Origin of the sequence: Pseudoalteromonas sp. P1-25, from assembly GCF_001401805.1 — a bacterium.
Classification (GTDB): domain Bacteria; phylum Pseudomonadota; class Gammaproteobacteria; order Enterobacterales; family Alteromonadaceae; genus Pseudoalteromonas.
In genome coordinates, this window is record NZ_LKDW01000022.1 from 1 (window position 1) to 57,671 (window position 57,671).

Annotated in this window: 46 protein-coding genes and 2 tRNA genes (1 of these 48 running past the window's edge); 20 read left to right on the top strand and 28 right to left on the bottom strand. The window is 41.1% G+C overall.

The features are described 5' to 3' along the window. Positions 1–13: 13 nt before the first annotated feature. From AN393_RS13415 to AN393_RS13435, 5 genes are all read left to right on the top strand, one after another. Positions 14–89: transfer RNA gene (locus AN393_RS13415), tRNA-Lys, on the top strand. Between the two features lie 152 nt (positions 90–241). Next, entirely contained in the window at positions 242–1,282 is a 1,041-nt protein-coding gene (nadA, locus tag AN393_RS13420) for a quinolinate synthase NadA (protein WP_055015705.1), read from the top strand. A 166-nt stretch (positions 1,283–1,448) separates the two neighbouring features. Beyond that, positions 1,449–1,538, top strand: a tRNA-Ser gene (locus AN393_RS13425). Positions 1,539–1,774: 236 nt separating this feature from the next. Next, a complete protein-coding gene (locus AN393_RS13430; RefSeq protein WP_055018351.1) occupies positions 1,775–2,173 on the top strand; it encodes a hypothetical protein in 399 nt (132 codons plus the stop codon). A gap of 130 nt (positions 2,174–2,303) precedes the next feature. Further along, positions 2,304–3,629: an OprD family outer membrane porin gene (locus AN393_RS13435; RefSeq protein ID WP_055018352.1), complete on the top strand. Its 1,326-nt coding sequence runs from the start codon at positions 2,304–2,306 to the stop codon at positions 3,627–3,629. A gap of 102 nt (positions 3,630–3,731) precedes the next feature. Here the strand turns inward: AN393_RS13435 and AN393_RS13440 are convergent, their stop codons facing one another. After that, on the bottom strand, positions 3,732–4,124 hold the full coding sequence (locus AN393_RS13440) for a DUF2750 domain-containing protein (RefSeq protein ID WP_055015682.1): 393 nt from the start codon (positions 4,122–4,124) through the stop codon (positions 3,732–3,734). Positions 4,125–4,350: 226 nt separating this feature from the next. On the opposite strand from AN393_RS13440, the gene AN393_RS13445 reads away from it, so the two are divergent. From AN393_RS13445 to AN393_RS13480, 8 genes are all read left to right on the top strand, one after another. After that, the gene (locus tag AN393_RS13445) at positions 4,351–5,394 is read left to right on the top strand and encodes an alkene reductase (RefSeq protein WP_055018353.1); all 1,044 of its coding nucleotides are present in this window, start codon (positions 4,351–4,353) and stop codon (positions 5,392–5,394) included. 198 nt (positions 5,395–5,592) lie between these two features. Continuing rightward, entirely contained in the window at positions 5,593–7,866 is a 2,274-nt protein-coding gene (locus AN393_RS13450) for a TonB-dependent receptor domain-containing protein (RefSeq protein WP_055018354.1), read from the top strand. 93 nt (positions 7,867–7,959) lie between these two features. Continuing rightward, positions 7,960–9,021 carry an alkaline phosphatase D family protein gene (locus AN393_RS13455; protein WP_055018355.1) on the top strand — a complete coding sequence of 354 codons (1,062 nt, stop codon included), beginning with the start codon at positions 7,960–7,962 and terminating at the stop codon, positions 9,019–9,021. Positions 9,022–9,181: 160 nt separating this feature from the next. After that, positions 9,182–12,484, top strand: a complete 3,303-nt coding sequence (recC, locus tag AN393_RS13460; RefSeq protein ID WP_055018356.1) for an exodeoxyribonuclease V subunit gamma — start codon at positions 9,182–9,184, stop codon at positions 12,482–12,484. Further along, the gene (gene recB, locus AN393_RS13465) at positions 12,471–16,034 is read left to right on the top strand and encodes an exodeoxyribonuclease V subunit beta (protein WP_055018357.1); all 3,564 of its coding nucleotides are present in this window, start codon (positions 12,471–12,473) and stop codon (positions 16,032–16,034) included. Before recC ends, recB begins: the two co-directional genes overlap by 14 nt. Beyond that, a complete protein-coding gene (recD, locus tag AN393_RS13470; protein WP_055018358.1) occupies positions 16,031–17,992 on the top strand; it encodes an exodeoxyribonuclease V subunit alpha in 1,962 nt (653 codons plus the stop codon). Before recB ends, recD begins: the two co-directional genes overlap by 4 nt. Before the next feature lie 296 nt (positions 17,993–18,288). Further along, entirely contained in the window at positions 18,289–19,350 is a 1,062-nt protein-coding gene (locus AN393_RS13475; protein ID WP_055018359.1) for a hypothetical protein, read from the top strand. Between the two features lie 86 nt (positions 19,351–19,436). Next, the gene (locus AN393_RS13480) at positions 19,437–20,501 is read left to right on the top strand and encodes a hypothetical protein (RefSeq protein ID WP_055018360.1); all 1,065 of its coding nucleotides are present in this window, start codon (positions 19,437–19,439) and stop codon (positions 20,499–20,501) included. Positions 20,502–20,551: 50 nt separating this feature from the next. On the opposite strand, the gene ttcA is transcribed toward AN393_RS13480, so the two are convergent. The 11 genes from ttcA to ccoN form a co-directional block, all read right to left on the bottom strand. Beyond that, entirely contained in the window at positions 20,552–21,469 is a 918-nt protein-coding gene (gene ttcA, locus AN393_RS13485) for a tRNA 2-thiocytidine(32) synthetase TtcA (RefSeq protein ID WP_055015673.1), read from the bottom strand. A 103-nt stretch (positions 21,470–21,572) separates the two neighbouring features. Then, positions 21,573–22,499 carry a universal stress protein UspE gene (gene uspE / locus AN393_RS13490; protein ID WP_055015672.1) on the bottom strand — a complete coding sequence of 309 codons (927 nt, stop codon included), beginning with the start codon at positions 22,497–22,499 and terminating at the stop codon, positions 21,573–21,575. A 107-nt stretch (positions 22,500–22,606) separates the two neighbouring features. Continuing rightward, entirely contained in the window at positions 22,607–23,344 is a 738-nt protein-coding gene (locus tag AN393_RS13495) for an FNR family transcription factor (RefSeq protein WP_055018361.1), read from the bottom strand. A gap of 67 nt (positions 23,345–23,411) precedes the next feature. Next, on the bottom strand, positions 23,412–24,083 hold the full coding sequence (locus AN393_RS13500) for a sulfite exporter TauE/SafE family protein (RefSeq protein ID WP_055015670.1): 672 nt from the start codon (positions 24,081–24,083) through the stop codon (positions 23,412–23,414). After that, a complete protein-coding gene (gene ccoS / locus AN393_RS13505) occupies positions 24,076–24,243 on the bottom strand; it encodes a cbb3-type cytochrome oxidase assembly protein CcoS (protein WP_055015669.1) in 168 nt (55 codons plus the stop codon). The genes AN393_RS13500 and ccoS overlap by 8 nt, the downstream gene beginning before the upstream one ends. Continuing rightward, positions 24,240–26,615, bottom strand: coding sequence for a heavy metal translocating P-type ATPase (locus AN393_RS13510; protein ID WP_055018362.1), 2,376 nt, complete (start codon positions 26,613–26,615; stop codon positions 24,240–24,242). Before AN393_RS13510 ends, ccoS begins: the two co-directional genes overlap by 4 nt. An 8-nt stretch (positions 26,616–26,623) precedes the next feature. Beyond that, entirely contained in the window at positions 26,624–27,115 is a 492-nt protein-coding gene (locus tag AN393_RS13515; RefSeq protein ID WP_055015667.1) for a FixH family protein, read from the bottom strand. A gap of 141 nt (positions 27,116–27,256) precedes the next feature. Continuing rightward, complete coding sequence (ccoP, locus tag AN393_RS13520; protein ID WP_055015666.1) at positions 27,257–28,291, bottom strand: cytochrome-c oxidase, cbb3-type subunit III; 1,035 nt, start codon at positions 28,289–28,291, stop codon at positions 27,257–27,259. Next, a complete protein-coding gene (locus AN393_RS13525; RefSeq protein WP_004588824.1) occupies positions 28,288–28,473 on the bottom strand; it encodes a CcoQ/FixQ family Cbb3-type cytochrome c oxidase assembly chaperone in 186 nt (61 codons plus the stop codon). Before AN393_RS13525 ends, ccoP begins: the two co-directional genes overlap by 4 nt. A 5-nt stretch (positions 28,474–28,478) precedes the next feature. Beyond that, a complete protein-coding gene (gene ccoO / locus AN393_RS13530) occupies positions 28,479–29,153 on the bottom strand; it encodes a cytochrome-c oxidase, cbb3-type subunit II (RefSeq protein ID WP_004588825.1) in 675 nt (224 codons plus the stop codon). Between the two features lie 12 nt (positions 29,154–29,165). Beyond that, complete coding sequence (ccoN, locus tag AN393_RS13535; protein WP_004588826.1) at positions 29,166–30,599, bottom strand: cytochrome-c oxidase, cbb3-type subunit I; 1,434 nt, start codon at positions 30,597–30,599, stop codon at positions 29,166–29,168. Positions 30,600–30,938: 339 nt separating this feature from the next. On the opposite strand from ccoN, the gene AN393_RS13540 reads away from it, so the two are divergent. From AN393_RS13540 to AN393_RS13550, 3 genes are all read left to right on the top strand, one after another. Continuing rightward, positions 30,939–31,364, top strand: a complete 426-nt coding sequence (locus AN393_RS13540) for a hypothetical protein (protein WP_055018363.1) — start codon at positions 30,939–30,941, stop codon at positions 31,362–31,364. Between the two features lie 657 nt (positions 31,365–32,021). Beyond that, positions 32,022–34,604, top strand: coding sequence for a TonB-dependent receptor (locus tag AN393_RS13545; protein ID WP_055018364.1), 2,583 nt, complete (start codon positions 32,022–32,024; stop codon positions 34,602–34,604). Positions 34,605–34,708: 104 nt separating this feature from the next. Further along, on the top strand, positions 34,709–36,061 hold the full coding sequence (locus AN393_RS13550) for a hypothetical protein (RefSeq protein WP_055018365.1): 1,353 nt from the start codon (positions 34,709–34,711) through the stop codon (positions 36,059–36,061). A 58-nt stretch (positions 36,062–36,119) separates the two neighbouring features. Here AN393_RS13550 and AN393_RS13555 read toward each other — a convergent pair whose 3' ends face one another. The 8 genes from AN393_RS13555 to AN393_RS13590 form a co-directional block, all read right to left on the bottom strand. Continuing rightward, positions 36,120–36,371 carry a hypothetical protein gene (locus tag AN393_RS13555; protein WP_055015662.1) on the bottom strand — a complete coding sequence of 84 codons (252 nt, stop codon included), beginning with the start codon at positions 36,369–36,371 and terminating at the stop codon, positions 36,120–36,122. A gap of 17 nt (positions 36,372–36,388) precedes the next feature. After that, the gene (locus AN393_RS13560; RefSeq protein WP_055018366.1) at positions 36,389–37,225 is read right to left on the bottom strand and encodes a peptidoglycan binding protein CsiV; all 837 of its coding nucleotides are present in this window, start codon (positions 37,223–37,225) and stop codon (positions 36,389–36,391) included. Further along, complete coding sequence (gene mfd / locus AN393_RS13565; RefSeq protein ID WP_055018367.1) at positions 37,225–40,698, bottom strand: transcription-repair coupling factor; 3,474 nt, start codon at positions 40,696–40,698, stop codon at positions 37,225–37,227. Before mfd ends, AN393_RS13560 begins: the two co-directional genes overlap by 1 nt. Before the next feature lie 51 nt (positions 40,699–40,749). Continuing rightward, on the bottom strand, positions 40,750–41,643 hold the full coding sequence (locus AN393_RS13570) for a carbon-nitrogen hydrolase (RefSeq protein ID WP_055015659.1): 894 nt from the start codon (positions 41,641–41,643) through the stop codon (positions 40,750–40,752). Next, positions 41,640–42,695 carry an agmatine/peptidylarginine deiminase gene (locus tag AN393_RS13575; protein ID WP_055018368.1) on the bottom strand — a complete coding sequence of 352 codons (1,056 nt, stop codon included), beginning with the start codon at positions 42,693–42,695 and terminating at the stop codon, positions 41,640–41,642. The genes AN393_RS13570 and AN393_RS13575 overlap by 4 nt, the downstream gene beginning before the upstream one ends. 57 nt (positions 42,696–42,752) lie before the next feature. Further along, positions 42,753–43,361, bottom strand: a complete 609-nt coding sequence (locus tag AN393_RS13580; protein WP_055015657.1) for a PilZ domain-containing protein — start codon at positions 43,359–43,361, stop codon at positions 42,753–42,755. A gap of 168 nt (positions 43,362–43,529) precedes the next feature. Next, positions 43,530–44,297 (bottom strand): haloacid dehalogenase type II, encoded by a 768-nt coding sequence (locus AN393_RS13585; RefSeq protein ID WP_055015656.1) that lies wholly within the window; start codon positions 44,295–44,297, stop codon positions 43,530–43,532. After that, the gene (locus tag AN393_RS13590; RefSeq protein ID WP_055018369.1) at positions 44,297–44,947 is read right to left on the bottom strand and encodes a peroxiredoxin-like family protein; all 651 of its coding nucleotides are present in this window, start codon (positions 44,945–44,947) and stop codon (positions 44,297–44,299) included. Before AN393_RS13590 ends, AN393_RS13585 begins: the two co-directional genes overlap by 1 nt. Before the next feature lie 119 nt (positions 44,948–45,066). Between AN393_RS13590 and AN393_RS13595 the strand changes: the two genes are divergently transcribed. Then, positions 45,067–45,954: a LysR family transcriptional regulator gene (locus tag AN393_RS13595; protein WP_055018370.1), complete on the top strand. Its 888-nt coding sequence runs from the start codon at positions 45,067–45,069 to the stop codon at positions 45,952–45,954. Here AN393_RS13595 and AN393_RS13600 read toward each other — a convergent pair. Then, on the bottom strand, positions 45,934–46,449 hold the full coding sequence (locus AN393_RS13600; protein WP_055015653.1) for a DUF2937 family protein: 516 nt from the start codon (positions 46,447–46,449) through the stop codon (positions 45,934–45,936). The two genes, AN393_RS13595 and AN393_RS13600, sit on opposite strands and share 21 nt — an antisense overlap. Positions 46,450–46,568: 119 nt before the next feature. Here AN393_RS13600 and AN393_RS13605 point away from each other — a divergent pair, with 119 nt between their 5' ends. From AN393_RS13605 to AN393_RS13615, 3 genes are read left to right on the top strand one after another with little or no spacing between them, the layout of a single operon-like run. After that, complete coding sequence (locus AN393_RS13605; protein ID WP_055015652.1) at positions 46,569–47,144, top strand: RNA polymerase sigma factor; 576 nt, start codon at positions 46,569–46,571, stop codon at positions 47,142–47,144. Then, on the top strand, positions 47,141–48,217 hold the full coding sequence (locus AN393_RS13610) for a FecR family protein (protein WP_055018371.1): 1,077 nt from the start codon (positions 47,141–47,143) through the stop codon (positions 48,215–48,217). Before AN393_RS13605 ends, AN393_RS13610 begins: the two co-directional genes overlap by 4 nt. Positions 48,218–48,225: 8 nt before the next feature. Continuing rightward, positions 48,226–51,261, top strand: a complete 3,036-nt coding sequence (locus AN393_RS13615; protein ID WP_055018372.1) for a TonB-dependent siderophore receptor — start codon at positions 48,226–48,228, stop codon at positions 51,259–51,261. A gap of 82 nt (positions 51,262–51,343) precedes the next feature. On the opposite strand, the gene AN393_RS13620 is transcribed toward AN393_RS13615, so the two are convergent. The 7 genes from AN393_RS13620 to AN393_RS13650 all read right to left on the bottom strand — a co-directional run. Then, a complete protein-coding gene (locus AN393_RS13620; RefSeq protein ID WP_055018373.1) occupies positions 51,344–51,733 on the bottom strand; it encodes a biopolymer transporter ExbD in 390 nt (129 codons plus the stop codon). A gap of 291 nt (positions 51,734–52,024) precedes the next feature. Beyond that, complete coding sequence (locus AN393_RS13625) at positions 52,025–52,468, bottom strand: PA2169 family four-helix-bundle protein (protein ID WP_055015648.1); 444 nt, start codon at positions 52,466–52,468, stop codon at positions 52,025–52,027. A 174-nt stretch (positions 52,469–52,642) separates the two neighbouring features. Beyond that, positions 52,643–53,581, bottom strand: coding sequence for a LysR family transcriptional regulator (locus tag AN393_RS13630; RefSeq protein ID WP_024032602.1), 939 nt, complete (start codon positions 53,579–53,581; stop codon positions 52,643–52,645). Positions 53,582–53,598: 17 nt separating this feature from the next. Next, positions 53,599–55,317 carry a bifunctional isocitrate dehydrogenase kinase/phosphatase gene (gene aceK / locus AN393_RS13635; RefSeq protein WP_055018374.1) on the bottom strand — a complete coding sequence of 573 codons (1,719 nt, stop codon included), beginning with the start codon at positions 55,315–55,317 and terminating at the stop codon, positions 53,599–53,601. Between the two features lie 185 nt (positions 55,318–55,502). Beyond that, positions 55,503–55,982: a DUF4124 domain-containing protein gene (locus AN393_RS13640; protein WP_055015706.1), complete on the bottom strand. Its 480-nt coding sequence runs from the start codon at positions 55,980–55,982 to the stop codon at positions 55,503–55,505. Between the two features lie 81 nt (positions 55,983–56,063). Beyond that, positions 56,064–57,560 carry a DUF3413 domain-containing protein gene (locus AN393_RS13645; protein WP_055015646.1) on the bottom strand — a complete coding sequence of 499 codons (1,497 nt, stop codon included), beginning with the start codon at positions 57,558–57,560 and terminating at the stop codon, positions 56,064–56,066. A 5-nt stretch (positions 57,561–57,565) separates the two neighbouring features. Beyond that, on the bottom strand, positions 57,566–57,671 hold the 3' end of the coding sequence (locus tag AN393_RS13650) for a DUF1414 domain-containing protein (RefSeq protein WP_004588923.1). 107 nt of this gene lie beyond the right edge of the window; the window shows 106 of its 213 coding nt (coding positions 108–213); its start codon lies beyond the right edge, outside the window — the gene reads right to left on this strand; it ends in the stop codon at positions 57,566–57,568.

Genomic DNA, 57,671 nt, shown 5'->3' on the forward strand with positions numbered 1-57,671 from the left:
CAGAATTTAGAGCGGGTCATTAGCTCAGTTGGTAGAGCAGTGGACTTTTAATCCATTGGTCGATGGTTCAAGTCCATCATGACCCACCACTTCTAATAAAACCACAACTTTCCCCATTATTTTATTTAAATCAGTTTCTTATTTTTATTTATAAACAGCATGCCCAGATAGCTGTTATTTGCCCGTGTATTCTCGTATAATTTGCCGTAATTAATGCACTGTAGATGAAGTGGTCGAGAACATGAGTCTAGCTCAAACTATTATGCCTGAAGGCTATATCTTTCCTCCTAAGCCAGCGCCGTTAACTAAAGACGAGCAAGGCGAATATAAAGCACGTATTAAACAACTACTGCAAGATAAAAATGCAGTGCTGGTAGCCCATTACTACACAGATCCTGAAATTCAGGCCCTTGCCGAAGAAACAGGGGGCTGCGTTGCCGACTCATTAGAAATGGCACGTTTTGGTGCTCGCCACGATGCCGATATGATCATCGTTGCAGGCGTACGTTTTATGGGTGAAACCGCTAAAATTTTAACGCCAAACAAAACCGTTGTTATGCCAACGCTAGAAGCAACCTGTTCGTTAGACATTGGTTGCCCTATTGATGAGTTTTCAGCGTTTTGCGATGAGCATCCAGATCGTAAAGTTGTCGTGTATGCAAACACCTCTACAGCGGTTAAAGCGCGTGCAGACTGGATTGTAACTTCATCGTGCGCACTTGAAATTGTAGAGCACCTAGATGAGCAAGGTGAAAAAATTATTTGGGGCCCAGATAAACACCTTGGTAGCTACATTCAAAAAAATACCGGCGCCGATATGATCATGTGGAACGGCGCATGTATCGTCCACGATGAATTTAAAACAAAAGCGCTTAAAGATATGAAAGCCCTGCACCCAGACGCAGGTGTATTGGTGCATCCAGAGTCACCGGCAGAAATAGTGGCACTGGCAGATGCGGTTGGCTCAACAAGCCAATTAATAAAAGCGGCGCAAACAATGGATAAAGAAAAGTTTATTGTAGCGACAGACCGCGGTATTTTTTACAAAATGCAGCAGCTATGCCCAGAAAAAGAGTTTTTTGCAGCCCCAACAGCCGGTGAAGGAGCGTCATGTAAAAGTTGTGCACATTGCCCGTGGATGGCAATGAATGGCTTAAAAGCGATTGAAGAAGCACTAATAGACCCACGTGGTAAAGAAGTGTTTGTAGATATGGACTTACGCGAAGGCGCACTCAAGTCACTTAATCGCATGTTAGATTTTACAGCCAACATGGCTAAGTAAACATCACTCTGTATAAAAACGGCTAAGCCCCCGGCTTTAGCCGTTTTTTTATGCCTAAAGTAAATTGCTGATTGATTATTAGGCACTTAACAGCACAAATTTAAAAATGCCTTGCACCTATGTAACCTATTTCATACTATAACGCGCTGTTGCACTGCAACACCGTGGAGGAATGGCTGAGTGGCTGAAGGCGCACGCCTGGAAAGTGTGTTTAGGTTAATCCCTAACGAGGGTTCGAATCCCTCTTCCTCCACCATTATTCGATATTAGGACGCCTCATGGCGTCCTTTTTTGCGCCTGCAATAAATTGACTAATTAACTACTAAACTGTAGTTATACTTGTTAGTTAAAAAGTTAAGTGTGGTTTGTGATAGAAAAAGCTTTAACCACTTTAAAATCACATGCAACAAAAAAATCTGTGCGTCTTATTATTTTTATCTGTGATATTTTCCCACCATTACTAATCCCCTATAAAATATTTAAGGAAGATCTATGCTTAATCAGTTAGTTTTTAACAATGGCGAGATAAGTGATAACTTTGCCAGCGTATTACTAAGTCATGACGATTTTAATCAGGTTACTGTTTTACAGGTTTATAAACACTATGAATTGGTTGTTTGCTCATGTGTTGAGGTTTTAGATCCGGACGATAAAACACTCGTAGGAAAGGAACTATTTAAATTAGTAGAAAATAATAGACTGAGCGCAGATGAGCTTATTGCTTTTTTACGAGGCGATGAGATAAACGCAGATAATGAACTTTATGAGTTTGAGTCTTGTGCTTGGTTTGAGTGGAGAAGTACAACAAATGATTGGGTAAGTGCTCCTTTTGATACTTTATTTGAGCATGCAGAGAAAAACATTGAATTACTAAATCAATTGAAAGATTAAAATTATAGTACAAGGAATAAGCTAAACTATAGTTTTATGTCACTAACGAAATTAAATACCCTAAAACTACGTCACGTTTTTTAGGCTAACATTAGATTCCTCTGCATCAAATACAAGGTAGCTTACGCGTATGAACTTACGAGTTTTAAAACACAATTTAGTAATATGTACAGTATTAGCAGGCGCCTCCCTCCCATCGTACGCTTCTTTTAGTGGGCTTACAGAGCAAGACGAATTTAATATTAAGCTAAGGTCAATTTACTTTGACCGCGATTACGATAACGACGCCAGCGACGACTCAACGTTTGCACAAGGCATAGAGCTCAATTATCAATCGGGCTATTTTAATGACTTAATTAGCATGGGTGTCTCTACTTATACCGTACTTAATTACAACTCAACCGGCAGCGCACAAAATAATATTTTACCCGCTGGGGATGAAAAAGGCGGCGTTGACGATAGTTTTTCAAAATTTGGTCAATATTTTATCGACGTTAAACTTGGCGACAATGGCCATGTAAAAATAGGCGGGCAAAAAACCAAAAGCATGCTGTTAAAAAGCTCAGGTAGCCGCGCAATTCCCAATACTTTTAGAGGCGTATTTGGTGACTACACGTTTGGTAATACCAAAGTATATGGTTACGCCTACGATAAATGGAGCCGCCGCCACGACGACAAGTGGGAAGATTTTTCTACCGACCAGTCAGATAACGGCGCAATTAGTGTTATTTGGGGTGTGGGCGCAAGCTACAAAAAAGATGCGCTAAAAATAGACGCGGAGTATTTAAACTCTCATGACTACTTATCAAAGCTTGGGCTTAAAGGCAGTTACGCTATTAAGCTCGATCAAAGTAAGTTAACCCTTTCAAGTGGCGTGTTTACCTCACAAGACGATGGCGATTTATTTGTAACCGGCGCAGAGGGGGGCGATTTAGATGATGAAGATGCAATCGATGCGGTTTCAGGCGTTACTAAAAGTGAAAACGATGGTTTTGCCTATTACCTAGATGCCAATTGGAAAAAAGATATTTGGACACTAGGCGCCGCATTTACCAAAGTGAACGATGCTTGGATTGAAGATAACTTTAGTGGCGATCACGGGACTAACCCGTTTCCCACGCGCTCATTGATTGGTGCCGATTTAACAAACCAAAATGAGTCAATTTGGCAGGCTCGCTTAGGTGTTGACCTAAAAGCAGTGGCACCCGGTTTAACCACAAAATTTTATTACACCAGCGGCAGCGATGCAGAAAATTCAAGCTTAGGTAAAGCAGGTGGCACAGCCGATGAAAAATATTGGGCTATTGATACACGCTACAAAGTAGCGGCTGTGAAAGGTTTAAGCCTACGTTGGTTATTTTTAGATTACACCACAGATGAAACTGGCAGTGTTGATGGTGTAAAAGGAGACCGAGCAGATCACCGTGTATATGTAGATTACACCATTAAATTTTAAGAACTACACCTTATTAAAATTTCAAAAGTAGAGATAAAGTTACACTATTAAAAATGCGGCTAAGTTGTATTCGTTTAAGCCGCATTTAAAACTGCCCCTAAATTAATACTTCCTCTTTTTAGGAATTTTTAACTGGCTTTCAAATTCATCAGGAAAAAGCACCGTGCCGTCGTCCTCTTCGGTAGGGAACACTGCAATCAGTAAGTCGTCTTCTTCGAGGCCGGGTGTCCAGCGGCTAAACCAATCTTTAGTCGGAATGGCCTTTGGTGTACAGCCTTCCCAGTCGCCCGTGGCCCAAGCTTGTGCAAAATCGCGGGTTGGCCACACGGGTACACAGTCGTCATCTTCGTTGGCAAGCATTACGCAGCCATCATCGTCGTTTAAAATCCATACTTGTTTGTACTGTTGTACGGTTTCAAACATAAAAGCGAGTCGTTTTTTTGCCCCTAGCCCTAAAATTACGGTTTGTTCTTCAGTCGCATTTGCAGTTGTCATAGTTGGCTCACTCTTTATTGCTTCAAATTTGAATTTTACTGTTATCAGTATATCGAGTTATGTGACAGTGTGTTGAAAAATTATTATTTAAATTCATCTTTGCAGATCTAATTTTAAGATTGAACAGTATAAGCTCTCATAAATTTGAGCGAGCATTCAAAATTGCCCTTGAATGTTGTTAAAAAGGCCGCATCTCAAATGCATACTCTTAATGAAGGATTTAACAATGACCACAGATTTACTGGCCCCGTATACATTAAACGACTCACTTGAACTTAAAAACCGCGTTTTAATGGCGCCTTTAACCCGCTGTATGGCTGATGATAATTTAGTACCCACACAAGATATGGTGGAGTATTATGCGCGCCGTGCCGATGCCGGTTTAATCATTAGCGAAGCCACTATTATTCGTCCAGATGCACAAGGCTACCCAAATACCCCGGGGTTATTTACCAGTGAGCAGATTCAAGGTTGGAAAAAAGTAACCGACGTCGTACACGCAAACGGCGGTAAAATGTTTGCTCAGCTTTGGCATGTTGGCCGTGTTGCTCACCCTCACTTTTTTGGCGGCGATGTATTAGCGCCATCGGCAATTGGTGTTGAAGGCTCTGTACCGCGTATGCGTGAGCTTACTTACATTACGCCAAAAGCGGCCACAAAGGATGATATTAATTCACTGATAGCCGACTTTGCTAAAGCGGCCGAAAACGCCATAGAAGCGGGCTTTGATGGCGTAGAAATTCATGGCGCTAATGGTTATTTAATTGATCAGTTTTTACATTACGCTGCGAATGAGCGCACAGATGAATACGGCCAAACACCTGAAAATATGGCGCGTTTTGCAATAGAGGTGACCGACGCGGTTATTAATGCAGTAGGTAATGAGCGTACGGCAATTAGGTTATCGCCAGGTGCTTATTTTAATATGGAAGAAGATAAGCGTGATAAAGCGGTATTTGATTATTTATTACCACAGCTAGATGCAAAAAAACTAGCCTATATTCATGGTGGCATTTTTGATGATAGCACCCAATTTGACTCATTAGAGGGCAAAACCACCTCGCAATATTTGCGTGCAAACACTAAAACCACCCTTGTAGGTGTAGGCAGCTACAGTTTTGATGATGCAAAACAAGCAATAAACAACGATAAGTTTGATTTAATTGCGATTGGTCGCCCGTTTATTGCCAACCCTGATTACATTAGCAAAGTGGCCAATAATGAAGAGCTTGTTGCTTATAGTGATGAAATGCTAGCTAAACTCTTCTAAGAATTTAATATTTATATATATAAATCAGCCTGGGTGTTTGCACTCAGGCTGACTTACAAATGACATAACAAAGCCATAAAAGTCCCACAATTTTTTAACACCTCTGTCAATAAACTTCATTTTTGTTGTAATAATACGACACCATACTGTGCCCGCTTTCATAACTACTTAAGATAATTAAAACCAAACGGGACAACAATGTACGCTTTAACCAATAAATCGATTTTGAGCATAGCAATTGCTATGGCTGTATCAACGTCAGCTTATGCAAATGATAACGAAATAGAAGAAATAACCGTTACTGCTAAACCAACCAGTTACGCAAATAATGTGATTGAGCCTGCAATGCTTGATCAACAAACAACGGTGTCGAGTGTGTTATCAGTTATTGATAACTTACCTGGCATTAGCATAAATGAAGGCGATGCATTTGGTGGCGATGACTGGTCTACCACTATTACTATGCGTGGTTTTAGTATTGACTCAAACCAGCAGCAATTAGGGATGACCATTGATGGTATTCCTAACGGTGGCTCAAACTATGGCGGGGGCGCTAAAGCAAACCGTTACCTAGATACCGAAAACCTAGCCACAGTAGAAGTAGGCCAGGGCACCTCAGATATTAAATCGGCCTCACTTGAAGCGCTTGGCGGTACATTTAATTTTGTAAGTAAAGCGCCAAGCCTTGATAAAAGCACCACTTTTGCTTACACCTCAGGTAGCCACGATGCGACCCGTTATTACGTTAAGCACGAAACCGGTACTATTTTTGATAATACACAAGCGTATGTAAGCTATTCACAAACCGATACTAGCCGTTGGATTGGCTCGGGTAGCAACGGCGGAAAAGATAACCAACACGCAGAGCTTAAATTTGTGACAACGCTCACAGATTTAACCATCACAGGGCGTTTATCTTACGATGATGTAAGCGAGACTAATTATAATAGTGTAAGCCTTGCACAATTTGAGCAAACGCCAGAGTGGGATCAGCTAACGTGGGACTGGACCGGCATTCCACATTACGACCAAATGTTTGCCGAGGGCTGGGGTACACTGCGTGAAAATACGTTAGCGTATTTAAAGTTTGAATATGCGCTTTCGCCCACATCGCTTATTACAGTGAGCCCTTATTATCATAAAAACTCGGGCCGAGGCGATTGGATCCCACCGTATTTAACAACTCCAGTAGATGAAAACGGCAACCCAACGACAGAGGGCGGCACTAACGCAGGCTCTTACGGTTTTGTAGATAGCGCAGGGAACGCACTGGCACCAAACGAAGGGTGTACGGCAAGTTTAAGCTGGCCGTGGGAGTCGGGCCCGGGTTTAAACCCGGCGTGTTACGATGACACCGCAATACCTGTTATGTCGTATCGTCATACGCATTACAAAAAAGACCGCTTGGGGGTTACTGCTAATTACCAAGCTACGTTTGGTATGCACGATATAGAAGCCGGTTTGTGGTATGAGCAAAGCGACCGTGATGAGTCTCGTGATTGGCACAAAGTGATTAATGCCAGTATTTATCATCACTTTGATAGCACGCCATACTGGACCCAGTATAAAAACACCTTTGAGACCGACACCCTTAAATGGTACGCGCAAGATTCAATGGCGCTTGGCGATTTCACGCTTAACGTAGGTGTTAAAAAGTACCTTGTTGATATTGAAAAGTACGACCATTATCAAAATGCCACAACTGCTAAAGTAAATAGCGATTCTGATATGTTGTTCAGTGGCGGTATTTTGTATCAGCTAAACAACTCAACTGAGCTATTTACTAGCTACAGCGAAAATTTTGCAGCTATTAAAGACGGTGTACTTGAGCGCGATAGCTCTGATTTATCAGCCATAGAGCCAGAAACTGCTGAAAACATTGATTTAGGTGTACGTTATCAAAATAACGCATTAAAACTGACTGCCACGGCGTATTCAATTGAATTTGATAACCGTATAACCTTTATTGCCCCTGGCAGTGATACCGGCGGTATTGATTACACAATAGGCACAAATGGCACTTACTTAAATGTAGGCGGCATTGAATCACAAGGTTTAGAGCTTTCGGCAAGTTACATGCTAAGCCCACAATGGAGCGTATACAGCTCGTACACAAATAACGACTCACAGTACAAAGGCGATGCTCCCGGATTTGAAGCCGGTGAAAAAGTAATAGACTCAGTAGATGACTTATTTGTGTTATCGACCGATTACTTTAGCGATGATTTCCGCTTTGGCTTATCGGCTAAATATACCGCTGAGCGCGGCGAAGTTGATGGCTATACCGTGGTTGATTTAAACGCAGGTTACGCCACCGATATAAACGCAGGACCATTTAAAGCGATAGATGTTGCCTTTGTTGTTTATAACATTACTGATAAAAGTTACTTAGCCGGTGGTACGGGCAACGGCAGCACTTACTTTATTGGTGCGCCACGTACAGCAGCACTGACGTTATCGGCTACGTTTTAAGCCAATGAACCCGTTTTAAGCCCATCAATGATGGGCTTTTTTTATTAATAGCCATAGATTAAAACTAATGTATGGCTGTATCGAGATTTTAAAATGAAGCAGTTAGTAAAACCTATTACACACGCCGCATTAGCATTAGGGCTAGCGTTTAGCGCAAACAGTATTGCAGCCCCTTCTAAAATTTTATTTGGCTCGTGTGGGCATCAAGATAAAGACATTCCAATATTTGACACCATTAATAAAGAGCAGGGCGATTTATTTATATTTTTAGGTGACAATGTTTACGGCGACACCAACGATATGACGGTACTTGCCAATAAGTACCAAAAATTAGGTGCAAAACCAGGCTTTAAAACACTAAAAGCGAATACCCCAATCATTGCGATGTGGGACGATCACGATTTTGGTCAAAACGATATTGGTAAAGATTACCCACATAAAGAGCAATCTCGCCAAATTATGCTCGATTTTTGGGGCGAGCCTAAACGCTCACCCAGACGCACCCGCACGGATGGCATTTACACGTCGTATATGTATGGCGAGGATGAGCAAACCGTACACGTTATTATGCCCGATTTACGCTGGAACCGTGATGCACTTAACCACGTAAGCGAGCTTGAATATTACACCAAGCGTAAGCTTAATAACCAAGGCCCGTATAGCCCAACAGAGGTGAAAGGCGCCTCTATGCTAGGTGAGACGCAGTGGCAATGGCTTGAGCAAGAGCTTAAAAAGCCTGCGGCTGTAAAGTTGATTGCCTCAAGCTTGCAATTATTACCCGATTTTACAGGGTGGGAGTCGTGGGCTAACTTCCCAGAGGATCGTAACCGTTTATTTGCGTTAATTAAAAAGCACCAAGTGAATGGGGTTATTATCATCAGCGGTGATACTCACTGGGGCGAAATATCAAAGTACCAGCAAAACCTTGATTACCCTTTAATAGAAATGACCAGCTCAGGTCTTACTGAAAAGTGGAAAGACGTCAGCCCAAATAAACACCGCGTTGGCGATTACACCCACAATGTGAATTACGGTGATTTAAGCATAGATTGGCAGCAAGCCGACCCCGCTATTTCACTTAAGCTTAAAGGGATAGATGGTAAAGTGATTATGCAAAGCGCATTTAGCTTATCAAGCATTAGCCCTTATAAATAAAATGGCCTGACAAATTAAACACACAGTGTTTAAAATTAACGCTGTGTGTTTAATCCACCTGCTAACTCGCTGATTTATTAGTGCCAATTTACGGATTGCGCTACCCCTATAAATGAAAATATCTTAAACTGGTTTTACTTCAAGTAAGGACTCCAGTTGTATGCTCAATATTATTCAATCAAACCGTATGGAAGCGCTGCAAGCTCAGTTTAATCAGCTGTTAAAAGTAAACCCGCTGCAAAGCCCATTCGATAAAGAAGTGGTATTAGTGCAATCGCCGGGTATGTCACAGTGGCTAAAAATTGGTTTAAGCGAAAACCTAGGCATAGCCGCGCAGGTCGATTTTCCGCTGCCATCGAGCTTTATATGGCAGTTGTACCAACAGTTATTGCCCAATGTGCCTAAAGAGTCGGCATTTAATAAGCCTAACCTTGCTTGGAAATTATTTGCAATACTGCCCAGTTGTATAAATGAGCCGCTTTATTTGCCGCTAAAAACGTATTTAGAGGGTGATATAGACGGGCAAAAAACCTTTGCGCTGTGCGAAAAAATTGCCGATGTGTACGATCAATACTTAATGTACCGGCCGCATTGGATTGCCACTTGGGATAGCGGAAAAGACGAACTTGACGATGTTGATGTAAGCATTGCCCCATGGCAGCCCGACTTATGGCGAAAGCTGGTGGCGCACAGTAAAGCACTTGGGCAAAGCCAATTTCATCGTGCCAACATGCAAGGGCAGTTACTTGCAGCCCTTGAAAATATGGATAATAGCTTACTACCTAAGCGCATTAGTTTATTTGGTATATCGGCGATTGCCAGCTCACAGCTTGAGGTGTTTGAAGCGCTGAGCAAAAAAACAGAGGTGTTTTTATTCTTTTTTAACCCGAGTGAGCACTATTGGGGCGATGTGGTTGATGAAAAAACAGCAGCCAAAATAAATGCCAAATACGCCAAAATGCCGCTTTTAGAAGCGCAGCAAAAAAAACAAGCTAACCCTGACGAAGAATACTACTTTATAGGCAACCCGTTGTTATCGTCGTGGGGAAAACTAGGGCGCGATTACTTTGAGCAACTCGTACAACTTGATGCGCGCTGGATTGATGGCTTTATAGATGCATTTGACGATAGTTTACTGGGTCAAATTCAAAGTGAGATTTACCAACTGGCATTTAAAGGTGAGTCGCTTACCGATAATAAAGAGTGGTTTATAAATGATGAGGGCAAGCTGCCCATTAGCGACACTGACACCAGTATTACCCTAAGCGATTGCCATACACCGCTTAGAGAAGTTGAGCGCTTGCACGACTATTTACTTACTTTGTTTAATCAAAATCCGTCGCTCACTCCCAAAGACATTATTGTAATGATGCCAGATGTAGGTACGTACAGCCCGTACATTGAAGCGGTATTTGGCGGCGCGCAAAACACCAGCCGCTTTATTCCTTATGCTTTGGCCGATTTAGCCATAGAGCAAGAAAAACCTGTGCTTAGCTCGTTTGCCAGCTTGGCCAATTTGCCGTTTTCACGTTTTGGTGTATCGGATATTCTCGACTTACTGCAAGTAACACAAATTGCCGAAAAATTTGGCCTTGAAGCGCACGAGTACGAGCAAATTCAATATTGGCTTGAGCGAGTTGGCGTAAAGTGGGGTATAAATGCCGAGCATAAAAGCAGCTTTGATTTACCCGCAATAGATTTAAATACCTGGCAGCATGGTTTAAATCGTTTACTGCTAGGCATAGCCCAGCGCGACGAGCAATGCCCGTTTAACGGCATTTACAGTGCCGATGAAGTAGAGGGCATGGCGCTTGATACCCTTAATAAGTTAGTGCATTTTATTGATGTACTGCAGCGCTTTAAGGATGAGCTAACCCCTGATGATACGCTTAGTAATAAAGCGGATATTTTATCTGAGCTCATAAATGCTATTTATTACAACGAAGGCGACGACAGCTGGGATTTACTGGTACTGCAAACTGTTTTAGAGGAACTTAAAAAACACCACGATAATGGCGATTACGATAAAGCTGTTTCGCAGCGTATTGTAAGCTACCTGATAAAACAAGGCATTCAAGAAAAAGGCGTAGGGCAGCGCTTTTTAGTGGGGCAAGTTAACTTTTGTACACTAATGCCTATGCGCGCCGTGCCGTTTAAAGTGGTGTGTATGCTTGGCTTAAACGATGCCGACTACCCACGTACAGTGCAGCCAATAGGGTTTGACTTAGTACCGTATTCTAAAAAACAAAAAGGTGACCGTTCACGTAAATTAGATGACCGTTACTTGTTTTTAGAAGCTTTATTGAGTGCCCGCGACAATTTATACATAAGTTACATTGGCCGTTCGTGCTTTGACAACCAACCGCGTATGCCCTCGACCTTAGTAAGCGAGCTTTTAGAGTACATAGGCCGCAGCTTTGTGCTTACAAATGACAGCGAAAAAACGTTGCCTGAGTGTTTAATTAATCAACAGCACTTACAGCCTTTTAATCGTGCGTATTACACAGCAGACACTGAAGCCGATACAAAGCTGAGTAATCACAGTTTTAATCCTATTTGGCTGCCAAGCGAGCGCATTGACGCGCAGCCACTAACAGCCATTGATGTAATAGCGCCCGCGCAATTAGAGCTTGATGTATTTATTCGCAGTGTGTGCAACGCACAAGAGAGCTTTTACCAGCAAACATTAGGTTTACGCCTACCCGAATTTAGCGAAGTAGCAAAAGATGAAGAGCCTTTTAGCCTAGATGCGCTGCGCCGTTATTTTTACCTTGATGAAATACTTGAGGCCAACATTAATGAGCAACCTTTAAGTACAGAGCAAATATTGCAACGAGGGGAGCTGCCTCAAGCCAATGTGGGCAGTTTAGTGTATGAGAGCATGGCGCACCGAGTAGATGCATTAGCCGGGCAAGTAAAAGAGCATATTAAAAGCGGCAAAACCGACCCCCTTGAGGTGTCTTTGCGCATAGAAAATACCATCATTGAGGGCTGGCTTAATCATATTTACCTTCAAAAACAAGTGTTTTACCGAAGTGCCAGTATAAAGGCCAAAGACTTAATTAAAGGCTTTATATATCACCTTGTTGCACAAAGTATGAAGCAAAATGTAGAAACCTTGTTACTGGGGCTCGATAAGCAAATTAGCTTTGCACCGCTGAGTAAACATGAGGCCGATGCCTTACTCAGTGATTGGTTTGAACTATATAAAGCCCTGCGCAAAGAGCCGGTGGCATTTTATCCGGTAAGTGGCTATGAATATGTTAAAAGTGGTGGCGATATTAGTAAAGCTATTAGCAAGTTTAACCCACAATACATAGGACGCGGCGAGGGCGAAAACCCGTATATTCGTTTAACGGTGCAATCGCTTAATGACTGCCAAGAAGAATTTATTAAGTGGAGCGAAAAATTACTCTCCCCATTACATGCACATGCAAAGGAGAGTGACCATGCAAGCGCTTAATCCGCTAACAATGCCGTTAAAAGGGCAAAGTTTAATAGAAGCCAGTGCGGGAACAGGTAAAACCTACACCATTACCGGGCTTTATTTACGTTATTTATTAGGCTTGCAAATACCAGGGCAGATAAACACCCCGTTAAGTGTTGAGCAAATACTTGTAGTTACCTTTACCGATGCTGCAACACAAGAAATTAAAGACCGCGTGCGCAGCCGTATTATTGCTGCGCGCGATGCATTACTTGGCCAAAGCCCAAACGATGAATTAATAGCAGGTATAATAGCCGCAGTAGATGACAAACACCGCGCCTTTGATTTACTCGATGCCGCGGCTAAATCTATGGACGAAGCCGCTATATTTACCATTCATGGCTTTTGCCAACGCATGTTAAAGCAACATGCGTTTGAATCGGGCGTTGCCTTTAACCTTGAGTTTATTTTAGATGAGCGCGATATCCTACTCGACACGATTAAGGATTTTTGGCGCGCCTTTGTATACCCACTTAATAAAGAACGCACTGATGCCATTTTAGAGGTGTTTGCAGCCCCTGAATCGCTATTTAGTCAAGTCAGTAGTGTGCTAAATAAAGCCAATGCGAACATAGTGCCGCAAATAAACTTAGATGACGTATTTAAAGCTCGCGATGAGTACATTGCTAAAGTACCCGCTTTTAAAAAAGCAGTGCTGGAGCAAGAGTTTATAGCTGCAATAAAGGGCACGGGTTTAAGTGGCTCTAAAACACCTGGGCGAAAAGGCAGTTTAACGGCCCTAGAAGCATTTTGTTTAGGTGATGAGTTATTTTTTGAATTTGGCACCAATAAATACTCGTTTGAGGTGTGGAGCAGTGAAAACTTAAGTGATGCCAGTAATTATAAAAAAAATCAGCCATTATTTAGCCACCCTCTGCTTAGCCTGTTTGATGAGCTTAGCGCACTTAATACTAAAATTAATCAGGGCCTTAAAATTGCCGTTGTACAAACCGCGGCTCGGTGGGTTAAACAGGCAATTGTAAAACGTAAGCAAGAGCAAAGTGTGATCACCCCAGATGATTTACTGACTAACTTACACAGTGCTTTAAATGCAGAGCAGGGCGAGGCTTTATCGCAAAAAATAGCGCAGTTATTTCCTGTTGCCATGATTGATGAGTTTCAAGATACCGATCCAATTCAGTACGGCATTTTTAGTAAAATATACGGCCAAGAAAACACCACACTGGCCATGATAGGTGACCCAAAACAGGCTATTTATGGTTTTAGGGGCGCTGATATTTTTACCTATATTGGCGCAAAAGAGTCGGTAGAGCCTGAGCAGCAATTTACGTTAGGTACTAATTTTCGCTCAAGCACCGATATAGTAAACAGTGTAAACAGCTTGTTTTCTAAACATGCCAATAGCTTTATTTATAACGATGCCATACCGTTTAACGCAGTAGCAGCAAAAGGCAAAAAAGCCGATGAAACATTTACAATCGATGGCAAACCTGCCACCGCGTTTGAATTTAATGTATTTGTAGATGACGCTGCAGATGAAAAAAACAAACCCACCAGCAAAGGCGTTGGGCAAGGGCATTTGGCCAGCTATTTTGCTAATAAAATAGTGACATTGCTTGAGCAAGCCGAGCAAGGACGAGCGTGCATAGGTAAGCATAAGGTGACCGCAGCCGATATTTGTATATTAGTGCGCGACCGTGTAGAAGCGCAAATAATGAAAAAAGCACTGAGCAATGCCAATATTGCTAGCGTGTATTTATCGCGTGACAGTGTGTTTAGCCAAGAGCTTAGCCACCATTTACTTAACTTTTTAACCGCATTGCATGGGCAATATAACGAGTCGTTACTGCGCGGCGTATTAGCAGGGCCATTATTTTGTTTAAGCTATAACGAAATTTACGCCCTTGCTGATGATGAAAATAAATGGCAGGAGCACTTAAACTTTTTTGCGCAACTTAGCCATATTTGGAACAAACAAGGTGCAATGGCCATGCTTGAGCGCTTGTTAAGTCATAATCAGCTGAGCGCTAAGTGGCAAGGGCTTGGCTATAACGTTGAGCGTTGGTTAACCGACTTCAGGCACTTAGGTGAAATACTGCAGCAAAAGCAAATTGAGCTAGAAGGTACGTTACGTTTACTGCGTTGGTTTGCACAAAAGGTTAGCCAGCAAGATGGCGAAGCTGTACAAGTACGCCTAGAGAGTGATGCCAACTTAGTTAAAATAGTAACTATGCATGCCTCAAAAGGGCTTGAATATCCGCTGGTATTTATGCCTTTTGCTAGTGGCTATCGCGAAACTAAAGACGCGCTTTATCATCAAAACGGCCAGTTAGTTTACGATTTAAGTAAAAACGAAGACGCCTTAGCACAAGCCGAGCAAGAACGCTTAGCTGAAGACTTACGCTTACTCTATGTTGCGCTTACCCGCGCGGTACATTTTTGTGCACTTGGGGTGTATAACATAGGGCAAGGGCAAAGCAGCCGCTTGGCTATACAAAGTAGTGCATTAGGGCATGTGCTATTTGCAGGGCTTGAGCTTACAAGTAGCCAAACGTGGCGCACCCACTTACGTGAATTTTGCGACGCACACGCTGAAATGCGTTACCAGCAATTTACCGCTGAGCAATTAGCCGAGCAAGGACAGTTAACACTTAATAACGCAGTGCAGCAGAGCCAAGCGTTAAAAGTGAATACAGTTACAGCCAACATAGAGCGAGATTGGCGAGCAACCAGCTTTAGTGCGCTGAGCTTTAAAAAGCACACCGATCATATTGAACCTGGGCGCAGCGATGAAGATCATGAAAAAGATGAATTTGCTAACAGCCAAGATGAAGTACCATCGCCTTATAGTTTTCCCAAGGGGGCAAAACCGGGTAGCTGTTTGCATGAAATTTTTGAGCAAATAGACTTTACCAGTGCACGAGTACACCCGACTAATCCAGAGCAAAATTTAGCAGAGGTAGTTAAACAGGCGCTTGATAAATACCATATTAGCGAAAGCTGGCAACACGTAACCGAGCAATGGGTACTTGATTCGTTAACCTGCCCCTTAAACAATGAGGGATTAAGCTTAAGCCAATTAGCCCCCGCAGATTGCCTAGTCGAAATGGAATTTAATTTACCTTTAGATAGTTTAAGCGCGCCTAAATTAAACGAAATACTGGTAAAACATTTTGGTTTTACCCAGAGCAAACTCGAATTCTCTCATGTAAAAGGCCTTTTAAAGGGTTTTATAGATTTAATTTTTTGCTATCAAGGTAAGTATTATATTTTAGATTATAAGTCTAATTACTTAGGCAATACGCCCGCTGACTATGATAGCGATATGCTAGCGCAAGCCATGAATAGCCATCAGTATCATTTACAGTATTTAATTTATAGCGTTGCGCTGCACCGATTACTTAAACAACGCATTAGTGATTATGCAATAGAAACCCATTTAGGCGGGGTTTATTATACTTTTTTACGCGGCATGCCGGCAGGCAAAGGGGTGTATTTTAATAAGCTCACCGCAGAGCAAATCACACTATTAGATGGCTTATTTAGCCAAGGAGCCATGTTATGAGTGACTACCCTATGCAGCAAAGCTTGTTTGATGAGCCGCCAGCACCCGTACAGCCGTTAAATACGGTGAAGTTGCTTGACTACTTATTAGATGAAAAACGCATAAGAATGGTAGATGTAAAGCTTGCCTTAATGCTGTGTGATAATCAGCAAAACGACGTGTTTTATATAGTGTTATTGCTGTGTTTAGCACAGCAAAGCCAGCATAGCTGTTTAACATTAAAAGAAGTCGACTGGCAAAACCCGTTTAATTTACGCCAAAGCGACTTCACTAAAACTGAGGGCAATGTACCAAATATTACATCGCCTTTTAACGAAGCCTTTACCTACCTCGATGCGCTTAGCTGTTTAAGCGCCCATAACAGTGTGGGCGAGGCCAAACCCTTACAGTTATTTAACGAGCGGCTTTATTTTGCGCGCCTTGCTGAGTACGAACATACTTTAGCTACGCGTTTACTCGCGATGAGTGAGCGCCATTTAAATATAAATACCCAGTTACTCAGCCAGCTATTAAGTGACTACTTTGTAGATAATTCAGCGCTTACCATAGATTGGCAAAAAGTGGCCTGTGCAATTGCTGCAACAAAAGGCTTTAGCGTTATAACAGGCGGGCCAGGGACCGGTAAAACCACCACAGTAACAAAGCTGTTGGCAATTTTGCAGTCGCTTTATAAAAGTGCGCCTTTAAGTATTAAGCTAGTGGCGCCTACAGGTAAAGCCGCAGCACGTTTAAGTGAATCAATTTTAGGTGCCAAACAAAAGCTTGAAATTATTCCAGATGATATTAAGGCCTTAATTCCTGATAGTGCGCAAACTATTCACCGACTTTTAGGGGTTAAACCCTTTACCAATAAATTTAAGCATAACCGCACAAACCCGCTGCATTTAGATGTACTGATTATTGATGAAGCCAGCATGGTTGATTTATCACTCATGGCTAAATTAATAGAGGCACTGCCTACCCATGCGCGTTTGATATTACTTGGCGATAAAGACCAACTTGCCTCGGTAGATACCGGCAGTGTAATGAGTGATTTATGCCAGGGGTTAGCACTAGGTGAAACGCCTAATTACTCACAAGCGCGATGTGATGAGCTTAATGCGTTATGTTTTAAAGGAGAGGCTAAATTAGCGGCGCCTGGGCATAGCGAATTTAAACTAGCTGATTGCATTGCGTTTTTACAACACAGCTACCGGTTTGATGCACAAAGTGGCATTGGCCAGCTTGCGCTGGCGGTTAATACTAACCATAACGGTATTTTAAAATACGTAGAGCAACAAAGCACACAAGGGCAATTTAACGATGTTATTTTAGATTATGACTTTGTTGCAAAACCCATAGAAAAATTAATAAACAGTGCTGCTAAGCATTACGCCCATTATTTAAATTTAATCGCGCAGGGGGCAAGTGTTGCAGATGTTCACGCGGCGTTTTCCCAATATCAATTATTAGCGGCCGTTCGTGAGGGTGATTACGGCGTAAATAGCTTAAACAGCCGCATTGAGCGAGCACTTGCGCAACAAGGGTTAATATCGGTGAGCCCAAATCAGCGTCATTACAGTGGTATGCCCATTATGGTGAGCCAAAACGATTATCAACTTAAGTTGTTTAATGGGGATATTGGTATTTTAATGCCTGATGAAAGCGGGCAGTTAAAAGCATTATTTATTGATGAGCAAAACAATGTACGGGCGTTTTCACCTGCACGCCTACCTGCTCACGATAAAGTGTATGTAATGACCATACATAAATCGCAGGGCTCAGAGTTTAGTTATACCGCTATGGTTTTACCGCCTTTAAAGCAAGCTAGTATGGGTATAAATCGCCAGCTGGTATACACAGGCATAACCCGCGCAAAAAACACCTTTGAGCTGGTGGCCGATAAAAAAGTGCTGCAATTAGCCATGAGCAAAAGCGTATCAAGAGCCTCAGGGTTGTATGAGCGTTTAAAATACTAATACCTATTTATATTTTAGGGTTCAACTAAATACTAAAAACCTAACGTATTTTTATGCGTTAGGTTTTTTAGCTTTAGTGGGTATGTGTTAATAATACTAAATATTGCAATTATTTGAATTTAAGTAACTGTATATACAGATAATATAGATTTAGCTGAATTTAAATGATAATAAATTGTTGCATTTTTGAGCGTTGTTCCTAATACTGGTCAATGCATGTGCGCCTGCACATGTGTAAATGAATACCTTAAGTACATAGGCATAAAAATAAAACACTGAACACATTAAGGATTTATATGAACAACAATAAACGCACACACACGCTTAAATACTTACTTTGCGCCGGTTTAGCCGCATTAATGAGTTTTTCGGCAGCAAGTAAAGATCACAAAATTATACTTATTCACGGCTTGCAGGTATCGCAAATAACCAATAAGTCGGGCAGCGATGTAGTAAATGACGGTGAAACTTATTGGCAAACCTATTGGAACAACCGAGCAGATGAGCGAATTGATTGGCCTGCCTACGAGCGAGTTGAAGGTAAAATAGCAACAGATTGGGTTTGGCCTAAATTAAAGCAATTATCGCGCTCAAACTTATGTGCTGATGGCTGTGTATTAGTGACACACTCAACGGGGGATTTAATTGCACGCCATATTATTGATAACCAAGCAAACTGGTTAGAAAACGCAGGGCTTACTCCACTTAATATTGTTGCTACATTTGATTTAGCCGGTGCTGGTGGCGGTAGTGAGCTTGCTGATATTGCTGTAAGCGCACTAACCGGTGCCTCATGGAATTTTGCTATAGATGCAGCACTTAGATGGTGGCTAGGAAGCGATGTTACTGAAGCGGTTGGTGTGTTACATGATTTAAAAGTAAATAACGCGCGTAAAATTTCTCCATTTCCAGATGCGCGTACACCTCGTTTACGTTTTGTTGCTGACGGTAATGAATACTTAGGGATCACAGGCGCATTTTTAAAAGGTAATGACGATTCGGTTGTTGCGTCGCACTCATCATGCGGTGCAAGCTCAGCGCGTTCATTTGGTAGCTGTAGTAGCAGTATAGATACTGATGGTCGATTAAAATCGCAAGGTGATGCCGTTAATAGCTTTATGCCGCACCATTACCCAATGATGATGAGCGACAGCTATAGCCACAACGAAATTCATAACGCGCAGCGCAAAGGCAATGTCACGATTGCGATGAACAATATAAATGTAGATGGTCAAAATGTGGGCTTTAATACATTTGATAAAACAACGGGTACTTGGTTTTGGAAAAAACACTACCGCTATATTAAGGATTCAAACACGCAAAGTGCCTCGGCACTTATTTATAACGTGATCCCTTAATAAGTACCTAAATTTTTAAGCGCGTTAGGTATTAAACGCTAGAGCGTGTAGTTATTTACTGCACGCTTTTAAAGGATTGATGCAATATGAAAAAGTTTTACATTGGTGCCGCTGTGGTTAGTATTGGTGTGTTTTTACTCTGGTATACAAATAAAAATGAAGTTAAAACGCTTGAGCCTCCCACTGCATTGGCAATAAAAAAGAAGTCAGAGCCAGCAAGCCCAGATAAAAATACCGTAATAACCATTGATGTGCCAAAACAAAAACAGGCTAAAAGTCCAGCCAAAATACAGTATGATCAGCACTTAGCCAGTGCCGCTGAGCATGTAGCAATGCAATACCAAAATGCACTAAAATACCCGCCTTATTCGCAGCCCTTGAGCGCACTTGATGAAGACCGCTTAAAGCCTAATCAGTTTTACCCAGTTACAAGTCCCATTGACAATGCGGGTAATGCTCTCGTCGTTAGTTTAGATAAATACCGGTTTGTATATCCGCAAGATATAACCGTTAATATTGCTGCGCAAAACCTAGCAGAGGTAAATGTAGCGCTTAGCAATACCGATACTAAAGCGTCAATCAGTTCAAAAACCACCACAGCACAGCAGGGCGAAGCCACGGTTAAATTTAAAGCCAGTGAAGACTACCCGCGAAATTTACAGCTATTTGTAGAGGCAAATATTGCAGGTAAAAAGGTGCCTGCAGTAGCGCAAATACAGTATATGCCACCAAGTGCTACGCTTATTGATTTTGATAATGCCTATGCACAAAACGAAAATATGATAGCTACAGCGCATTTAAAGGTGCTCAAAAGCGGCTTATATAGAATTAGGGCAAATTTATACAGTGATACGAGCCCACTTGCACATTTGGTGACTAAAAAGAAACTCTCACAAGGCAGTCAAACGGTGGATTTAAAGGCGCATTGGTCGGTATTACCACAAGGGGTAGTGAATATGCGTTTAAGTGACTTTGTGATAGAGCGCATGTCGCCAAGCCCCGGTGAACGTAATAGTTTTGGTAGCAGTGACATTGCTGAGTTTGAAATTAAAGATTTTGCCTACGATAGTTTGCAACAACTGCCTTATCAAGCAAATGAGCAAGAACGAATGAGTTTAGAGTTTTTAAAAGGGTTAGCTGATAAAGGTTAATGGTAATAAATAAGGGGCATAAAGCCCCTTAACTGTATTTTTTTAAACGGTTAGCTTAGGTTAATAGTAACCACATCAGTTTGCTGATCTTGGGTTTCATCTTCATCGCTTACAGGCGCTTTTGGGATATCTGGTTTATCAAGTGCTATATCACCGCCATCAATAACATCGCCGGTTTTTAGGTTTTCAAAATCAAATAGTGCTGTATCGGCTAAATGCGAAGGCACCACATTTTGCATTGCAGTAAAAATACTTTCGATACGCCCTGGGTGCTCTTTATTCCACTGCGCTAACATGTTTTTAGTGTGTTTACGTTGCAGGTTTTCTTGCGAGCCACATAAATTACACGGAATAATAGGGTAACCTTGGCTAAATGCGTATTTACTTATATCGGCTTCTTTACAGTAAGCTAGCGGGCGAATAACCATGTGCTCGCCGTTATCGCTCATTAATTTAGCCGGCATGCTTTTAAGTTTGCCGCCGTAAAACATGTTTAAAAAGAGTGTTTCGATCATGTCGTCGCGGTGATGGCCAAGGGCAATTTTAGTCGCGCCCATTTCTTTGGCTGTACGGTACAAAATACCACGACGTAGGCGTGAACACAGCGAGCATGTTGTTTTACCCTCAGGGATAATATCGGTCACTATACTGTAGGTGTCTTCTTCTACAATTTTGTATTCAATATCTTGTTTATCAAGGTACTCAGGTAAAACATGTTCAGGAAACCCTGGCTGTTTTTGATCAAGATTAACAACAAATAAATCAAAGTTAATAGGTGCTACACGCTTTAAATGTTTAAGCATATCAAGCATGGTATAACTGTCTTTACCACCCGATAGGCATACCATTACACGGTCGCCTTCTTCAATCATGTTAAAGTCCATGACGGCTTGGCCAGTAAGACGGCGTAAACGCTTTTGTAGCTTATTTAAGTTGTATTGAGCTTTGGCTTGAGCTGAGTGAGACACTACGCCCCCTTATAAAACAATGCGGCAAATTATTTGCTGAAAATAAAGGGGCGTATTATATACCCAAGTACTAGGGGTATTAAAGCGCTAGTTAAGGCTTTGTTTAACTTTTGGCAAGTGGGCTTACGTAGCCATCGGGTTTTAAAGCAAGTACATCACAATCTAGGCTGTCTATTACGTGCTCGGCAGTGTTACCTACTAACGCAGCGCTTAAACCTGTTCGACCTACAGTGCCAATTACCACTAATTCGCTATTTAAGCGACTTGCTACATCGGGGATTACATCCTCAGGCAGGCCTTCTTCTATAAAGCATTGCTCGTTAGTTAAATTAAATGTTTTAGCGAGCTCGTTGGTAGATTCTATGTGGTGTTTTTTTACTGATTCGTTGTAAAGGCTGGGGTTAAACTCAGGGATTTCGATAGCAATATTAATGGGTGTAGCGGGATAGGCATTGACCAAATTAAGCTTAGCGTTGGCAAGCTCACACAAAAATTGTGCATCTTTAATAATGCGTTTATTTAAAGCTACATGCTCGTCGTTTTCACTAACTGCATTCACTGCAGCTAAAATATTGCCTTGCTCAGGCCAAGCCATTTCTTTTACAAATAATACCGGTGTTGGGCATTTGCGTACTAGATGCCAATCAGTAGGGGTAAAAATAACCGACTTAAGCGCGCCATGCTGATGGGTGCTTTTAACAACTAGGTCGTACTCTTGCTCGATAACAGTATTAATAATGGCTTCAAACGGGCGGTTATGCCATACCACTTCGGTGGTGATGTTTATATCAGGGTAGGTAGAAATTATATCTTTAAGCCATATTTCTCTATCAGCAATAACGGCTTTTCGCATTGCTTCGCGCTCTTCGAACGACAACATAGTGGTCATTTCGTAAGAGAAGTCGTAAACAGTCATAAAGGCGGTAATACTGGCACCTGACTTTTTAGCTAAATCAATTGAGCGAGCTAAACCGTGATGATCATCTTTAGTGGGGTCAATAACGGCTAAAATACGTTTAATAGTGTTCATATGCTACTCCCTTTTTTAACTTACTTTCAGTGTAACGTAAATACACAGCAGTTAAAGGGGTAGCACACAAATTGTTGTTCTAAATCAAAGTTACAACAAGCGTTAGCTTAGCAGGGTTTAACTATTGCTGCCGTTTTTGCCAGTGCGTCGCAGTCTAAAATAGTAATAAATTTACCCTCGACTTTTATTAAATCCGCTTTTTGAAAACGGCTTAATAAGCGACTAATTGTCTCTACCGTTAGGCCTAAATAGTTACCTATTTCTCCTCGAGTCATGGTAAATCTAAACTCTTTGCGCGAAAACCCGCGCTCGCCAAAACGCTCCGAAAGGTTATAAATAAAGCTCGCTAGGCGTTCTTCAGCCGACTTTTTATTAAGAAGTAGCAGCATTTCTTGATCGTAGGTAATCTCGCTACTCATTAAACGCATAATTTGTTGGCGCAGTTTGGGTAATTTACCGGCTAACTCATCGAGTGTATCGAACGGGATTTCGCAGACCATTGATGTTTCTAGGGCTTGCGAAAAGCTCTGATGAGCCATTTTGCTAATGGCATCAAAGCCGACTAAATCACCGGCTAAATGAAAACCAGTAATTTGTTCATCCCCTTGCTCAGACAGTGTATACGATTTAAATGAGCCAGAGCGTACTGCATAAATAGCATTAAGAGGAGCACCAGATTCAAACAGGTAGTCACCCTTGTGAAGCGGCTTTTTGCGCTCAATGATTTCGTCGAGCTTGTCCATTTCTTGGCCATTTAACGAAAACGGCAAACATAATTGGCTAATACTGCAATTATTACAGCTAATTGCACAATTACCTTTAGCGCGACTTTGAGAGAAATCCATAATTTAATCCGTTTTAATTTTTATACACAGTACTGAAAATAAACCCAAAGGGTTAATACCGCGACGATTAATGTACTAGTTTATCGGTGGCAATTATTAATAGGTACATACCATACCAAATTATAATACTGCCTAAAACAATACGCGTCCATGGGTGGTTAATAACACTATTGAGCTTTTGAGCGGCTAACCCTAGGGTGATCATGGCCGGAAAGGTGCCAAGTGCAAAGCAAAGCATCACTATAGCTCCGTCAAATGCGCTAGGGCTGGTCATTGCCCAGGTAAGCGCAGAATAAACCAAACCACAAGGCAGCCAACCCCATAAAGCGCCATAGCCTAATGCTTTAGCTGTTGAATCTACTGGCATTAAATACTTATTAAGCTTAACAATGTGCTGCCAAATAAGGGTTTTCCCGATTTTTTCGAGCCATTGCAGAGTAGGTCCTATACGCATAATATACACGCCAACCAACAGCATAAAAATAGCAGCAACGAATGAAAGCGTGACAGAAAAAAACGTATTTTGTTTTGCAAATTGGCTGCTTATACCCGCAACAAGGGCTCCAGCAAGCATGTAACTACACGCTCGGCCAGTATTATACGCAAAAGAATAAATAATAGATTGGCGTTTGTCGGTGGCCAATTGCAATGAACTGGCAATACCACCGCACATGGCTAGGCAATGCCCGCTACCAATTAAGCCCATTAAAAATGCGCTGGTGTAAAGTGGCTCAATCATTACTTTTATTATGCTGATCTTTATCATCTTCAAACAAAATACTATGACCTTGTTTATTTAGATCAGAGAATTGCTCGCTTTTAACCGCCCAAAAAAACACGCCAATAGCAATAATTACAAATAAAATAGCAATGGGGATTAAAATATAAATTATGCTCATAATTTTAAAAGCCTTAGTGAATTACTAATCACAATAATTGAGCTGGCAGACATACCAATAACCGCCATCCACGGGGCCACAAGCCCAAGCGCTGCGAGTGGTAAAATAGAGGCATTATACACCAAAGACAGGGTCAGGTTTTGCTTAACGATTCGTCGCGTTTGTTTAGCAACATTGAGTAGGTGCGCAATAGAGGCTAAATCACTATTTAATAACACCACATCAGCACTGTTTTTAGATATATCGGCACCGGTTTCCATGGCTATGGACAAATGTGCACTGGCAAATACAGGGCTGTCGTTTATGCCATCGCCTACCATAGCGACCACTTCGCTTTGTGATGACCACTGCTCAACGGCGGTTTGTTTATCTTTAGGTGAAAGGGCGCTTTGACTACTATTAAGCTTTAATTGTTTTGCTATTTTTTGCCCCGCATCTGATGCATCGCCTGTCAGCATATGACAGCTTAAACTTTGTGCTTGTAAGTTAGCTATAAGCTCATTAGCACCAGGTTTTACTTTATCTATAAAGTAAAAACGGGCAACTACACGCTTGTTTATAAATAGGCTTGCTTGAGCATTCGTTTTTTTACTATCAAACCAGCCACTTTTACCAACAGCGTAATGATCAGCACCGCTTTGCGCACTGATGCCCAACCCCGGGTGAATGGTAACGTTAGTAAGAGTAAGCTCTGTGTTGGCGTATTTATTAAATGCACTGGCAATGGGGTGTTCTGAGTAGCGCTCTAACTGGGCGGCAATATTAAGGACTTCCTCTTTAGAGAGATGAGTGTCAAGTATATCAACGGCGTCTAAACTAAATTTGCCTTGTGTGAGCGTGCCTGTTTTATCAAAAGCAAACAATGTTAGTTTTGAGAGTGTTTCAAGCACATGTGCTTGTTTTATTAAAATCCCTTTGCGGGTAAGCGTTGCAACAGCACAAGTTAAAGCTGTTGGTATAGCAAGACTTAACGCACAAGGGCATGTTGCAACTAATACAGAAATGGTGATCCAAAATGCGTGCTCTGGGTCAATTTGGTACCAGCCAATAGCCGTTATAGAGGCGAAAACGAGTAAGCAAGCAATAAACCACTGTGCAACTTTATCAGTAATTTCTACCAGTTTAGGGCGCTTAGTGAGGGCATTATGCTGTAAACGTATAATTTGGTTTAGTAGGGTATTTTGGCCAACTTTATTAATTTTAATTTCTATTACGCCATCATGATTCACACACCCTGCGTATACATTGTGACCAATAAATTTATTTACGGGCTGATGCTCACCTGTCATCATGGATTCATCAACACTCGTTTGTCCTTTGATTAGTTCTCCGTCAGCCGGAATCGTCTCGCCTGCTTTTATAAGAATAACATCATTAAGCTTGAGTTTTTTAGCGGCGATAATGTGCTCTTGGCCTTTATCATCAAGGGTACGGGCCGTTAAAGGCAGCAGTTTTTGTAGGTTTGCGGTAAATTCGCTGGCTTTTAATCTAGCCCTAAATTCAAGATATTTGCCTAATAATAACAAAAAGGTAAACATACAAACCGATTCAAAATACACTTCGCCTACGTGCATAAACGTGGCATAACAACTTGCGCTATATGCGCCAAAAATGGCCAACGATACGGGTAAGTCCATATTTAACTGTTTTGCTTTTAAGCCATTGATAGCATTGGTTAAAAAAGGTAATGCGCTGTACAAAATAACGGGGGAGGCAAGGACTAGGCTTATCCAGCGAAAGTATTCTTCAAAGTTACTATCCATACCCGAGAACATGCCAAAGTACATCGCAAAGGCAAACATCATCACCTGCATGGTCATCAACCCTGCAACACCTAAACGGCGAATATACGCTTTTGCTGTTTGTTGTTTTTGTTGAGCTTCGTCATCGGCCTGAAAGGGGTAAGCTTTATAGCCAATTTTGGCAAGCGAGGTGATAATGTCGCTAAGCGGAGTTTGGGTTTTATCCCACTGGATCATGGCACGGTTAGTTGAAGTGTTAACATCTACGCGCTTAACTGTTTTTAAGCTCAGTAATTGTTTTTCAATAAGCCAAGCACATGCGGCGCAGGTAATGCCTTCAACACTTAATAAAACCTCTGACAAGTTATCGGTTGTGGCTATAAACTCATCTTGTATGTCTTCGTTGTCGTAGCTTTTAATAAATTCTAGTTGCTCTGGCACTAATTGTTCTACTTTACCGGCGCGCACAGTGCGGTATTTGTAGTAGTCAGTCATGCCCTGATCAACAATGTTTTGCGCAACCGCTTGGCAGCCAATACAGCACATGGGCTGAGGTGTATTATCTATTGTTACGGTTGCGCTAAATCCATTTGGCACACTTTCAAGGCAATGAAAGCAAGAAACGCTCATAGTGATGACTACTTATAATTTGGGGTAACTAACAACGCTTGCTCTGTAGGAAGAGTAATATTTTCTTTTAACTTCCAACTGCCATCTACAGGCTCTATAAATACAGAGTAAGCACCTGGTGTGTAGTTATCGAGTAGGGCTGTAAATTCTTTATTTGCATTAGGGGTAAGCGTTGCTTCAAAGTCATGCGCTTTAATAGTGCGATGATAAAAAGACAGTTTTAAAGCGTGTACGTTACTGTAATCGCCTTTGGTAAAGGCAAAGCTGGCACGTTCGTTTGTAACATTAAGCTTGCCATGTAAAAACAGGGCTTTGGCTTTTTCAAACTTAGTAAGCTCTAAGTTTATTGCTTTACCTTTTTTATAGTAATCATCAACTACCATATCTGGGCCATTCCCCACGGCAGTAATAATTAAGGTTATGCACCCAATAATGGCCGCTAGCGGAAAAAACATTAAAAACCAAGGCCAAAAATTTTTATACCACGAAGTAGGTTGCATAGTTGCTCTAAAATTAGTTTAGGTGGTGCTATTTTATAGCAAATATTGGTAAAAGACTAAAAAAAAGCCTCCGACAGGAGGCTTTTTTGATCTGGATTAATCTATTGAAATAATAAGATTAATTAATGGTTAACTCCGTGTTTATTTATCTTGCGATAAACTGTAAACGTAGGCAGTTAACAGGTGAATTTTGTCTTCACCTAAAATATCTTTCCATGCTGGCATTACACCGGCGCGGCCATGGTTAAGTGTTTCTTCAACTGCGCGTTGAGAGCCACCGTACAACCAAATGTTATCCGTTAGGTTAGGCGCACCAAACGGTAAGTTATGTGCTACAGAACCCTTACCATCAGCACCGTGACACGCGGCACACATTGCAAACTTGGCGGCACCTGCGGCTGCATCTTTTTGGTTAACAGTACGACCAGATAAGCTAAGTACGTGCGCTGTCATTTCTTTAACGCCTTGCTCACCCAGTGCTGCACTCCAAGAAGGCATCGCTGCTACACGACCATAAAGAAGCGTTTCTTTAATTTTGTCTGGTGAGCCACCGTATAACCAGTCTTTATCAGTTAGGTTAGGGAAGCCAGTTGCACCACGTGCATCTGAACCATGACATTGTGCACAGTTTTGCGAGAATAAACGCTGACCAATTTCAAGAGCTAACTGACCGTCTGTTTGTTCATGCTTTTCGCCATTTTCAAGAGCCACTTGCTGCGCTGCATCACCTTCAAATTTAGAGTTAACTAAATCTAAAACGGGTACTTGTGCAAGCTTGTTGAAAATAGGGCCAAAACGCTCTTCGGCTGCTTCGTATTCTTTATCAAGTTTTACATAGCGGCCTTCTTCTTTTGCTTTAGCTGTGGCTTCTTTAGATTCAGCTAAAGAGGTAATACCTTGGTTAGAGCTTGTCCATTTACCTAAGCCTTCCCAGTTACCTAAACCTGGATAAGCTGCTAAGTAATATACCGACCAAATAAATGTTGCGAAGAACATGTACGTCCACCATTTTGGTAGTGGATTATTTAGTTCGGTAATGCCGTCATATTCGTGTCCGCAGTCTTCACCTTCTTTTACGCCTGCATAGTTTTTAAGGTTCCAAACTAATAGGCTAAAAATGATGATTAAGCAGGCTAGGGTTAATACAATAACCCAAATACTCCAAAAGCTAGTCATTTTTCAGACTCCTTTTCCTCGTTAGAGAGTGTGTTGTTATGTTTTTTTTCATCTTCAAAAATGGCATTAGCAGCGTCATCAAAACGGTTTTTGCTACGCTTGCTGTATGCCCATACAACAATCACAATAAACAATACTAAAATTACCAGAGTCAAAATGCCTCTGTATGTTCCGTAATCCATAATAATTACTTCAAGTGAGTGCCAAGTTGCTGTAAATACGCGATTAGGGCTTGCATTTCAGTTGCGCCTTCGCCGTTATTCATAGCGTTAACTTTATCAACATCTGCTTGTAGCTCTTCGTCGCTGCCATAACCTAAACCCGGGTGTTTAGGGTTTTCTGGGTTAATAGCAAAAGTATCACGGAAAATTTGTAGCTTTTTCAGAGTTAAGCTGGTGTCAACCTTTGTCTCTGCTAACCAAGGAAAGCCTGGCATGTTAGACTCAGGAACCACAGCACGTGGGTCAACTAAGTGTGCATAATGCCAATCGTCCGAGTAACGGTTACCTACACGAGCAAGGTCAGGACCAGTACGTTTTGAACCCCATTGGAAAGGGTGATCCCATACTGATTCGCCCGCTACAGAGTAGTGACCGTAACGCTCAACTTCATCGCGAAAAGGACGAATCATTTGTGAGTGACAGTTGTAACAACCTTCACGTACATAAATGTCACGGCCTTCCATTTCAAGCGCGTTAAGTGGGCGTAAACCTTCAACAGGTTTGGTTGTATCGTCTTGGAACATTAGCGGAGTAATTTCAACTAACGCACCAAAACTAATAGCAAAAACAGTCAAGATAGCCATTAGGCCAACGTTCTTTTCTACTATTTCATGTTTGTTTTGTGAATTTTTATTGCTCATCATCTCACTCCGTTATGCTAATTGTGCTTGCGCGTCTAACTTCAGAGATTCTTTCTCAGCTGAAATTGTACGCAGAACGTTGTAAGCCATAACTAACATACCTGTAACGATGAATACACCGCCTACAAAGCGCATAATATAGAATGGGTGTGATGCTTCTAAAGACTGAACAAAGCTATACATTAATGTACCGTCAGAGTTAACTGCACGCCACATTAGGCCTTGCATAACACCTGAGATCCACATTGCAACAATGTAAAGTACAACACCTACAGTGTGTAACCAGAAGTGGGTGTTAACCAATTTAACGCTGTACATACGACCTTGAGCGAATAGCGCAGGAATAAGGTGGTAGATAGCACCAATTGAAATCATTGCAACCCAACCAAGTGCACCTGAGTGTACGTGGCCAATAGTCCAATCTGTGTAGTGAGATAATGCATTTACAGATTTAATTGCCATCATTGGGCCTTCAAACGTAGACATACCGTAAAAAGACAATGAAACAACTAAGAAACGCAGTACTGGGTCGGTGCGAAGCTTATGCCATGCGCCAGAAAGCGTCATAATACCGTTAATCATACCACCCCAAGATGGAACGAATAAGATAATAGACATAACCATACCTAAACTTTGCGTCCAATCAGGAAGCGCTGTGTAGTGAAGGTGGTGAGGACCAGCCCAAATGTAAAGAGAAATAAGTGCCCAAAAGTGAACAACCGATAAACGGTAAGAGTAAACAGGGCGACCTGCTTGCTTTGGTACAAAGTAGTACATCATACCTAAGAAACCAGCTGTTAGTAGGAAACCTACAGCGTTATGACCGTACCACCACTGAACCATAGCATCTACAGCACCCGCGTAGATTGAGTATGATTTAGTTAGCGACACAGGCACTGCCATGCTGTTTACAATGTGAAGCACTGCAACAGTAATAATAAAGCCAGCGTAAAACCAGTTTGCAACGTAAATGTGCGATACTTTACGTTTGATCAGCGTACCAAAAAATACAACTGCGTAAACTATCCATACTACCGCGATTAAAATATCAATTGGCCACTCAAGCTCTGCATATTCTTTAGAGCTAGTAATACCCAATGGGAGTGTTATTACGGCTAATACAATAACAAGCTGCCAACCCCAAAAAGAGAAAGCGGCGAGTTTGTCTGAGAAAAGGCGCGTTTGACAAGTACGTTGAACGACATAATAAGACGTCGCGAAAAGTGCACTGGTACCAAATGCGAAAATTACTGCGTTCGTATGTAACGGACGTAGTCGAGAGTATGTTAACCATGGTGTATCAAAGTTAAGTGCTGGCCAAGCTAATTGGGCAGCAATCAGAACCCCAATACTCATGCCAACGATGCCCCAAATCACTGTCATAATAGCGAATTGGCGTACAACTTTATAGTTATACTCAGTTTGTGATGCTACTGTTTGGCTCATTTTCTGGCTTCCGCTGCAATAAATGCGTTTAGAAATGAATTACCCACCGTTTAAAGTGGGGCCTACTATTTTCCTCAAGCGTATTACCTAAAACGTTCAAAGCCTGAATGCTTCAGAAAACAAACTCGAGAAACCCTTATTTTTTGCGGGTGAAATGATAAATTTTTTGGCCTAAAAAAGATAGGTCAATTACATAAAATTATGACATCAATCAAAGTTTGTGAGTTTGTTGTTTATTTTTTGATACAGATTGTACCTATATTAACCAAACATCACACTGGCTATTGTTATTTCAAAGCATGCTAATTAAGATTTGTTTTTATTTAGCGCGGGTTTGTTATGCATATATATAGATTTACTTTGTTTTTTATGCTGTTTTTTGTATTAACAGGCTGTGACAATGCCAACCAAAAAGATCAAAAAGCGCTGTTAAAAACAAATTGCGACCCAAATCAGCACTGTATTTACAAGACCGGTGTTAAAGTATGGTTAAGTGATAAAAACATTACCCCCGAAACCCCCTTTAGTATTTACCTTGATCTACCCGCCCACCTAAAAATAGATAACGCTAAGCTTGAAAGTATAACTATGTATATGGGTTTTATTCCGCAAAAGTTCACTAAAGAAGCAACTATTTATAAAAGTGACACTATGGTGGGGATATGCTCAGAGGAAAATATGTTGTGGCAACTTGTGCTTAATTTAAGCAACATTCAAACTGGCGAGTCAATCACCCATTTTTATAATTTTTACGTAACGTATTAAATAGGCATTATTTTTACACTTTTATTTTAAAGCATAGCAAGTAATAAAATACCCTATTAAATAACGTGCTTTTAGGGCTTACTTAATTACATAACCTGTTTTATGTTGTGTAATTGTACCTGAAAAGCGAAAACCATCTCCCTAGCCTTTCATAAATCTCACTCATTTAAACAATTACGCTTGTTCCAATCAAACGTTGAAGCCTCGCTGAACAAAAATATGACCCAAAAAAGCCAAACAAATAGCTTAATCAGACTATTTAATCAGTAAATTTGCATATTTATGGTTAGTAAATTTATTACACCTTTACGGTTTTACTAATGCGCTGTGATTAATATGTTAATTTTTCTAAAAAGGGGATATTTATAGGGTGGTTACATTTAATTACAATCTGAATAACTTTGATTTCAGGTGTGTTTTTATTGGTTGGTAAGTTGGTTAAGCTATTGTTTTTAATTTGTTTTTTTTAATTAACACTGAAACAACCAATAACCTTTGTACCTTTTATGGTTATTCTTTTTTGCTGTTGTATATACATTCACCTGACGTTAAGTTTTTGTTCAGTTAACTGAGCCTAAGTTGCCCCCCTGACTCACAATTCTTATAAAAAGTGAGCATTACCAATCAAGGTAAATTTCCAACAAGTAGGGTTTATTCATGAAAAAATCAACTCTTGGTTTAGCTGTAATCGCAGCAATCCCAATGTTCTCAAGTATGCAAGTAGTAGCGGCCGAAGATGGCGCAAACGCGATTGAAAAAATTCAAGTAACAGGTTCTCGCATTAAGCGCGCAGATATGGAAACCGCTAGCCCAGTTACTTTAATCGGTGCAGATGACATTGCTGCAACCGGCGCAGTTTCGGTTGATTCCGTATTACAAAAAATGACTGCTACGGGTGGTGCAATGACCAACCCGGGTATTAACAATGGTTCTGGTGGTAATGCTTCTATTGATTTACGTGGTTTAGGTTCACAACGTACACTAGTACTTGTAAATGGCCGTCGTATGATCAACTCAGGTACTGGTGCTGCTTCAACTGTTGATTTAAACACTATCCCAGTGTCTATGATCAAGCACATTGAAGTACTTAAAGATGGTGCATCTGCAGTATACGGTACTGATGCGGTTGCAGGTGTTGTAAACATCATCTTAAAAGATGACTTTGAAGGTTTAGACTTAAACGTTAAATCTGCAATCACTACTGAAGGTGATGCTGATGAAACGTCTTTCGATATCACTATGGGTGGTAGCTTTGGCCGTGGTAACGTTGTAATTGGTCTTCAATACACTGATCGTGGCGACGCATCTCAAGCAGACCGTAGCTTCTCTGATTGTCCATTAACTGAAGATGGTGACGGCAGTGCACCTTACTGTTCAGGTTCTTCATACACGCCAAATGGTCACGTATGGTCAGGTGACGAATCACTTCAAGGTCAAGCAGACAACGGTTGGCATGACTTTGGTTCTGATGATGCGTACAACTACTCATCAGACAGCTACCTATACACGCCTATGCGTCGTTTAAACCTTACAGGTATTGGTAGCTTCGATCTTACTGATGACACGCGTTTATACTCAGAGTTTACATACTCTAAACGTTGGTCAGAGCAACAAATGGCGCCACAGCCAGTATGGTTTGACTTCGATTACACTGAAGATATGGGCGACTCACTAACAAGCCACAATATCAACTACGGTGACGAAGTTTCTTACGGTCGTCGTATGACTGACACAGGTACGCGTGATTTCTCACAAGTTGTTGATACTGTACGTACTGTAGTAGGTGCAGCGGGTTACCTTGACAGTGGTTACGATTGGGATGTGTCTGTAATTTTTGGTCGTAACGATTCAGTTGACCGTTTAAGCAACCTTCACAATATGGGTTCTATCCAAGACGCAATCGAAGCGGGTGACTTTAACCCACTTGTACAATCTTCTTGGTCTGCTGAGAACTTAAGCGATTACGTTTACACAGAGCAAAACTCAGGTGGTAGCCAATTACTAATGTTCACTGCTTCATTAGCGGGTGAAGTAATGGAACTTCCAGCAGGTTACGTAGGGTTTGCAGCGGGCGTTGAGCGCCGTGAAGAAAAAGCATGGTACATCCCAGATTCAATCACGTCACAAGGTCTTGCAAATGACCCACGTGTTGAGCCTACAAGCGGTCGTTTTGACGTAAATGAAGCGTACTTAGAGCTTGCAATTCCTTTAGTTAGCGATGCGTTCTTAGCGCAAAACGTTGAACTAAGCACTGCAATCCGTGCTTTCGATTACAGCACATTCGGCTCTGACGAAACTTGGAAATTGGGTTTAACTTGGCGTGTAAACGACGAAGTAATGCTTCGTGGTGTTCGCTCTACAGCATTCCGTGCGCCTACAGTAGCTGAACTATACTCAGGTAATTCACCGTCTTTCGAACAAGTTAGCTTCCCAGGTGCACAAGACCAGGCAGAAGTAACAGTAGGTGGTAATGACCAATTAACGCCTGAAGAAGCTGATACGCTAACAGCAGGTATTGTGTACGAGCCAGAGTGGTTTGAAGGTTTCTCAATGACGTTAGATTACTACGACATTGAAATTGAAAACGCTATTGCTACCGTTAACAACCAATACATTGTTGATTCATGTCTAGCATCAGATGGTTCATTAGCTAACCAAGGTACTGCGTTATGTAGCTCAGCTGCGCTATCGTTTAACCAAAGCACTGGCCGTATTGCTTTTAATAACCAACTTCAAAACGTAGGTTACGAGCAAACTAAAGGTTACGATTTAAACTTAAACTACACATTTGATGCAGCGGGTCTTGCATGGAATACATCATTAGATGTTACTTACCTAGACGAGTACCTAGTAGACGTTGTTGAATCAAGCATTGACTACGCTGGTTTAATTACTTCTGGCATCGGTGGTTACGCTGATGTTAAAGCTAACTTTGAGCTAACTGTCAAAGGCGATGCTTGGAATGCAAACTACAAAGCGCGCTACATTGCAGGAATGGATAGCTACAGCTGTCAAAGCGATGTTTCATCATGTTATGCGCCTACAACGCCTTCAGTTGTATACCATGACATAAGCGGTGCTTACATCTTTAATGAGACTGTGTCTGTATCTGCTGGTGTGAATAACTTATTTGATAAGCAACCTCCTTACTACACTGGTAATAACGACTCTAACACTGACCCGTACACATACGATGTATTAGGTCGCCGTGTATTTGCTGGTGTAAACGTTAAGTTTTAATTAGCACATTAATCGTATTAAGGCTCAGTGTTTACTGGGCCTTTTTTATTGAACAAAACTAAGGAGACAAGTACACTTAAATACATTATTAGAAGGAGAACTGATTGTTAAAACAAGACGAAAATTTATCTTTTGTCATAGAACCAGAGCTAACCCCTCGCTCTGAGCAACGTATCGACTTGTACTTTTCTATTCCCAACGAAATGGGTATCAACGCGCAAACCCTCAGTGAAGAGTCTTATTTTAATAACCACTTTAAATCGCACTTAGCTTATAACGCTAAAAACATACACTTACCTTTAGTGCGTAGCCGCTTTGTTAGTAAAAACAAAGGTGAGCAGCAAGATTACCGTCAAAACCTTAATTTGTACTGCTATCAGGTTCGTTTAGCGCTCGATGCTGATATTAAAGATGCGTTAAAAATTCAAGAGGTAGAGGCTTTTTACGCCCGTGCACAAGAGCTGTTTGAACAAAGTGAAGGGCTGCTAAAAAAGCTGCGCAGGTATACCCCTGATGATGAAAAGCTAGTCCCGTTTTACACCAATGCGGATAACTATTTAAGTTGGCATGTTGAGCAGTCGTTTTTAAAACTTTTAGATGAAGGCCCACGCAGTAGTGACTTTGCTAAAGAGCGCAACGATTTACTGCAATTTTGTAAAAGCGAAAATACATATCGGTTTGAGCAAAATTACAACTCAGAAACCACGCTACAAGATGGTAACCGCATTACTAATAAAATGCGTTTACTGCAGCGCCTTATAGAGCACGGCGTTATTTTGCATCGCAATACGCGTTATTTAAATAGTTACTTAAAGCGTTTAGTGAAAGGCACGGTAACAGCGGTTATTATGGCATTTGTGATGGTGGTTATACTCAATGCACGTTCAACCTTTACCGAAGTTACCGCCACGCTTATTTTAATATTAGGGGTTATTTACGGGCTACGTGAAATATTTAAAGAAGATATTACGCGGGTAATTTGGCGTGCTATTGTGCGGGGGCGACCCAAATGGCGTTTTGTATTTAAAAACAGCATCACTAAAGACCGGGTGGCAAGCCAGTTTGTTTGGCTTGAATACATGCGTTTTAAAAAAATCCCCAGCGAAGTAAAAACAATATTTTCAAAACGGCGTCAGCAAAACAAATTAGCCGCGCAGTGGCTTCATTTTGCTAGTGAAACACGTGTTTCGGCGAAAGAATTTTTACCTGGCTACGACACGCTACAGCAAAGTATGCGTTTTAATTTGGCACCTTTTGCACGGTATTTAAAACGCGGCGAGGGCAAGCTGTATCATTTAGATGGCAATAAAATATCAAAGCAAGCGGTTGAAAGACGATACCAGTTAAATTTGGTGATGGTATTAAAAGACGAGGAAAGAACCTTATATCAACGTTACAAAATCACGCTTAATCGCAGTAAAATAGTTAATATTGAACTTATTTACTCTAAAAAATAAAAAGGGATAGCACGGCTATCCCTTAGAGTTATGTAAACTAAGCTAATAAAGCGCAGTGTTATTTTGTAATACCATGCTTTGAATAAATCGTTACTTTGTCTGAAACAAGTGTGATTTCGATGTTTTTAGACTCATCACCCCAAACACAGTTAGTATGCAGTGTTTTTTCTACGCAGTTATCAGCAGAGCCTAAAATCGCTTCTACCTCGGCTCTATCCATGCCAACTTCAATTTTTTCGTAGTTTTCTAGGCTTACTTTTGAACAAGCTGCCAGGCTTAGCGTTGCTGCGATGATCAGGAATTTTTTCATTGTTATGTCCTATTGATTTAGTGTTTATACTTTCGTATTTGTACAATCATGCCCATACGAGGATGGTCAAAGTAATGGATTTCACCACTAATCACACGTTTAAATTGTGAAAAGCGGGCTGATTCAATATCCCCATTAGGTAGTTTTTCGTTTACGTCAAACTCTGCCGTTATGTACAGGTAGTGGCGTAAATGTATTTTAAATAAACCATCTAGCTCCCAATAGCTTAGGGGTTGATCAGAGGTATCAAACAGCTGTGGTTTACTTTGAACAAGGCTAATAAAGTCGGGGTTTGCATAATTTGGCGTGGTGTTAACATCGCGCTTTATATGCTCCCCAGAAATTAAATGTACGCTTGGCGCACGCGATTTACTTGCCCCTTCAAAGCGCCAGCCGGTATGTAGTAGCGGGGCTAAACCTTTGCGGTCAAGCTCTCGGCGTTGAGCGTTAAATTGTAATTGCTCGGGTGCCAATAGGTAGGGCTCATCCATTGTGTCTTGCGGTGGTGCCAATGGCGTAACGGGTAACTCGTCGTAACTTTGCATAAAGTCGATACTGTTATCACACACACCCGATTGTGGGTTGGCATTAACTAAAGAATCGGTAAAGGTGCGTTTTTGAAAACGACTATCGCCATCTATACACGCTTGCATTGCTTGCTCTGTGTATAAAGGAGTGAGTAACTCTAAGGTATTTTTCGCCTTAATGGGCTCGTGCTTTAAGCTAAAGTCTTCTTGTAAATAGGGGGCAGGGCGCTGTTTAAATACCAGCACTTCTACTTCAAACCAACGTTCTGCAAATGCGGTGCTGCTAAATAAGCAACATAACACGATAAGCGATTTTTTTAGCAACATTAATGGCTAACCTTTTTTTCGAAATCTGCAATCATTGCAGTGACCATTTTTAAGCGTTCACGAGGGTTTACCTCATTAATTGCAAAGCGCAATTTATTTGCGCCATCCATTTTGTACACATGGGGTGCACTTTGTATCAAGCCTATGATGAAGCTAGGATTAACCTTGGTATTTTGGCTAAATTCAAAGTAGCCCCCTTTAGGGTTTGCCTCTATTTTTGTAATGCCTAAATCGCTAGCACGCATTTTTAGTTGCTGCATACTAAATAGGTTTTTAGTGGCATCAGGTAATAAACCAAAACGGTCTATTAGCTCTACTTGTAATTCGTCCATATCGGCAAGGTTAGCACAACTTGCAATGCGCTTGTACATACCTAAACGCGCATTAACATCGTGTATGTAATCATCAGGTAATAAGGCAGGGAGTTTTAAATCAACGTCTGTTTGTTGCTGCAGCAAGTTCTCAAGCGTTGGCTCTTTGCCATTTTTAAGGGCATTAACTGCCTGCTCTAGCATTTCCATATACAAACTAAAGCCAATGGTTTGCATTTGCCCTGATTGGTCGTCGCCTAATAGCTCACCCGCACCCCGTATTTCTAAATCATGGGTCGCAAGGGCAAAACCTGCGCCTAAATCTTCCAACGACTCAATTGCTTGTAAGCGTTTGGTGGCATCTTTAGAAAGTGCTTTAGCATCACCAGTTAATAGATACGCATACGCTTGGTGGTGGCTTCGCCCAACACGCCCGCGTAATTGGTGTAATTGCGCAAGGCCAAGCTTATCGGCCCTGTCCATAATAATAGTATTAGCAGTAGGCACATCAATACCGGTTTCGATAATGGTGGTACATACCAGTACATTATATTTTTGATGGTAAAAGTCAGTCATTATTTGCTCAAGCTCTTGCTCGCGCATTTGCCCGTGCGCAGAGGTAACACTGGCCTCTGGCACCCATTCGCTAATTTCTTGCGATACGCGCTCAATGGTTTCTACATTGTTATGTAAAAAGTACACTTGGCCGCCGCGTTTAATTTCACGCAGTATGGCTTCGCGTATTAAGTCGCTGTCGCGTTGGCGTACAAAGGTTTTAACCGCTAAACGCTTAGCAGGTGGGGTGGCAATAATAGATAAATCACGCATGCCGCTCATCGCCATATTCAAAGTACGCGGAATAGGCGTTGCAGTCAGTGTTAAAATATCTACATCAGCGCGCAATGATTTTATTTTTTCTTTTTGGCGCACGCCAAAGCGATGTTCTTCATCAACAATCAGTAAACCTAAGTCGTTAAACTTAATATCTTGCTGTATGAGTTTATGGGTACCAATTACGATATCGAGCTTACCGTCGGCCATTTTTTCGAGCGTGTCTTTTTGCTCTTTAGTTGAGTTAAAGCGCGAAAGTACACCCACCTCGATAGGAAAATCGGCAAAGCGGTCTTTAAAGTTCTCATAGTGTTGCTGAGCAAGCAGGGTTGTGGGTACTAACACGGCTACTTGTTTATTATCGTTAACCGCTACAAATGCGGCGCGCATAGCCACTTCTGTTTTACCAAAGCCTACATCACCACATACTAAACGGTCCATAGCGAGCTTAGATTGCATATCGCCAAGCACGGCTTCGATTGCGTTACGTTGATCGTCCGTTTCTTCAAACGGGAAGCTGTCGCTAAATTGGCGGTAGCTTTGGCTATCAAGTGCAAATTTATTACCAGGCTTTGCTTGGCGCTGTGCGTAAATATCTAATAGCTCTGCGGCTACGTCACGTACTTTTTCAGCAGCGCGTTTTTTAGCTTTTTCCCACGCATCTGAGCCCAGTTTATGCAGTGGGGCGCTTGCTTCTTCACCGCCAGAATAACGGCTAAGCATGTGCAATGCCGATACCGGCACATATAGCTTTGCCTCACCAGCATAGGTGATGGTAACAAACTCAGTGATTACACCGGCGGCGTCAATTGTTTGCAGGCCTTGATAGCGGCCCACGCCGTGATCGAGGTGAACAATTGGCTGGCCTTCTTTAAGCTCGGCTAAGTTACGTATGAGCGCATCTTGGCTTGCTTCGTATTTATGTTTACGGCGCCTGCGCTGCGATACTTTAATACCAAGCAGTTCTTGTTCAGTAATTATCGACAGACTCGGCTTACTGCCAAGTACTACACTTTGTTCAAGCGGGCTTACAATTAGCCCTACATCACTTTGGCTTTGGGTAAACTGAGTTAAATTTTCAAACTCTTTAAATTTTAAGCCACTTGGTTTGAGCACACTTAATAATGATTCGCGTCGGCCATCAGATTCAACACTGAGTAATATGCGGCTTTTTTTCTTTTTTTGCGCTGCAACATATTCTATAAATGCGCCATAGGGTTCGTGTTGTTTGTGATCGATTCTTACCGCTGGCAGCTCGCTTACATTTAAGTTTTTGTTGCCCGCTTTAGTAGGCAACTTAGCTTGCGATAAGCGTATTCGCGCAAACTCACCTAAATTAGAAAACAACTCATTAATAGGCTGATATAACTCGCTGGGCGCAAGCAGTGGACGTAGGGGATCGACTTTACGGTTTTCATAGCGCACGTTTACATCGTGCCAAAAGGTCTCTGCGGCGTGTTCTAAATCACCTAGTTGCATAACCGTGGTGGTGTTTGGCAAGTAATCAAAAATGGTTGCAAGCTTTTCAAAAAACAACGGCATGTAGTATTCAATGCCGGCAGGCCACGTACCTTTGCTTACTTGCATATAAACAGAGTCTTGCTCTGAGCTGGCACCAAATTTATCGCGATAATTTATTCTAAAACGCTCAACATCTGACTCGTTGGTTGGAAATTCATGCGCAGGCAATAACTCAATTTTATCTACCTTTTCATCTGAGCGCTGAGTTTCCACATCAAATAAACGAATTGAGTCTATTTCATCATCAAAAAAGTCGAGTCTAAAAGGATGGACACTGCCCATCGGGTACAAATCAACAATGGAGCCACGTATTGCGTATTCACCGTGTTCCATTACCTGCTGTACATTTAAATACCCTGCTTGTTCTAAATTACTGCGCAGGTGATGGGTGTCGAGCTTATCGCCTACTTTAAAATTAAGGGTCGAGCCATAAATAAACGACGCGGGCGCAGTGCGTAACATTAAGGTAGACACAGGCACTATCAGTACGCTTTGCTGCTCGTTTTTTAATGTGTTTAACGTGGCTAAGCGTGCTGAAATAATATCTTGGTGCGGAGAAAAGTGGTCATAAGGTAAGGTTTCCCAATCAGGAAATACCATTACTGGGTTGTCTGGCAATAGGTATTCGAGCTCTGTTTCAAGTCGCAATGCGCTTGGCGTATCTGGTGTAACTATAAGCACTAAATCGTTTTGCTGTTTTACACCTTCTGCAATGGCTATACTTAATGCACTACCAGTTAGCTGCCCCCATTGAATTTTATCTTTTTGAGATTTTACCCACGGCAAGGCTGCCCATTGCTCAAACGCCATTTAGTGCTCCATTTTTTAGCTGGCGCTTGCTCACAAACGCCATGCAGTTATTTAGTCTCGGTAAATTTTTGTTAAGTCTTGATAGTGATCAATTCTGCGGTCGCGTAAATACGGCCATATACGTCTTACGTTTTCCGAGGCTTTTTGATCAAGTTCTACTACTAAAATTTGCTCATCAGTATTGTTTGCCTCTGAGAGCATTTCGCCTTGAGGGCCTGCAATAAACGAGTTACCCCAAAATTGTATACCTTCGCTTTGTCCGCTAGGGTCGTTTTCATGGCCTACACGGTTACAGCTGATAACAGGTACGCCGTTGGCAACCGCATGCGCACGCTGGCTTATAACCCACGCGTCTTTTTGGCGCGTTTGTTCATCGCTTTCATCACGGGGATCCCAGCCAATTGCGGTTGGGTAAATTAATACCTCCGCGCCAGCCATAGCCATTAAACGCGCCGCCTCAGGGAACCATTGATCCCAGCACACTAATACGCCTAATTTACCTACTGAGGTTTGAATTGGCTCAAAGCCTAGATCGCCTGGGGTAAAGTAAAATTTTTCGTAAAAGCCAGGATCATCAGGAATGTGCATTTTACGGTATTTACCCGCAATGCTGCCGTCTTTTTCAAGTACCACAGCGGTATTGTGATACAGCCCAGTGGCGCGCTTTTCAAACAGTGAAGCCACAATAACAATACCAAGCTCCTTGGCAAGCTCACCCAATGTATTTGAGCTTGGGCCCGGAATTGTTTCGGCTAGGTCAAATACATCCACATCTTCTGTTTGGCAAAAGTACAGACTACGATGTAGCTCTTGTAAAACCACAAGCTGTGCGCCTTGCTTAGCAGCATCACGAATGCCAGCAATCGACTTAGCGATATTTTGCTCGGCATTATCACTGTTAGTTTGTTGCACTAGGGCAACGGTTAATTTTGCAGGGCTTGTCATTGTGCTGCTCCAGCTAAAAATCCACGAGGTAATTGCATGGTAATGCAATGTAAGCTACCAAATTGTTCAATAATAGGTAGGCAATTAACGCCAATAATAGTGTGCGTTGGGTACGCTTTTTGAACTTGCGCGAGTGCCAGTGCGTCATAGTCATCGTTATACGTAGGAACTAAAACCGTATTATTGATAATCAAGTAATTTGCGTATGTTGCCGGTAATCGGGTGTTGTCATCATCAAACACCGGTTTTGGCCACGGCAAATCAATTAATGTATATGGGGTATTATTTTGTGTTTTAAAGCTTAGTAGCTGTTTTTCCATCGCATCTAAAGCATTAAAGTGCTCATCTTCTTTCGCATCGCACTTAACATACACAAGGGTATTATTTGGCGCAAAGCGTACCAGTGTGTCAATGTGGCTGTCGGTATCATCACCGGCTAGATAGCCATGATCTACCCATAAAAAGTCAGTTGCGCCTAAATGCGTTTTTAAAATTGACTCAATATCGCCTGGTGATAAATCTGGGTTGCGGTTTTTGTTCAGTAAACATTCGCTGGTTGTAAGCAGTACACCGTGTTCGTTGATTTCAATACCGCCGCCTTCAAGTACTACATCAAGGGCTTGGTATTGATTTGCTTTATTGCCTAGCTTGTTTACCAGTACGGCGTTAATTTTATTATCGAGGGCACTTTCGAACTTATTACCCCAGCCATTAAAGATAAAGTCGTAAATTTTAAGTTGGCGAGGGTCGTTTATATTTGCGCAGGTAATAGGGCCGTGATCACGCGCCCACGTATCGTTTGTTGGTGTAACAACAAAGTGCACTTGGCCTAAGTCTATATTCGCTTTTTTTAGCAAGGCAGTAATGTGGCTTTTAAGTGCCGCGTTATGGGCAACTATAACAAGCTGCTGCACGGCTGTGATATGCGTTGCAAGCTCAACATATACAGGCTCCACGCGTTCAAGCGTATCAGCCCAGTCGGTCTGTGCATGGGGCCAGGTAAGCATAATGGCGTCTTGCTCAGCCCATTCAGGTAAAAGTCTAAAGTTCATGAAGTTTTTATACAAATTACGGTGGCGCTAGTTTAGCATTTTACATGCATATGTCAGCTATTTATCGCTGCTTGAATCATCGTCAATTTGCTCGAGTTCTTGGCGCTTTTTTAGCTGGCGTGTTTGTGCATGTAAGCTGGCTCTTACAACTAACTCTTGGTCTGTGGTTCTTATTGCAGTAAACAGTAATGTGTATTGGTAGTGTTCGCTGTCTTGTTTTTCAACGGCCACCACTTCTGTATAGCAGTAAACGGCTGAGGCTTCGTGGTGCAAAAATAGCTTTGTTCTAAAAGCTTGGCCTATTGCGTATACATCAGTAGAGGTAAAACGAATGCCGCCTCCGCCGTAGCTATCACACTGAATAGCATTATCTTGGGCTTGCTCTGAAGCTAAAATGTGACTCATTATTAAATCAATTTTACGCGACTGAGCCTGTAAAAAAGACGCCAGGTCTTGTGCTAAATCGCCTAAGTTTCTTAGAGGTCTTAATGAGGCCTGTTCAAGCTCACTAACTTCGTTAGCTAGCTTAAATAGAGGAGGTATGTCGTCTTCAAGTGCGAGTTGAGATTGCGGGACTGCCTGGTTTTCTACAGCAAATAAGTTTACCCGAATGCTTTCATTTATTTGAAAGTACTCTTCAAATTCGCTTAATCTTTGACTGTTCATAATTATCTCCACTGCGTATTCATTAAATAGTAGCGTTGTGGGGAGTAAATTGCTAGCAGATAAAAACGTTAAATACTTTGTTTATACGTGGTTTTTAGTAATAAAAAAGCGGCCAATGTCATCCTAACATCAGCCGCTTGGGTATTGATTAATTAGCGCTGGGAGTGCTTATTTAAGTAGAGCGGCTAATTCATGTAAATCTTTCACAACATGGTCTGGTTTTTTAGCCAGTGGGTAAAGTGTTTTACCTGGGCGGGCGATAAAGGTTGTTTGTAAGCCGGCTTCTTTCGCACCTGCTACATCCCAACCGTGCGCTGCTACCATCATTGCCTCATTTGCTTTTACATTTAATTTAGTCAACACCCACTCATAGGCACGTAAGTCTGGTTTATAAATTTTAATATCTTCAATGCTGTAGCGCTCATCAAAGAACGACATTAATCCAGCGCTCTCAAACTGGGCTTTAACACCTTTGTTTGATGAATTTGTCAGACTTACTAACTTATAGCCCTGAGCTTTGAGTTTTGCCAGTCCTTCTTTCACATCTTTGTGAGGCGGTAGGGTTAAAAGCGGAGTAACAATGGCTGTTTTAGCTTGTTCATTTGTAATGGCTATATTGTTATTTTTAGCAACCATGCGCAGCGACGCAACGCCAATTTGCCCAAAGTCGTGATAACTGCCACTTACTGTATCAACCAGTGAGTGATGCAACATGGTAGAAAACCAAAGCGGTAATAAATCTTCACGCCCGCCAAGCGCTTTACCAATAGAGGTGCGCATTGAGGTTAAATCAAGGAGTGTTTCATTTACATCAAAAATAAGCACTTTAGGCTTTACTTGCGATTGTGGCTCCTCAGCTATAGCGCTACCAGAGGCTAAGCTAGTACCAACGAGTAACGATAGAGTAAGGGTTTTTAACGATTTTAAAATAGACATTAGTATTGCTCCGATTCAAGGGCGGCCATCACATCAATAGGCTCTGCACGTAGGGTATAGTCTTCGTTTAAAAAGGCATAAGTGATTATGCCTCTTTTGTTAATTACGTATGTGGCGGGCAAGGCTAACTTATAGCTTTTGTCGCCGTAGTATTTTTCAAAATCAATGCCAAATTGGCTATAGAGTGCTTGAATGCGCTCATCTAATGTAAACAGCAAACCAAATTGCTCAGCTACCTTATTATTAATATCTGAAAGTACGTTAAATTCGAGGTCATTTTTTTGCGCGGTAGTTAACGTTTCATCTGGCAATTGAGGAGATATAGCAATTAACTGCGCACTGTGCGTTTTAAATTGGGGTAGGTAATCATTAAGTGCTTTGAGTTCTAAATTACAATATGGGCACCAGTTACCACGGTAAAAGCTAATTATTACCGGGCCTTTATTTAATAAATCAGCTAATTCAACATGCTCGTCGTTGTGATTTTGTAAGCTAAAGTTACTTACTTTAGCGCCTACTTGCAGTGCCTTATTTTTTATATGTTGAGCAATGAGCTCATTCGTTGTTTGCTCCATTAGAGCTAATACATCGCTAGGTAGCTTCGCTTCTTTTTGAACGTTATATGCATCAATCTGTTTTTTCAAACTCATGGTTAAATCTCGAAAATAGCTTTAGGAAGATTATGAATGTTCTATTAATTTAAATATATATTGCAAAACTGAAAGCTTCATTTGAAAATATTAAACATTAAAAACTGCTTAGCCTACGTATGTATAATTTAACTGACCTAGAAACATTTATTGCTGTGGTAGAAAATAAAGGGGTGCTGGCAGCAGCACGTGAGCAACGCTTGTCACCAGCAACTGTGAGCCACAGATTAAGCAAGTTAGAGCGCGAGCTCTCAACCGTATTAGTGTTCAGAGACAGTCGCCGGGTAAGGTTATCACCTGCGGGTGAGCTATTTTATCATCGCGTAGGCGCTATTATAGAAGCCCTACATGATGCAGAGCATAGCATTGGCGCACGAAGCTCGTCGGTGAGTGGGTTATTGCGTGTGACTATGCCACCGTGGGTTTTTTCAAAGTATGTTATGCCTAAATTGACCGAGTTTGAAACACAATACCCAGCACTTAAGCTCGATTTTTTAATTACAGATCATTTTGTCAACGTGGTTGATGATGCGCAAGACGTGGCAATTAGAGTAGGGCAGTTAACCGATTCTGGCCTGCTTTCACGTAAGATTGTCAATAACTCGCGTATTTTGTGTGCCGCGCCAAGTTATATAAAAAAGCATGGTATGCCCCATACATTAAGCGAATTAGCTGAGCACTATTGGGTGTGCTTACCCTGGCAAAGGCAGTTAAAACTGTATGATAAAAACAATAAAATACACACCTTTAATGCCAAAACACGCTTTACTATTTCTAATTCCGATAATATGACGCAGGCAGCGCTTGCGGGACATGGCATAGCCATTAAATCCAAAATAGCCATTAATGATGAGCTACGTGCCGGAAATTTAGTAGAGGTTATGCCCAATGCAATGGCACAAAGTGACGCTCCAGTGTGGTTTTTACGCCCTCAAAATAGCTTAACCACCCGTAAAACAGAGGTGTTTTACGAGTTCATGAAGTCTTTATTTGCCAGCTATGAATAAGCGAGAATATCCTCGCTTAATAATAAACAAAGTTATAAAGCCAAAGAACTCAGCAAAAATAGCAATTATTATGGCGCTTGCAAGCGCTGCTATTATAGAGTCTTTTTTTAACACTATTTGCCCTTCAAAGCGTTGCCATACTTGCTTTTTAATGCTGCTAAAACCACTGGTTAAGGTATATAAATAGGGTGATTGGTTAAAGTTATTAACTGCCGCCTGTAGGGATTGTTGTCGATCATTGAGGGTTTTGATATGAATAGCCCCTTTACCGACTACATCGTCTCCAATATTTTCATAGTGGGCAATTAGCTTGTTTAAATCGTTATTAAAGTAGTTTTGAGCATCTTTTCTAAACGGCGCTAATGCGTTATTAGCCTCAACAAAATGCGCCTGTAAAGCATGGCCGTAATCACTCACAAAGGCAGGTATTTGTACCCCTAATAGTAAACCTGCCGCAAAAAAACTGAGCCTTATGTAATCTAATAATTTACTCATTTGATCTCCTGTTTACTCAAATCCTACCTAAACAACGGCAAATTAACATTTACGCTTGTTTTTATGCTAAAAACTCGTAATCTATCGGTAATAAAAACAACAATAGGCCTATGTTAAGGATGACTACCAAAGTAAATATGACATCAACGTTTGTTGATATCACTAAGCAATTAAAACGCTTTGTGTCGCGTATTGTACAGCCCGATGACGTAGATGACATTGTGCAAGAAACTTTTATTAAAAGCTACGAAGCTGATTTAAAACAAGATATTCAGTTTAGACGCAGCTACATGCTCAAAACTGCAAAGCACTTAGCACTTAATCATATAGCCAAATGGGACAATAAATTTAGTGACTCGTTAGAGCACGATGCAGAATTACCTCCGCTGCTAAAATCCTCACAACTTGAGGATGAATACACCTCAAAAGAGCGTTTTTTACTTTTTTGTAGAGCAACGGATCAATTAAATTCTTCTATCCGTAAATGTTTTATATTTAAAAAAGTGTACGGTATGAGCCAAAAAGAAATTGCCCAGCACATGCAACTAAGTGAAAGCACCGTAGAAAAACACATAGCCAAAGGGTTGTTACAAACCATGTTATACATGAAAGAACATGAACAAACTTATAACCAATCTGTGGCAAGTAATTCAGCTCGTAATTCGGCGCTGCCAATTGAGAGGGTGGCTAAATGAGCAACGTTCACCAATTTACCTCAAAAGATTTAATTTTAGAAAAAGCATGTGAATGGATAAGCGCCATTGACAGAGGCTTAAATAAAAATGAAAAAGAGCAGTTTAAGCTGTGGATGATGCAAAGCACCGCCCATCAAGACGCTGTATACGAACTGGCCCAGCTGTGGGATGAACTGGCCGTATTAAACGAACTGAGTAGTTTGTTTCCACATAGAAATACAAAACCGCAGAAAAAGAAGTGGGCGTTTTCTAGTGCCATTGCCGCAAGCTTATTTGCGGCATTAATGGTGTGCAGTTATTTATTAATTAGTCTTGAAAACGGCTACAACGCAGAGCAGGCCAAAATAAATTACACCAAAATTTATACAACCAAAGTAGGTGAACAAGCCACGTACGTTTTACCTGATGGCACAATTGTGCAATTAAACACCAATAGTTTACTCGAGGTAGCTTATAGCAAAGGGCGACGTCAGCTATTACTGAGTAAGGGAGAAGGGCGTTTTAATGTAGCAAAAGATCCAGCTCGACCCTTTAGTGTGATGGCTGGCGATAAAAGCTTTACGGCACTGGGTACTGTATTTAATGTACAGCGAAATACCTCGTCTGATTTAGAGCTTGTTGTAACCGAAGGCAAAGTGATGATCACAGACCCTAGTGTTGCAGTTAGTGCCGATGATTTTAAAGACTACCAACTGGCTGATAATAACGCTAAAAAAGTCCGAAATATCAATGCTAATATTGTTATCTCAGGCGAAAAAGCAATTATTGAACAAAGCATTACCAAGCCTATTACCCAACTTTCTGTGGACGACGTACAACGTGATTTAGCGTGGCAGAACGGTATGTTAATTTTTAATGGTGAGCATTTAAGCGATGCCTTAAATGAAGTGAGCCGTTACACCTCTACACGATTTGAGCTGTCGAGCGCTGAGCTTGCCAACATAAAAGTAGCGGGTGTATTTAAAGCCGGAGATGTTGAGGGATTACTTGAGAGTTTGCAGACTAATTTTGCAATAGAGCATGAGCGTTTAGGTGAGCATATGGTGAGCCTAACACAGCAAACTAAATCATAAGAAATGTTATGCATATCAAAAAAATGTTAGGTGAAGTTGCATTTTTAAATGTTGTTGGTAAAAAAAAGTTTAAAAAAAAGATAAAAAACTATAGAGGAATTTTGTTTGTCAGCTGTTTATATAAATTGCGCAGTAACCAAACGCATCTACTTAGTGGTTTAAGTGTACTTGCTCCGGCTATTTTTAGCATGAGTGTGCAAGGGGCAACACAAACTACCCAGAAAATGGTGCAATTTGATATACAAGCGCAGCGAGCAGACAAAGCCTTAATAGAATTTGCTAAACAAACAGAGCAAACCGTGGTGTTTTCTTATGAGTTGGCAAAAAAATACCAAGCAAATTCGGTTTATGGTTTTTATACCCAACTAGATGCACTGCAAGCATTATTAGTAGGGACTGAGCTCGATGCGGTTGTCGATCAAAATGGTTTACTGAGTATAAAACTCAAACAAATCAATAGGAAAGATAACAACATGATGAAGCTTTCAGGGGTTAGTGCAGCTGTATTACCAGCATTGCTTGCAGCAAATTCACACGGTGTGAATGCAGCCGAGGACGTTGCACAAGAGAATATAGAAAAAATTGCTATTGTAGGTAGCCGTGTCGCAGGGCGCTCAGTAGAAGATTTACCCGTACCCGTTGATATTTTAAGTGCTGAAGCACTTGAAAACACAGGCCAAACCGAAGTTGGCCGTATGTTGCAATCTATTGCACCTTCATTTAACTTTTCAAGCTCGTCAATTAGTGACGGCACAGATGCCTTACGACCTGCAACACTGCGTGGCTTAGGGCCTGACCAAACATTAGTGCTAATTAATGGTAAGCGTCGTCATCAGGCAAGTATTATTCATATCAATACCTCAGTAGGACGTGGTACCGCAGGTACCGATATGAATGCTATTCCGGCCTCTGCTATTAAACGCATAGAAGTATTACGAGATGGCGCCGCAGCGCAATACGGCTCAGATGCAATTGCCGGTGTAATTAATATTGTACTCAAAGATGGCAGTGAAGGCGGTAAAGCGGCCGTTAATTACGGCGAATATTCAGAAGGCGACGGCGAAACAGTAAACGTTGATTTTAATAAAGGGTTTGCCCTAGGTGATAGCGGCTACTTAAATGCAACGCTTAATTACCGCGACCGCGCGCCTACTAACCGCGCTGGCTTACATGGCTCATGTCAGTTTTATGGCTGTACAGAGCTGAGTGATGGTACTTTATTGGCTGGCGATCCGCGTGAACTGACCGCCGATAGAGATACCTTCCGTATTGGCGATGCCGACTCACAACAATTTGGCTTAACGGTTAATACAGGGTATGAGTTAGGTGATGGCGAGTTGTATGGTTTTATTACGTATTCAACGCGCGATAACGAATCAGCGGCGTTTTTCCGCCACAATGCTAATGCAGGCGGTAACCCGGTATTACAAGATAACGATGCCACCATCCCGTTAGGCTTTTTACCTAAAATAAATACCACCATTGACGATATTTCTTATAACTTTGGTTACAAAACCGATTTTGATAACGACGCAAGCTTAGATGTATCGTACACCTACGGTGAAAACAGCATTGATTACACAACCAGTGACACAATTAATGCCTCGTACGCTAACTTTTTACGTTACGAGCAAGGTTTAAGTGCCGCTGATATACGCAATACTATTCCGCGAGAAGCTTATGCTTATGGTATGGAGCTATCACTGCAAACCATTAATATAGATTTTACACAAAACTTTGATGACTATTCACTGGCAATGGGTGCAGAAATTCGTACTGATGAATACCGCATTTTAGAGGGCAACGAATATGCGTACCGTGATTACGACACCCTTGATGGGGTAAGTATTTATAGTGGTTTAAGTGGCGGAGTGGGCTCAGAAGATGCCTCTGGTGGCACGCAAGGTTTTGGTGGTTCTTCACCGGCGTCATCGGTTGATGAGTCGCGCGATGTAATTTCGTTTTACCTTGATGCAGAAACTTACCTAATTGAAGATGTTATTTTATCAGGCGCACTGCGTTACGATAATTACAAAGGCTTTGGCGATACGGTAAACTTTAAGCTTGCGGGTAACTGGGCAATTACTGATGATGTGTCATTGCGTGGTGCATTAAGTTCAGGCTTTAGAGCACCGTCAATGCAGCAATTGTACTTTAACAACATTAGTACACAGTTCGTTGTAGCGGAAGACGGCTCATTAGTTGCTGAGGAAGTAGGTACATTCAGAAACGACTCAACCCTTGCGCAAAGTTTAGGTATTCCAAAGCTTAAAGAAGAAAAATCGCAAAACCGCAGTTTAGGTATTGTCTACAATGTAACAGATAACATTAATGTTACTGTAGATTACTACTCAATTGATATTGACGACCGCATAGTAATTAGTAACCGTTTAGGCAAAGGGCTTTCTTCAAGCCTAGATGCGGCATTAATCAGCTCAGGCGCAGGTGCAGGGCAGTTTTTCTTAAATGGTGCCGATACCGAAACTTCGGGTATTGATTTTGTAGCGACTTGGAATACTGAGGGCTTAGGCGGCACGCTTGATTTTACTTTAGCGGCTAACTTTACAGAAACTGAGGTTGTATCGTTATTTACGCCATCGGGTTCAGGGCTAGAAACCGTACCTGTGGAAGATGTATTCTCTGATCAAGAAATTTCAATTATTGAAGAGTGGCAACCAGAAGATCGCATTAATTTAAGTGCGCTTTATCAGCGTGGTGACTGGACTGTAAACCTTTCACTTAACCGCTTTGGTGAATACACAGTAGAAGATGGCGGCCGCCAAACTTACGGAGCAGAAATTTTAACTGACGTTAAAGTTAACTATTTTGTGACCGAAGATTTATCTGTCAATATTGGTGCAAACAACTTATTTGACGTATACCCAGATAAAAACACCATTGGTAACTCACGTTCTGGCACAATTGTAGACGCTAACGGTAATACAATTGTAAGCAGCGATGGTGTATTTGAATACTCTCGCCGCTCTGCACCATTTGGTTTTAACGGTGCATACTACTACGTAGGTGCAGAATACCGCTTTTAATAAATAACACTCCCTTATGTTATTTAAGTTCAAAGGGCCGTGAGGCCCTTTTTTTGGTCTACCATCAATGTATATAACTACGTTATTCAGATATTAAGCTAATAGTGTACTCTTCATACTCTTTAATATTATCCATTACTCTCATTAATGTATTATGTTTACTGTTTTCGTGAGCCTTAATAAGTACAGCGCTTACTTTGTATTTAGCAGCAAACATAGCAAGATTGTTGGTAATTTGTTCTAAATCGATTAACCTGCCAGAAAAATACACCCCATTGTGTTCATCAATACTAAAAGTGGCACTTTTAGTTTGTTTATTGATGGTGGGTTTATCAAGTGGTCGTTGTATTTCAATGGCTATAGGTTTAATAAATGATGTAGTTACAATAAAAAATATCAATAAAATGAATACGATATCTAACATTGGTGTCATATCTACATCTGCATTATTTTGAGATGTTTTATTTTTCATATTGGACCTTATGTTAATTAAATGCTGCGGCGCCACAGCAAGGAATTAGGTACCTATTACTAAAACTAGCACAGTAAATATAGTGTGTGGTTAAATAAACATTCTATTAAAGTTAATTATTTGTATTGTTAATGTGTTTTTTAGGGGGGAATGGGCTAATAGTTGCTTCAACATGATCAGAATAAGTAGAAGCCGAGTAAGGGGTCGAGTTTTGCTCACTACATGACTTATATTTGAATCGGAAATAAAAAACCCAGCTAAAAAGCTGGGTTGTAGTTTAAGCTGTTACTTTTAATGCTTTTGCATGCGGCTCATTTCTGTATGGCAACTTTGCATGGTTAATAACGTTTTAGCTAATGCAGCTTCACAATCAGCGGGCTGTGGTTTGTCCATAGCTGCTTTAATTTCTTCAAGAGTTTTATCTTCTACTTCTTCAAGCTCTTTAACGTATGTTTTATCGTTATCAGAGCTGAAAGTAGTGAGCAGGGCGGTGTATGCTCTGCGCGCTTCTACAGCAAAAGAAGAGCCGTCTTCACGCTCGCCTTTTTCGTTAACTGCATAAGGTTGTAAGCGCTCAACACTTACTTTTCGTGCGTCAATCATGCGTTGAAATAATGCGCCAATGGCTGGGTCTTCAACTTTCTCTTGCGCTTTTTGATAAAAATCAATGCCACTGTTCATTACTTGGATGATGTCAGTAATATGAGTTGCTTCGGTTCCTTGATGGGTATTCATAATGACCTCTCTTTACATGAATTTAAATGTCATAGTAAATAGAGCAAAGGGCATTCCAAGTTTTGATTTGTTCTTAAGCGTTTGAAATTTAAGTGTATTATATATTATTAATAGCAGGCGAGGTTATTTAAATTAATATAACCTCGCAAATTTTACATGGCTTTTGTAATAAGGTTATTTAAGTTCATCTGCCACTTCGGCTACTTTTTGGCGCAACCAAATATGACTTGCGTCGCGATGTAGTAAAGGGCTCCAAATCATATCAAGCTCAAAAGGCGGTATAGGAAATGGCGGCTCTAAAATTTTAAGGCCTGCATCATCTAAGTAAATATTGGCAGCTTTTGAAGGTAAGGTTGCTACTAAGTTTTGCTCTTTGGCTAAATGAATGGCTACGTGGTAATTACGGGTAAACGTGGCAATATTTCGGTGTTTACCAAAATGAGCAAGTGCTTCATCAACCCAACCTAGCTTTTGTACATCTTTAGGGTCCATTCCTACACCTACCCCAAAGCCGGTTTTACTTACCCAGATATGACGCGCTTTTAAATAGCTATCTAGGCTGAAATTTTCGATAATTGGGTTGTCGGCTTTTACTAAGCAGCAAAAGCTGTCTTTCCAAATACGTTTATGATGAAAAGATTGCGGTAAGTTTTCAAAGCGGTTAATGGCCATATCCACTTTACCATTTTCAACATCATGAAATGTTACATCACTCGGTGTGAGAATATCTAAGGTTGTATCGGGTGCTTCTTCATGAAGTTTACTTAAAAGCTTTGGCGCTAAGGTGCTGGCCGCGTAGTCACTGGCCATTATTCTAAATACACGTTTACTTTGGCTGGCTTCAAATTCACGATTCGGTGCAAGGGTTTCCTCTAGAGTCATTAATATACCACGAATAACAGGTTGCAGCTCTATAGCGCGCTCTGTAGGAACCATACCTTCACTGGTGCGCACCAAAATAGGATCGTTAAACAAATTGCGTAAGCGCTTAAGGCCGTTACTCATGGCCGGTTGAGTAATACTTAACTGGTTAGCGGCGCGGGTTACATTGCACTCGCGCAATAGAGTATCAAGGTAAACCAGCAAATTTAAATCTATTTTACTTATGTTCATTGTGTGTCCTTTAACGCTTACCAGTGATGAATAAAGCGTTGTGCTGTCGGGTATGGGTATATGTGACTAACATAGCCCTTTTTGATATTTTGTTGAGCTTGCTTCCAAAAGCCAACATCAACAAGCTCAGGGTGTGTACTGAGCAAAAACTGTTTGTACTTTGGGTTTGGCATTACAAAGGTACAAAGTTGCTCAGGAAAAACATCCTGTGGCGCAACTGAGTAGCTTTGTTCATCGGTTAAGTAATCATCATAGCTTTTGGCCTTAGGTAAGGCTCTAAAGTTCATATCAGTTAAGTACTGAACCTCATCATAATCGTAAAAAATAATTCGGCTGTGTTTGCTTACGCCAAAATTTTTAAGCAGCATATCGCCTGGGAATATATTTACCGCAATCATTTCTTTAAGTGCTTGGCCGTATTCTTCTATTGCATCGGCAGCACTTTCTTCGCTGGCATTTTCTAAAAATAAATTGAGCGGTGTCATACGCCTTTCAATGTATAAGTGCTTTATAATAAGCCACGGCCCTTCAATAATCATAGATGAGCCAATGGTTTTATGCAGCTGCGCTAGTAATTTACTATCAAAGCGAGCCAAAGGAAATACGACGTTAGAGTACTCTATGGTGTCAGCCATGCGGCCAACCCGATCGTGACTTTTTACCAATTGATAGCGTTTAAGTACGGTATCGCGGCCAAACGGTTTGCTTTCACCAAACTTGTCTTTAATAACTTTAAAGACGTAACCAAATGAGGGCAGCGTAAATACCATCATCACCATGCCCGGGGTGCCTGGCGCTATTATAAAGTTATCGTTTGAGTGAGATAAGTGATGTAAAAACTCACGGTAAAACTCAGTCTTGCCTTGTTTATGAAACCCGATGGCATTGTAGAGCTCAGCGAGCGTTTTATTAGGCATAAGTTGATTTAAAAATCGCACCATAGCCGAAGGCGCATGGGTTTCTACCATAAAATAGGCACGTGCAAAGCCAAAAATAACCCGCATTTGCGATGATTTGGTTAACAGTGCATCGAGATATAAGCCTTTATCTTCATGATGAAGTACCGCAATAATAAAAGGCTGTACACCACTTTGAGAGACCACTCTGCCCACAATATAGGCTGCTTTATTACGATAAAAAGGTGCGTGCAAAATATCAAAACGCATTTGCCAAGGTTGGTGGTGTGTGTCGGGCGCTTGTTTATAAAATGCTTTTACGAGCAAACGTATATCACGCTCTAAATTTACAAATGGGGCTTTAAAATCAAAATGGTCAATAATGCGCTTTATAGTGGGTTTTAAACCATCAACCACAGGAAAGTAGCTTCGGTATTCTGCCTCAACAGGAATAGCAGGCGCATCTTTTAATGTGGCTTGTACAAATATAAAGTCGTTATGAAAATAGCGCCTGTGGTACAAACGGCAAAATACTGAGTTATAAAACGTTTCGGCAAGTTCAGCTTGAGGATGGAAGCATAAAAAACGTTGGTACAGTTTTTTTACTTCTAGCCAAAGCTGTTCATCTAAGTGCTCAGTTAAGTGTGCCTGTTTTAATGCTTTTGTTGTTTCATTTACTCTGTCATCGTAATAACTAATGCGCAGTTTACTTATGTCATTAATATGCTGCCAATCACGTTTAGCGAAGGCGAGCGGAGCTTGAGCGGTAGTTTTTTGAAACAGCTGATAATGCTTTTTAAAGCCCGTTAAAATTAATTCTGCTATGTGGCGTGGCTGCATAAACACTCCTTAAAAAAGTGCATATAACGTTTTTAGTGTTAGTGGTGCTGATACGTTATACACGTTAGAGCTTTAACTCTATAGTTGTTAAGGGTATGTTATTTTAAGTTTAAAACCAAGATAAATATTCTCGGTTTTTATACTTTGCGCTTAAAGCATAATTGAGTGTGATGGTAAAAGCTATGCTATTGGAAGGAGGCTATTTTTTTCTCTAACTTTTTAATACGTTTTTCAATTTCGGTTGTTTGCTTTTTATGCTCTTTATTTATTATTTTTAACTGCTTGGTTATATCTTTGCTAATTAACTTTTTATCCTCGTCATCTAAAATTCGATTAAGCCGCTGTTGCTGATTGTACTCAGCGCGGTCTTTCTTACGTTTTATAATTGCTAACTTATTATTATTGCTTCTCAATTCTGCTTGCAGATCAAGCACAATACGTTCGCGCTCTAATGCGTTTAGCTCTTTTGTGTAATCTTGCGCCGGTGCAGTATTAATTCCTGATACAGTATTAATTGTGTAGGCGGTAGCGTTATCTTTACAAGGGAATTGCGAAAAGATAGTGCCGTTTTCTGTCACGCATTTATAGTAGGTTGTGGCATTTTGCGCATGCAGAAAAAGTGGGCATACCATTACTGCGCATAAAAAAAGTGTGTGCTTTTGCATTAAGTTCATCCCTGGCGTTTACTATGATTTAGTAAATATAACCTAGCTTGGTGTTATAGCAAGCTAGGTTAAGGGATAGGGCTATTGTGTGTAGGTTTTTAGCTTTTTAATACTTTGTACTAAAAACGGGATATCGAGGCTTTGCTCTATAGAAAAGCCTTCAGCGGCAGATATATTTTTATAGTTACCGTCTGAATCTATAAGCGTAATTCTATCTTTTTTGTAAGCAATAACTACACCTTGTGAGTAGTTAACGCCGGTATCTGTTTTTTTCTTATAGAGGTTTTCACCTAGCATGGTTTGCGTAACAACAGACTTACAGTTTAAGTATTGCCCTACACTGGTTGCAATAATATCACTAGGTTGAATAAGCCCGTCTACCTTGGCTATTTGCTTATCAGAGCTGTATAACACCGATGATGTAACTACTTCTGAGCTATTATTCGCTAAGCTAAAGGCAAAAATATGCGTGTCGTCATTGCGTGGAGAAGGGGCATCCTCTGCTTTTATGATTCTAATCGCACTGTTTGAGTGGGCTTGGTCGTTTATAAAGCTTAATTCTTCAATACCCGTAAGTTCAATGCTTCTACGTTGGCTTTGCCATGCAGGCAAGGTTTGCTCTGATAAAATGCTCATTTTATAAAAAGAAGGTAAGCCATACACTAAACTAAATAAGCTATCGCCATGGTGTGTTGGCTGTAAAAACTGATCAGTTTTATGTAGATTTTCATGCTTAGCAACAAACTGTTTTAACTGTTCATCGTTCTCAAATACAAAAATATCAACTTGTTGCTCGGTGTAATCGTCGCACTTTTGTAAAGGCGAAGGAATTTGATAATTAACGTTTTGATTATTAATTCTTACATCGTGAGCTTGTTTGTAGCTTTCAATGTCGAGTAAATCATTTTTAGCTAATAAACTTTTAGCGGTTGTAGGGTACGAAAGCGGTAAAACGTTATCTTGCTTCGTTATATCAAACTTTAAATTTGCATCGGCCCAAATGTGAATACTGTGGCTAAGAGCAAAACACAATACTAAAAACGAGCTGGCAAAACGGGCAAACTTAAGTTGTTTTAAACGCGCTAAATGCTGCCATGTATAGTTACTTACAACTAGCTGAAAGCCTAAAATAAGTAAAACAATCCCCCCAGCTAACAATGTAGTAAGGGTCGGCGAGCTCGTAAGACGATGCCATAGTAAAGAAATAATTTCAGGAAGCGCAGAAGAGCTTAAGTGGTAGCCCAAATTAACATATACATATGCATCAAGCGTTAATATAGATGCCCCAAGTGTTGCAATAACGGCAGCCATACCTCGAATATGGCGGGGATAAGGAAACACCAAGCTTAAAGGAAATACCGTCAGCACAAATGCTAAAAAAGCGATAAAGCTCGTATGGCTTAACCACGTCACTAACATATAGGTAATACCCATAAAGCTAGTTGGCGGTGAATCTGCAAATAAAAAACTTAGGCTAATAAAAAGCGCTAAACCAATGTTTGCAAAAGTGAACCAATGGCCCCAACTTAATAACTGACTCGCTTTAGATGAAAACTGATTGTGCTGCGATAAATTCATATAATTTATTTAACCGACTGAGCAAGTGCTTTTGCAAAGTTCTCAGTTACGGCTTGTCTTTTCCCTGCAGGTACATGCTCTTTTAGGATATGCGTGATAGAATTTCCTAAA

Coding starts and splice junctions, on each gene's coding strand:
- AN393_RS13625 (WP_055015648.1), bottom strand. CDS start 52,468: ATGAATACCCATCAAGGAACCGAAGCAACTCATATTACTGACATCATC.
- AN393_RS13500 (WP_055015670.1), bottom strand. CDS start 24,083: ATGATTGAGCCACTTTACACCAGCGCATTTTTAATGGGCTTAATTGGT.
- AN393_RS13580 (WP_055015657.1), bottom strand. CDS start 43,361: ATGAACAGTCAAAGATTAAGCGAATTTGAAGAGTACTTTCAAATAAAT.
- AN393_RS13570 (WP_055015659.1), bottom strand. CDS start 41,643: ATGACAAGCCCTGCAAAATTAACCGTTGCCCTAGTGCAACAAACTAAC.
- AN393_RS13475 (WP_055018359.1), top strand. CDS start 18,289: ATGAACAACAATAAACGCACACACACGCTTAAATACTTACTTTGCGCC.
- AN393_RS13515 (WP_055015667.1), bottom strand. CDS start 27,115: ATGCAACCTACTTCGTGGTATAAAAATTTTTGGCCTTGGTTTTTAATG.
- recD (WP_055018358.1), top strand. CDS start 16,031: ATGAGTGACTACCCTATGCAGCAAAGCTTGTTTGATGAGCCGCCAGCA.
- AN393_RS13590 (WP_055018369.1), bottom strand. CDS start 44,947: ATGAGTTTGAAAAAACAGATTGATGCATATAACGTTCAAAAAGAAGCG.
- AN393_RS13610 (WP_055018371.1), top strand. CDS start 47,141: ATGAGCAACGTTCACCAATTTACCTCAAAAGATTTAATTTTAGAAAAA.
- AN393_RS13620 (WP_055018373.1), bottom strand. CDS start 51,733: ATGAAAAATAAAACATCTCAAAATAATGCAGATGTAGATATGACACCA.
- AN393_RS13600 (WP_055015653.1), bottom strand. CDS start 46,449: ATGAGTAAATTATTAGATTACATAAGGCTCAGTTTTTTTGCGGCAGGT.
- AN393_RS13495 (WP_055018361.1), bottom strand. CDS start 23,344: ATGGATTTCTCTCAAAGTCGCGCTAAAGGTAATTGTGCAATTAGCTGT.
- AN393_RS13575 (WP_055018368.1), bottom strand. CDS start 42,695: ATGAACTTTAGACTTTTACCTGAATGGGCTGAGCAAGACGCCATTATG.
- AN393_RS13540 (WP_055018363.1), top strand. CDS start 30,939: ATGCATATATATAGATTTACTTTGTTTTTTATGCTGTTTTTTGTATTA.
- AN393_RS13545 (WP_055018364.1), top strand. CDS start 32,022: ATGAAAAAATCAACTCTTGGTTTAGCTGTAATCGCAGCAATCCCAATG.
- AN393_RS13525 (WP_004588824.1), bottom strand. CDS start 28,473: ATGGATTACGGAACATACAGAGGCATTTTGACTCTGGTAATTTTAGTA.
- mfd (WP_055018367.1), bottom strand. CDS start 40,698: ATGGCGTTTGAGCAATGGGCAGCCTTGCCGTGGGTAAAATCTCAAAAA.
- AN393_RS13645 (WP_055015646.1), bottom strand. CDS start 57,560: ATGAATTTATCGCAGCACAATCAGTTTTCATCTAAAGCGAGTCAGTTA.
- AN393_RS13605 (WP_055015652.1), top strand. CDS start 46,569: ATGACTACCAAAGTAAATATGACATCAACGTTTGTTGATATCACTAAG.
- ccoP (WP_055015666.1), bottom strand. CDS start 28,291: ATGACTAGCTTTTGGAGTATTTGGGTTATTGTATTAACCCTAGCCTGC.
- recC (WP_055018356.1), top strand. CDS start 9,182: ATGCTCAATATTATTCAATCAAACCGTATGGAAGCGCTGCAAGCTCAG.
- recB (WP_055018357.1), top strand. CDS start 12,471: ATGCAAGCGCTTAATCCGCTAACAATGCCGTTAAAAGGGCAAAGTTTA.
- AN393_RS13480 (WP_055018360.1), top strand. CDS start 19,437: ATGAAAAAGTTTTACATTGGTGCCGCTGTGGTTAGTATTGGTGTGTTT.
- ccoS (WP_055015669.1), bottom strand. CDS start 24,243: ATGAGCATAATTTATATTTTAATCCCCATTGCTATTTTATTTGTAATT.
- AN393_RS13445 (WP_055018353.1), top strand. CDS start 4,351: ATGACCACAGATTTACTGGCCCCGTATACATTAAACGACTCACTTGAA.
- ccoO (WP_004588825.1), bottom strand. CDS start 29,153: ATGAGCAATAAAAATTCACAAAACAAACATGAAATAGTAGAAAAGAAC.
- AN393_RS13510 (WP_055018362.1), bottom strand. CDS start 26,615: ATGAGCGTTTCTTGCTTTCATTGCCTTGAAAGTGTGCCAAATGGATTT.
- AN393_RS13450 (WP_055018354.1), top strand. CDS start 5,593: ATGTACGCTTTAACCAATAAATCGATTTTGAGCATAGCAATTGCTATG.
- AN393_RS13455 (WP_055018355.1), top strand. CDS start 7,960: ATGAAGCAGTTAGTAAAACCTATTACACACGCCGCATTAGCATTAGGG.
- AN393_RS13555 (WP_055015662.1), bottom strand. CDS start 36,371: ATGAAAAAATTCCTGATCATCGCAGCAACGCTAAGCCTGGCAGCTTGT.
- AN393_RS13595 (WP_055018370.1), top strand. CDS start 45,067: ATGTATAATTTAACTGACCTAGAAACATTTATTGCTGTGGTAGAAAAT.
- AN393_RS13585 (WP_055015656.1), bottom strand. CDS start 44,297: ATGTCTATTTTAAAATCGTTAAAAACCCTTACTCTATCGTTACTCGTT.
- AN393_RS13560 (WP_055018366.1), bottom strand. CDS start 37,225: ATGTTGCTAAAAAAATCGCTTATCGTGTTATGTTGCTTATTTAGCAGC.
- nadA (WP_055015705.1), top strand. CDS start 242: ATGAGTCTAGCTCAAACTATTATGCCTGAAGGCTATATCTTTCCTCCT.
- AN393_RS13640 (WP_055015706.1), bottom strand. CDS start 55,982: ATGCAAAAGCACACACTTTTTTTATGCGCAGTAATGGTATGCCCACTT.
- AN393_RS13440 (WP_055015682.1), bottom strand. CDS start 4,124: ATGACAACTGCAAATGCGACTGAAGAACAAACCGTAATTTTAGGGCTA.
- AN393_RS13630 (WP_024032602.1), bottom strand. CDS start 53,581: ATGAACATAAGTAAAATAGATTTAAATTTGCTGGTTTACCTTGATACT.
- uspE (WP_055015672.1), bottom strand. CDS start 22,499: ATGAACACTATTAAACGTATTTTAGCCGTTATTGACCCCACTAAAGAT.
- AN393_RS13615 (WP_055018372.1), top strand. CDS start 48,226: ATGCATATCAAAAAAATGTTAGGTGAAGTTGCATTTTTAAATGTTGTT.
- aceK (WP_055018374.1), bottom strand. CDS start 55,317: ATGCAGCCACGCCACATAGCAGAATTAATTTTAACGGGCTTTAAAAAG.
- AN393_RS13435 (WP_055018352.1), top strand. CDS start 2,304: ATGAACTTACGAGTTTTAAAACACAATTTAGTAATATGTACAGTATTA.
- ccoN (WP_004588826.1), bottom strand. CDS start 30,599: ATGAGCCAAACAGTAGCATCACAAACTGAGTATAACTATAAAGTTGTA.
- AN393_RS13430 (WP_055018351.1), top strand. CDS start 1,775: ATGCTTAATCAGTTAGTTTTTAACAATGGCGAGATAAGTGATAACTTT.